Origin of the sequence: Streptosporangium sp. NPDC023825 (assembly GCF_040639575.1) — a bacterium.
Classification (GTDB): Bacteria; Actinomycetota; Actinomycetes; order Streptosporangiales; family Streptosporangiaceae; genus Streptosporangium.
Window position 1 is genome coordinate 114560 of sequence record NZ_JBFAAE010000015.1, and the last position, 50406, is coordinate 164965.

Annotated in this window: 49 protein-coding genes and 1 pseudogene; 5 read left to right on the forward strand and 45 right to left on the reverse strand. The window is 68.6% G+C overall.

Annotation, left to right across the window (positions count from 1 at the left end):
* The first annotated feature begins 131 nt into the window (after window positions 1-131).
* Entirely contained in the window at window positions 132-386 is a 255-nt protein-coding gene (locus tag AB0G15_RS16305; protein ID WP_362839921.1) for a hypothetical protein, read from the forward strand.
* Window positions 386-508: a hypothetical protein gene (locus AB0G15_RS16310; protein ID WP_362839923.1), complete on the forward strand. Its 123-nt coding sequence runs from the start codon at window positions 386-388 to the stop codon at window positions 506-508. The genes AB0G15_RS16305 and AB0G15_RS16310 overlap by 1 nt, the downstream gene beginning before the upstream one ends.
* A 41-nt stretch (window positions 509-549) precedes the next feature.
* On the opposite strand, the gene AB0G15_RS16315 is transcribed toward AB0G15_RS16310, so the two are convergent.
* The 5 genes from AB0G15_RS16315 to rplM form a co-directional block, all read right to left on the reverse strand.
* Window positions 550-1263: a hypothetical protein gene (locus AB0G15_RS16315; protein ID WP_362839926.1), complete on the reverse strand. Its 714-nt coding sequence runs from the start codon at window positions 1261-1263 to the stop codon at window positions 550-552.
* Window positions 1264-1337: 74 nt separating this feature from the next.
* Window positions 1338-13058: a putative Ig domain-containing protein gene (locus tag AB0G15_RS16320; protein ID WP_362839928.1), complete on the reverse strand. Its 11721-nt coding sequence runs from the start codon at window positions 13056-13058 to the stop codon at window positions 1338-1340.
* A gap of 409 nt (window positions 13059-13467) precedes the next feature.
* Complete coding sequence (gene glmM / locus AB0G15_RS16325) at window positions 13468-14823, reverse strand: phosphoglucosamine mutase (RefSeq protein WP_362839931.1); 1356 nt, start codon at window positions 14821-14823, stop codon at window positions 13468-13470.
* A 3-nt stretch (window positions 14824-14826) separates the two neighbouring features.
* Window positions 14827-15348 carry a 30S ribosomal protein S9 gene (gene rpsI / locus AB0G15_RS16330; protein ID WP_362839934.1) on the reverse strand — a complete coding sequence of 174 codons (522 nt, stop codon included), beginning with the start codon at window positions 15346-15348 and terminating at the stop codon, window positions 14827-14829.
* Between the two features lie 69 nt (window positions 15349-15417).
* The gene (gene rplM / locus AB0G15_RS16335) at window positions 15418-15861 is read right to left on the reverse strand and encodes a 50S ribosomal protein L13 (RefSeq protein ID WP_344746717.1); all 444 of its coding nucleotides are present in this window, start codon (window positions 15859-15861) and stop codon (window positions 15418-15420) included.
* A gap of 522 nt (window positions 15862-16383) precedes the next feature.
* Between rplM and AB0G15_RS16340 the strand changes: the two genes are divergently transcribed.
* The 3 genes from AB0G15_RS16340 (at window position 16384) to AB0G15_RS16350 (ending at window position 20862) form a co-directional block, all read left to right on the forward strand.
* On the forward strand, window positions 16384-17127 hold the full coding sequence (locus AB0G15_RS16340; protein WP_362839937.1) for a CAP domain-containing protein: 744 nt from the start codon (window positions 16384-16386) through the stop codon (window positions 17125-17127).
* A 35-nt stretch (window positions 17128-17162) separates the two neighbouring features.
* The gene (locus AB0G15_RS16345; protein ID WP_362839940.1) at window positions 17163-18101 is read left to right on the forward strand and encodes a hypothetical protein; all 939 of its coding nucleotides are present in this window, start codon (window positions 17163-17165) and stop codon (window positions 18099-18101) included.
* A 94-nt stretch (window positions 18102-18195) separates the two neighbouring features.
* Window positions 18196-20862 (forward strand): hypothetical protein, encoded by a 2667-nt coding sequence (locus AB0G15_RS16350; protein ID WP_362839943.1) that lies wholly within the window; start codon window positions 18196-18198, stop codon window positions 20860-20862.
* Here the strand turns inward: AB0G15_RS16350 and truA are convergent.
* The 40 genes and pseudogenes from truA to AB0G15_RS16550 all read right to left on the reverse strand — a co-directional run.
* The gene (gene truA / locus AB0G15_RS16355; RefSeq protein WP_362839946.1) at window positions 20852-21739 is read right to left on the reverse strand and encodes a tRNA pseudouridine(38-40) synthase TruA; all 888 of its coding nucleotides are present in this window, start codon (window positions 21737-21739) and stop codon (window positions 20852-20854) included. The two genes, AB0G15_RS16350 and truA, sit on opposite strands and share 11 nt — an antisense overlap.
* A gap of 163 nt (window positions 21740-21902) precedes the next feature.
* A complete protein-coding gene (gene rplQ / locus AB0G15_RS16360) occupies window positions 21903-22463 on the reverse strand; it encodes a 50S ribosomal protein L17 (RefSeq protein ID WP_362839949.1) in 561 nt (186 codons plus the stop codon).
* A 177-nt stretch (window positions 22464-22640) separates the two neighbouring features.
* Window positions 22641-23657 carry a DNA-directed RNA polymerase subunit alpha gene (locus AB0G15_RS16365; protein WP_089210160.1) on the reverse strand — a complete coding sequence of 339 codons (1017 nt, stop codon included), beginning with the start codon at window positions 23655-23657 and terminating at the stop codon, window positions 22641-22643.
* Window positions 23658-23757: 100 nt separating this feature from the next.
* Complete coding sequence (gene rpsD / locus AB0G15_RS16370) at window positions 23758-24384, reverse strand: 30S ribosomal protein S4 (RefSeq protein ID WP_030912875.1); 627 nt, start codon at window positions 24382-24384, stop codon at window positions 23758-23760.
* Window positions 24385-24404: 20 nt separating this feature from the next.
* Window positions 24405-24809, reverse strand: a complete 405-nt coding sequence (gene rpsK / locus AB0G15_RS16375; protein ID WP_012887860.1) for a 30S ribosomal protein S11 — start codon at window positions 24807-24809, stop codon at window positions 24405-24407.
* A 45-nt stretch (window positions 24810-24854) separates the two neighbouring features.
* Complete coding sequence (gene rpsM, locus AB0G15_RS16380; protein WP_362678418.1) at window positions 24855-25235, reverse strand: 30S ribosomal protein S13; 381 nt, start codon at window positions 25233-25235, stop codon at window positions 24855-24857.
* 210 nt (window positions 25236-25445) lie between these two features.
* The gene (gene rpmJ, locus AB0G15_RS16385; RefSeq protein WP_003956441.1) at window positions 25446-25559 is read right to left on the reverse strand and encodes a 50S ribosomal protein L36; all 114 of its coding nucleotides are present in this window, start codon (window positions 25557-25559) and stop codon (window positions 25446-25448) included.
* 25 nt (window positions 25560-25584) lie between these two features.
* Window positions 25585-25806 (reverse strand): translation initiation factor IF-1, encoded by a 222-nt coding sequence (gene infA, locus AB0G15_RS16390; RefSeq protein ID WP_012887858.1) that lies wholly within the window; start codon window positions 25804-25806, stop codon window positions 25585-25587.
* 820 nt (window positions 25807-26626) lie between these two features.
* On the reverse strand, window positions 26627-27109 hold the full coding sequence (locus AB0G15_RS16395) for a hypothetical protein (RefSeq protein ID WP_362678416.1): 483 nt from the start codon (window positions 27107-27109) through the stop codon (window positions 26627-26629).
* 111 nt (window positions 27110-27220) lie between these two features.
* On the reverse strand, window positions 27221-27670 hold the full coding sequence (locus tag AB0G15_RS16400; RefSeq protein ID WP_362839952.1) for a DUF1707 domain-containing protein: 450 nt from the start codon (window positions 27668-27670) through the stop codon (window positions 27221-27223).
* 32 nt (window positions 27671-27702) lie between these two features.
* Window positions 27703-28521, reverse strand: coding sequence for a type I methionyl aminopeptidase (map, locus tag AB0G15_RS16405; RefSeq protein ID WP_362839955.1), 819 nt, complete (start codon window positions 28519-28521; stop codon window positions 27703-27705).
* A gap of 123 nt (window positions 28522-28644) precedes the next feature.
* Window positions 28645-29295 (reverse strand): adenylate kinase, encoded by a 651-nt coding sequence (locus tag AB0G15_RS16410; RefSeq protein ID WP_362678410.1) that lies wholly within the window; start codon window positions 29293-29295, stop codon window positions 28645-28647.
* Complete coding sequence (gene secY, locus AB0G15_RS16415; RefSeq protein WP_362839957.1) at window positions 29295-30614, reverse strand: preprotein translocase subunit SecY; 1320 nt, start codon at window positions 30612-30614, stop codon at window positions 29295-29297. Before secY ends, AB0G15_RS16410 begins: the two co-directional genes overlap by 1 nt.
* Before the next feature lie 179 nt (window positions 30615-30793).
* On the reverse strand, window positions 30794-31249 hold the full coding sequence (gene rplO, locus AB0G15_RS16420) for a 50S ribosomal protein L15 (protein WP_362839960.1): 456 nt from the start codon (window positions 31247-31249) through the stop codon (window positions 30794-30796).
* A 2-nt stretch (window positions 31250-31251) separates the two neighbouring features.
* Entirely contained in the window at window positions 31252-31434 is a 183-nt protein-coding gene (gene rpmD, locus AB0G15_RS16425; protein WP_012887849.1) for a 50S ribosomal protein L30, read from the reverse strand.
* Between the two features lie 3 nt (window positions 31435-31437).
* Window positions 31438-32070, reverse strand: a complete 633-nt coding sequence (gene rpsE / locus AB0G15_RS16430) for a 30S ribosomal protein S5 (RefSeq protein WP_329089955.1) — start codon at window positions 32068-32070, stop codon at window positions 31438-31440.
* 73 nt (window positions 32071-32143) lie between these two features.
* Window positions 32144-32527, reverse strand: a complete 384-nt coding sequence (gene rplR / locus AB0G15_RS16435; RefSeq protein ID WP_344913778.1) for a 50S ribosomal protein L18 — start codon at window positions 32525-32527, stop codon at window positions 32144-32146.
* Between the two features lie 2 nt (window positions 32528-32529).
* Window positions 32530-33072 (reverse strand): 50S ribosomal protein L6, encoded by a 543-nt coding sequence (gene rplF / locus AB0G15_RS16440; protein WP_344746701.1) that lies wholly within the window; start codon window positions 33070-33072, stop codon window positions 32530-32532.
* 18 nt (window positions 33073-33090) lie between these two features.
* Window positions 33091-33489 carry a 30S ribosomal protein S8 gene (gene rpsH / locus AB0G15_RS16445; RefSeq protein WP_329089949.1) on the reverse strand — a complete coding sequence of 133 codons (399 nt, stop codon included), beginning with the start codon at window positions 33487-33489 and terminating at the stop codon, window positions 33091-33093.
* A 146-nt stretch (window positions 33490-33635) separates the two neighbouring features.
* Window positions 33636-33821 carry a type Z 30S ribosomal protein S14 gene (locus AB0G15_RS16450; protein WP_012887844.1) on the reverse strand — a complete coding sequence of 62 codons (186 nt, stop codon included), beginning with the start codon at window positions 33819-33821 and terminating at the stop codon, window positions 33636-33638.
* A 2-nt stretch (window positions 33822-33823) separates the two neighbouring features.
* Window positions 33824-34402: a 50S ribosomal protein L5 gene (gene rplE / locus AB0G15_RS16455; protein WP_362839963.1), complete on the reverse strand. Its 579-nt coding sequence runs from the start codon at window positions 34400-34402 to the stop codon at window positions 33824-33826.
* The gene (rplX, locus tag AB0G15_RS16460; protein ID WP_362839965.1) at window positions 34402-34722 is read right to left on the reverse strand and encodes a 50S ribosomal protein L24; all 321 of its coding nucleotides are present in this window, start codon (window positions 34720-34722) and stop codon (window positions 34402-34404) included. The genes rplE and rplX overlap by 1 nt, the downstream gene beginning before the upstream one ends.
* A complete protein-coding gene (rplN, locus tag AB0G15_RS16465; protein ID WP_012887841.1) occupies window positions 34722-35090 on the reverse strand; it encodes a 50S ribosomal protein L14 in 369 nt (122 codons plus the stop codon). Before rplN ends, rplX begins: the two co-directional genes overlap by 1 nt.
* 181 nt (window positions 35091-35271) lie before the next feature.
* Window positions 35272-35553, reverse strand: coding sequence for a 30S ribosomal protein S17 (gene rpsQ, locus AB0G15_RS16470; RefSeq protein ID WP_326635528.1), 282 nt, complete (start codon window positions 35551-35553; stop codon window positions 35272-35274).
* Window positions 35546-35782, reverse strand: a complete 237-nt coding sequence (gene rpmC, locus AB0G15_RS16475; RefSeq protein ID WP_030912909.1) for a 50S ribosomal protein L29 — start codon at window positions 35780-35782, stop codon at window positions 35546-35548. The genes rpsQ and rpmC overlap by 8 nt, the downstream gene beginning before the upstream one ends.
* Complete coding sequence (rplP, locus tag AB0G15_RS16480) at window positions 35782-36201, reverse strand: 50S ribosomal protein L16 (protein ID WP_030912912.1); 420 nt, start codon at window positions 36199-36201, stop codon at window positions 35782-35784. The genes rpmC and rplP overlap by 1 nt, the downstream gene beginning before the upstream one ends.
* A gap of 2 nt (window positions 36202-36203) precedes the next feature.
* Entirely contained in the window at window positions 36204-37073 is an 870-nt protein-coding gene (gene rpsC, locus AB0G15_RS16485) for a 30S ribosomal protein S3 (protein ID WP_344746699.1), read from the reverse strand.
* A complete protein-coding gene (gene rplV / locus AB0G15_RS16490) occupies window positions 37073-37426 on the reverse strand; it encodes a 50S ribosomal protein L22 (RefSeq protein WP_030912916.1) in 354 nt (117 codons plus the stop codon). The genes rpsC and rplV overlap by 1 nt, the downstream gene beginning before the upstream one ends.
* Before the next feature lie 76 nt (window positions 37427-37502).
* Window positions 37503-37781 carry a 30S ribosomal protein S19 gene (gene rpsS / locus AB0G15_RS16495; protein ID WP_012887835.1) on the reverse strand — a complete coding sequence of 93 codons (279 nt, stop codon included), beginning with the start codon at window positions 37779-37781 and terminating at the stop codon, window positions 37503-37505.
* A gap of 11 nt (window positions 37782-37792) precedes the next feature.
* Complete coding sequence (gene rplB / locus AB0G15_RS16500; RefSeq protein ID WP_329089941.1) at window positions 37793-38629, reverse strand: 50S ribosomal protein L2; 837 nt, start codon at window positions 38627-38629, stop codon at window positions 37793-37795.
* A gap of 91 nt (window positions 38630-38720) precedes the next feature.
* The gene (gene rplW / locus AB0G15_RS16505) at window positions 38721-39023 is read right to left on the reverse strand and encodes a 50S ribosomal protein L23 (protein ID WP_030912923.1); all 303 of its coding nucleotides are present in this window, start codon (window positions 39021-39023) and stop codon (window positions 38721-38723) included.
* A complete protein-coding gene (gene rplD / locus AB0G15_RS16510) occupies window positions 39023-39670 on the reverse strand; it encodes a 50S ribosomal protein L4 (protein ID WP_344746698.1) in 648 nt (215 codons plus the stop codon). Before rplD ends, rplW begins: the two co-directional genes overlap by 1 nt.
* A complete protein-coding gene (gene rplC / locus AB0G15_RS16515) occupies window positions 39667-40320 on the reverse strand; it encodes a 50S ribosomal protein L3 (protein WP_329089937.1) in 654 nt (217 codons plus the stop codon). The genes rplD and rplC overlap by 4 nt, the downstream gene beginning before the upstream one ends.
* A 14-nt stretch (window positions 40321-40334) precedes the next feature.
* Window positions 40335-40643 carry a 30S ribosomal protein S10 gene (gene rpsJ / locus AB0G15_RS16520; RefSeq protein WP_030912931.1) on the reverse strand — a complete coding sequence of 103 codons (309 nt, stop codon included), beginning with the start codon at window positions 40641-40643 and terminating at the stop codon, window positions 40335-40337.
* Between the two features lie 334 nt (window positions 40644-40977).
* Window positions 40978-42171 carry an elongation factor Tu gene (gene tuf / locus AB0G15_RS16525; RefSeq protein ID WP_362839969.1) on the reverse strand — a complete coding sequence of 398 codons (1194 nt, stop codon included), beginning with the start codon at window positions 42169-42171 and terminating at the stop codon, window positions 40978-40980.
* A gap of 229 nt (window positions 42172-42400) precedes the next feature.
* Window positions 42401-44500: an elongation factor G gene (fusA, locus tag AB0G15_RS16530; protein WP_362839971.1), complete on the reverse strand. Its 2100-nt coding sequence runs from the start codon at window positions 44498-44500 to the stop codon at window positions 42401-42403.
* A gap of 36 nt (window positions 44501-44536) precedes the next feature.
* On the reverse strand, window positions 44537-45007 hold the full coding sequence (gene rpsG, locus AB0G15_RS16535) for a 30S ribosomal protein S7 (RefSeq protein WP_012887827.1): 471 nt from the start codon (window positions 45005-45007) through the stop codon (window positions 44537-44539).
* A 2-nt stretch (window positions 45008-45009) separates the two neighbouring features.
* Window positions 45010-45381, reverse strand: coding sequence for a 30S ribosomal protein S12 (gene rpsL / locus AB0G15_RS16540; protein ID WP_012887826.1), 372 nt, complete (start codon window positions 45379-45381; stop codon window positions 45010-45012).
* 746 nt (window positions 45382-46127) lie between these two features.
* Window positions 46128-50015 (reverse strand): DNA-directed RNA polymerase subunit beta', encoded by a 3888-nt coding sequence (locus tag AB0G15_RS16545; protein WP_362839975.1) that lies wholly within the window; start codon window positions 50013-50015, stop codon window positions 46128-46130.
* A gap of 27 nt (window positions 50016-50042) precedes the next feature.
* Window positions 50043-50406, reverse strand: a pseudogene (locus tag AB0G15_RS16550) (DNA-directed RNA polymerase subunit beta); the annotation flags it as partial.

Here is a 50406-nt window from a genome sequence, read left to right on the forward strand (position 1 = left end):
CGACCCGGTCGCAGCCCGCGCGCCCCTTTTCGTTCCTCCCGGCTCCTGACCAGCCAGCTCGCTCTCCGGCTGGAGGGCAGGAACGGAAGGGAGCGCGCCGTCATCACGGCGGCCGACAGGACCGGGAAGATGTGCTGCGGTCACTGCGTGACGAGAAACGATCATTTGATCTCATCCTGCCCGTCACCGCGGTGATCGAGACCGGCAACCACATCGCCCAGCTCTCGGACGGCCGGCTCCGCAGGCAACCCGCCGACAAGCTGTCCGATCTCCTCGGACTCGTCATCACCGGGCAGGCGCCCTGGGTGCTGCACACCGTCGAATGGGCGAGGGCTTCCTGCGGTCACTCCTGTCGGGAACGGGAACGCCGTTCTCCGACCACGTGATGGCCAAGCTGGGTCTGGGCGACCTTTGCGTCCTGACCGAACGGGAGCTCTACCGCGCGAGGGTCGTCAATGTGGACGTCGGTATCTGGACCCTGGACGCGCAGCTTCGGTCACACTCCTGAGCAACGGGGTACGGGGCCCGTACCCCGTTGCTCAGGAGTCGTCACGAGGGCGGCTGCCGCAGGTGGCGGCCGCGCCTGGAACGGCGGACGAGCAGCAGCCCGGCCAGCGCCAGGACCAGCAGACCGGCACCCGCGCCCAGGCCCACGTACCCCAGGCGGCTCGACACGGGGTGGGCCCTCGCGTGCGCGGCCTCGGCCGCCGCCGCGCCGGCCGGCAACTGGTCGGAGTGGGTGGCGCAGACGATCGGCCTGTCGCTCCCCTCGGTGTTCGCGCAGGCGATGCTGGCCAGGCGCAGCAGGTCCTCCGGGGTGGCCCCCACCTCCGCGACGGTGTGGAAGGTGGCGTCCTTGCCGGGCGGCACGTCGGTGCTCCAGCGGACCTGCCCCTTCGAGGCCGAGCCCCCGCCGTCCGCCGAGACGAACCTGAGGCCGGTCGGCAGGGTCTGGGTGAGTTCGAGGTCGCGCACGCGGGTCGCCCCGGTGTTGCGCACGGTGACGGCGTAGGTGAGCCGGTCTCCCTCCTCGGCGGCGGTCCGGCCGTTGTCGATGCTGATGCTCAGGCTCGGGACGCCCCCGGTCACCGCCTTACCCGCCCTGCCCCCGGCGCCCTTGGCGTTCCCGGGGTCCTCAGGGTGCGGTTCGAGGGCGGCCACCGCCGATGACGGTGTGGCGAGGGCGACGACCAGGGCCACGCCGAGCCCGCAGCGGACCGCGGCGCGCAGCGTACCGGTGGAAGGACGGATCATCGATGTCATGGCTTTCTCCTTCACGTTGCTCGCGTACGGGATGAGTGGTGTGCGATGGGACGTCCCCCGGGAACGGCGTGGCGTCATTTGGCCGTCGCGACATAGGTGAGCGTCCCCGAATAGGTGCCGACCTGGACGAAGGGGATGTAAGCCTCGAAGTCGGTGCCGATGGCGTCTCCGCTGGGGGCGGACGGGACCGGCTGGTCGTGGACGAGCACCGGGACGGTGGTCGAGAGCGGCTGGAAGGCCGACGTGCCGGTCTCGCGCACGCGCAGGTTCCCGATCGGGATGGTGGAGTCGTTGCCGGGCTGGTCGGAGGTGAGCTCGGGGGATGCCGCCCGCACGGTGACGGTGTAGCCGTCGAAGCTGTTCGTGATGACCGTCATGGTCACGAGCTGGTTGCCGCGGACCGTCGAGTCCGGTTTGCCGGTCAGGGTGAAGGCACTGGTCAGGTCGATGAGGGTGATGCTGGTGGGGGTCACGGCGGTCTGGACGGAACAACCGGGGTCGGTGCCGCCGGCGGGGCAGGTACTGCCGGCGGTCGCCGAGGTGACCTGGTTGTCGAGGATCGCGTCGCCGGTGCCCTCCTGGGTGACGAGCACGCTGAAGGTGACGACCGCGCTCGCCGCCACCGGCAGCGCCCCGGTCCAGCCGAGGACGCCGTCGGCGTAGGTGACGGCGCCGACGCTGGCCGTCGCGTCGTTGCCGTAGACGGCGTCGTCGAGCACCCCGGCCAGCGCGTCGGTGAACGCGGCCTCGGCGTACGGGGACTCCCCGGTGTTCGTGGCCGTGATCGTGTACCGGACCGTGGCGCCTCCCACCACGGCACCGCTGTTGTCCGCGGTCTTGGTGATGGTGAGGCCGGGAGTCAGGACGGTGACGGTCGTGGTGCAGCGGGGGTCGTCTCCCCCCTCGGGACAGGTCGCCCCGGCCGTGACGGAGCTGACGGTGCTGGTCATGGTCTTGTCGCCCGGCGGAGGGTAGAGGGTGGTGACCGAGTAGGTGATCGTCGCGGTGTCCCCGATGGGCAGGGCGCCTCCCCAGCTGAGGACGCCGGCGGCATAGGTGACGGTGCCGACGCTGGCGGCCGCGTCGCCCGCGTAGACGGCGTCGTCGAGCACCCCGGTCAGCGGCTCGGTGAACGCGGCGCCGAGATAGTCGGTCTCGCCGGTGTTGACCAGGGTCACCGTGTACTGGACGGCCTCTCCGGCGACGACGGTGGCGGTGTCGGCGGTCTGCGTGATCGTGAGCTGCGGTATCAGGACGCGTACGAACGTCGCGCACGCCGGGTCGGTACCACCCACCGGGCAGGTGCTGCCCGGTGCGGTGGAGGACACGCTGCTGGTCAGCGCCTTGTCGCCGGGGTCGGGGTCCTTCACCGTGACGGAGTAGGTGATCGTGGTGCTCGCGCCGATCGCGAGGGACCCGACCCAGGTCAGTTTCGGCGCGGTGTAGTCGAAGACGCCGGTGGAGGCGCTCGCGTCGTTGTTGTAGATCGTGTCGGGGAACAGGCCGTCCAGCGCGGCGACGACCGAGGCGCCGGCGTAGTCCGTCTGCCCGGTGTTGGTGAGCGTGATCGTGTAGCCGATCGTGCCGCCGGGGGTCGTGGTCGCGGTGTCGGCGGTCATCGCGATGCTCAGCGCGGGGATCAGGACGGTGACGGTCGCGCTGCAGGCCGGGTCCGTGCCGCCTGCCGGGCAGGTGCTGCCGGGCACGGACGAGGAGATGACGCTGGTCATGCTCGTGTCACCGGTGTTGGGGTCGGCGGCCCTCACCGTGTAGGTGACGGTCGAGGTCGCCCCGACCGCCAGGTCACCGGTCCAGGTCAGTGTGGTTCCGGCGAGGCCGAGCGCGCCGGTGGTGGCGGTCGCGTCGTCGTTGTAGGTGGCGGCGTCCAGCACCTCGGCCAGAGAGTTCACGACGCTCGCGCCGGAGTACGGGGTCTGGCCGGTGTTGGCGATCGTGATCGTGAACCGGGTGACGCCGCCCGGGGTCGTGGTCGCCCGGTCGGCGACGATGGAGGTGGTCAGCCCGGGGATGAGAACGGTCACCGTCGAGGTGCAGGCCGGGGCGCTGCCACCCACCGGGCAGGTGCTGCCAGGCGCGGACGAGGCGGTGGTGTTGGCGAGCACCCGGTCGCCGGCGTCCGGGTTGTTGACGGTGACCGAGTAGCCGATGGTCACCGCCGCCCCGATCGCCAGGTCGCCGGTCCAGGTCAGGGTCTGCCCGGCGAGGCCGACCGTGCCGGTCGTGGCGGTCGCGTCGCCGTTGTAGGCGGCGTCGTCCAGCACCGCCGCCAGCGGGTCGGTGACGGTCACGCCGGTGTAGGCCGTCTGCCCGCTGTTGGTGGCGGTGATCGTGTAGCCGACCGTGCCACCGGGGGTCGTGGTCACCGCGTTGGCCGTCTTGACGATGGTCAGCGCCGGGACGAGCACGGTGACGAGCGTCGTGCACGCCGGGACGGTTCCGGCAGACGGGCAGGTGCTGCCCGGCGTGTCGGAGGAGACCCGGTTGTTGATCAGCTTGTCGCCGGGATCGGGGTTCAGCACGGTGACCGAGTAGGTGATCGTCGAGGTCGCGCCGATCGCGAGGTCGCCGGTCCAGACCAGGTTGGAGCCGGTGAGGGTGACGGTGCCGCTCGTGGCGCTCGCGTCGCCGTTGTAGGTGGCGTCCGTGAGCACCTCCGCGAGGCTGTCGGTGGCCGTCGCCCCCGTGTACGGGGTCTGCCCGGTGTTGGCGACCGTGATCGTGTAGGTGATCGTCCCACCGGGCGTGATCGTCGTCCGGTCAGCGCTCTTGGAGACGTTCAGGGCTGGGATCAGCACGGTCACCGTCGAGGTGCAGGCCGGGTCGGTGCCGCCGACGGGGCAGTTGGTACCCGGTGTGGACGAGGTGGCGAGGGAGGTCATGACCTTGTCCCCCGGGTCCGGGTTCAGCACGGTCATCGAGAAGGTGGCGGTCGCGGTGGCGCCGACCGCGAGCGGGAGCGTCCACTTCACCGCGCGGTTCTGCGGGACGAGGACGAAGCTGCCCGCCGTGACCGTCCCGTCACCGTTGTAGACCGCGTCGTCCACGGCTCCGATGAGCAGTCCGTCCACGACGAGGTCGGTGTAGGGCGTCTGCCCGGTGTTCGTGGCCGTGACCGTGTAGCTCACCACCTGGTTCGGGACGGCCGTGGTGACGTTCGCCACGTTCGTGATCGTGACCCTGGAGATCGGGACGTCGCTGAGGCAGTGGGGGTCGGTGCCGCCGGCCGGGCAGGTGCTGCCGGAGGTGGCGGAGGTGACGGCGTTGACCAGCCGCTCGTCGCCGGTGCCCGGGTCGTCGACCGTGACGCTGTAGGTGACCGTGGCCGCCTGGCCGGGGTTGAGAGCTCCGGTCCAGGTCAGGTTGGGGCTGGTGAAGGTGACGCTACCCGTCGTGGCGCTCGCGTTCCCGTTGTAGGCGGCGTCGTCCAGCACCCCGGCCAGCGCGTCGGTGAACGTCGCCGCGGCGAAGGGCACCTGCCCGGTGTTGGTGGCGGTGATCGTGTAGGTGACCGTCGCCCCGGGGACGGCCGACGTGGCGCCGGGCGTCTTCACGAGCGTCAGGATCGGGGTGAGGACGAGGACGCTCACCCCGCACGCCGTGCTCGTGCTGGAGGGCGGGCAGGTGCTGCCCGCCTCGCTGGACGCGACCTGGTTGACCAGGAGCTTGTCACCCGTGGCGGGATTGGTGGTGGTGACCGAGTAGGTGACGGTCGCGGTCGCCCCGACCGCCAGGTCCCCGGTCCAGGTCAGCGTGGTCCCGGCGAGGCCGACCACGCCGGAGGTGGCCGCCGCGTCACCGTTGTAGGTCGCCTTGTCCAGCACGCTCGCCAGCGCGTCGGTGACGACGGCACCGGTGTACACGCTGTCCCCGGTGTTGGCGATCGTGATCGTGTAGGCCACGGAGCCGCCCGGGACCACCGCGCTCCGGTCGGCGACCTTGGTGATCGTCAGCCCCGGGGTCAGCACGGTGACCGTGTTGGTGCAGCCGGGCTCGGTCACCGCGGGGCAGCTGCTGCCCTGCACCGTGGAGAGCGTGGTGAGAGTGATCACCTTGTCCCCCAGGTCGGGGTTGTTCACCGTGAGGCTGCCGGTCAGCGTGACGCTGCCGCCCACGGGGACGTCCCCGGTCCAGGTGAGCCCCACCACTCCCCCCAGGCTCAGCGTCAGCGTCCCGGAGGTGGCGGTCTGGTCGCCGTTGGCGACGGCGTCGTCGGCGCCTTCGATCCCCCGGAACAGGACGCCGATTCCGAAGTAGGGCGTCTGCCCGGTGTTGGTGATCACCGTGGTGTAGTGGATCACATCGCCCGGCAGGTAGGCCGGCTTGTCGGACGAGGTCACGATGGCCAGGCTCGCCACGGTCACCGTCTCCACGCAACGGGGGTCGGTGCTTCCCACCTCGCAGTTCTCGCCCACCGAGTCCGAGACCAGGGTGTTGGTGAGGATCCCGTCGCCCGAGGCCGGCGTGTTCACCGTCACCGAGTAGGTGACCGTGGTCGACCCCTCGGCCGGAACGGTCCCGGTCCAGGTCAGGTCGGGTGCGTCGTAGGTGACGTCACCGGTCCCGGCCACGGCGTCGTTGTTGTAGGTCGCGTCGTCCAGCACCCCGGCCAGCGAGTCGGTGAACGTCGCGTCGACGTAGGGCGTCAGCCCGCTGTTGCTGATCGTGACGGTGTAGGTGACCGTCTCGCCCTGCGCGGCCGAGGGGGTGCTCGCGGCCTTGTCGAACGTCAGCGTGGTGGCGCCGGTGATCGGGACGCTGTCGACGCAGCGCAGGTCGGTCCCGCCGGCCGGGCAGTTGTTGCCCGGGGTGGCGGAGGTGACGGCGTTCACCACGTTCAGGTCGCCGGTCGCCGGGTTGTCGACGGTGGCCGTGTAGGAGACGGTCGCGCTCGCACCGGGCGCGAGATTTCCCGTCCAGATCAGGTCGGACCCGGTGAGGCCGACCGTTCCGCTCGTGGCGGTGGCGTCCGCGTTGTAGGCGGCGTCGTCCAGCACCCCGGCCAGCGCGTCGGTGAACGTCGCCCCCGTGTAGGGGAGCGGCCCGGTGTTGGTGGCGACGATCGTGTAGGTGATCGTTGTTCCCGGCACCGCCGTCGTGGGATTCGAGGTCTTGGTGATCCTCAGCGTGGGGACGAGCACGGCCACGGTGCTGGTGCACCGGGTGTCGCCGCTCGCCGGTGTGCAGTTGACGCCGGTGGTGGGCGAGGAGATCGTGTTGATCATCGCCTTGTCCCCGGGGTCGGGGTTGCGCACGGTGACCGTGTAGGCGATGGTCGCGCTCGCCCCGACCGCGAGGTTCCCGGTCCAGGCCAGCGTGGATCCGGCATAGCTCACCGTGCCGGTCGTGGTGGTGGCGTCCGCGTTGTAGACGGCGTCGTCCAGCACCCCGGCCAGCGGGTCGGTGAACGTCGCGCCGGTGTAGGGCGCCTGCCCCGAGTTGACGACGGTGATCGTGTAGCCGACGGTGCCTCCCTGGACGGTGACGGCCGTGTTGGCGGTCTTGGTGATCGTCAGGCCGGGGACGAGCACGTTGAGCGTGGCGGTGCAGAGGGGGTCCGAGCCGCCGGACGGGCAGTTGTTGCCCGGGGCGGCGGAGACGAGGGTGCCGGTGACGATCCGATCGCCGGTGGGCGGGTTCTTGAGCGTGAGGGTTCCGGTGACGGTGACGACTCCCCCGACGGGGATGTTCCCGGTCCAGGTGAGGCTCGTGGCGTTGAGCACGAGCGTGCCCGAGCTCGCGGTCTGGTCCCCGTTGGGGATGGCGTCGTCGATGGTGTCGGCGGTGGGGACGGAGACGGAGATCCCCGTGTAGGGAACCTGTCCCGTGTTGGTGAACGTGGCGTTGAGAGTGATCGTCGAGCCGGGGGTCGCCCCGGTCTGGGTGTAGCTCTGCTCCAGCAGGAGACGCGCCACCGCCACCTGGACGGTGCAGCGCGGGTCGGCGCCCCCCGCCGGGCAGTTGTTCCCCGTGGTGGACGAGACGGCGGTGCTGGAGAGCAGGGCGTCCCCGGTGTCAAGGGTGTCGACCGTGACGGAGTAGGTGATCGTGGCGCTCGCGCCGACCGCCAGGTCGCCGGTCCAGGTCAGGTCGGCCCCGGTGAGGCCGACCGTTCCGCTCGTGGCGGTGGCGTCCCCGTTGTAGGCCGCGTCGTCCAGTACCCCGGCCAGCAGGTTGGTGACGGCGGCGCCGGCGTACGGCGTCTGCCCGGAGTTGGTGACGGTCACCGTGTAGTTGACGGTGGCCCCGGGCGCCGTCGTGGCGGTGTTCGCGCTCGCGGCGATGGTCAGCTCCGGCACCAGGACGGCCACCGTCGAGACGCACGCCGGGTTGGTGCCGCCCGCCGGGCAGGTGCTGCCCGGCGCGGACGACACCGCGACGTTGCGCATCACCTTGTCGCCGAGGTAGGGGTCGTTCACGGTGACCGAGTAGGTGATCGTGGCGGTCGCGCCGACCGCCAGGTTCCCGGTCCAGGTCAGGTCGGACCCGGCATAGGCGACCGCACCGGCCGTGGCGGTCGCGTCTCCGTTGTAGGCGGCGTCGTTGAGCACCTGGGCCAGCTGGTTGACGACCTGGGCCCCGGTGTAGGCGGTCTGCCCGGTGTTGGCGACCGTCGTCGTGTAGGTGACCGTGGCACCGGGGACGGTCGTCTGGGTGTCGGCGGTGTTCGTGATCGTCAGCTCCGGGACCAGGACGGTGACCACGCTGAAGCAGCCGGGCGCCGTCGCGCCGGCGGCCGGGCAGGTGCTGCCCGGCGCGGCGGACGTGAAGGAGCTCCCCAGGACCTTGTCGCCGGTGTCGGGGTTGTTCACGGTCACCGAGCCCGTGATGGTGACCGTCGCGCCGATCGCGATGTCCCCGGTCCACAGGAGCGAACCGTCCGGGGTCACGTCGATGCTGCCCGAGCTCGTCACGATGTCACCGTTGTAGGTCGCGTCGTCGAACACGTCCGTGACGGTGAACGTGGCGCTGATGCCCACGTAGGGGGTCTGCCCGGTGTTGACCATCGTGAGCGTGTACGGCACGACGCCGCCCGGGACCGTGGTGCTCGACGGGGTCGTGACGGTCATCGTCAGCTGCGGGACGAGGACCGTCACGCTGCTGGAGCACCGGGCGTCGCCGCCGCCCGACGGGCAGTTGCTGCCGACGGTGGCCGAGGTGAGGGCGTTGGTCAGCGTCTTGTTCCCGGTGTCGGGGTTGATGACGGTGACCGAGTAGGTGATCGTGGCGCTCGCGCCGACGGCCAGATCGCCGGTCCAGGTCAGCGTGGAGCCCGCGAAGCCGACCGAGCCGCTGGTCGCGGCGGCGTTCGCGTTGTAGGTCGCGTCGTCCAGCACCCCGGCCAGGGCGTCGGCGAACGTCGCGCCGGTGTACGGCGTCTGTCCCGAGTTGGTGACCGCGACCGTGTAGTTCACGACCGAGCCGGGGGTCGTGGTCAGCGTGTCGGCCGTCTTGACGATCGTCAGACCGGGGACCAGGACCGTGACGACGCTGAAGCACCCGGGGCCCTGGTTGCCCGCCGGGCAGTTGCTGCCGGGCGCGGTGGAGATCACGGAGGTTGTCAGAACTTTGTTGCCGGTGTCGGGATCCTTCACGGTGACCGAACCTGTGACGGTGACGGTCGCGCCGATGGCCAGGTCACCGGTCCAGGTGAAGGTGCCGTTCAGGTTGTTGACGACGGTGCCCGACGTCGAGGCGAAGTCTCCGTTGCCCGTCGCGTCGTCCAGCACACCCACCATGGAGACGGTGAAACTCGTCCCGACGTACGGGGTCTGCCCGGTGTTGGAGGCCGTCAACGTGTAGTTCACGACCGAGCCGGGGGTGGCGTTGGCCACGTCCGTGCTGGTGCTGATCGTCAGTCCCGGAACCAGGACCGTGACGGTGGCGACGCACTGCGGGCCGGGGTTTCCCGGCGGGCAGGTGCTGCCGGGAGTGGCCGAGGAGACCGTGTTGGAGACGATCCTGTTGCCGGTGTCGGGGTTGCGCACCGTGGCCGTGTAGGTGATGCTCGCGCTCGCGCCGGGCGCGAGGTTGCCGGTCCAGGTCAGGTTGGGGGCGGTGTACGACAGGTTGCCGGTCGTCGCGACGGCGTCGGCGTTGTAGACGGCGTCGTCGAGCAGTCCGGCCAGCGCGTCGGTGAACGTCGCGCCGGTGTACGGGGTCTGGCCGTTGTTCGTCACCGTGACCGTGTATCCGATGGTCCCTCCGGGGGTCGCCGTCGAGACGTTGGCGACCTTGACGATGGACAGCCCGGACACGGTCACGGTGGCCGAGCAGCGGGTGTCGGCGCCGCCGGCCGGGCAGGTGCTGCCGACCGTCGACGAGGTCACCGCGTTGGCCAGCACCTTGTTGCCGGTGTCGGGGTTGTTCACCGTGACCGAGTAGGTGATGGTCACGGTGGCTCCGGCCGCCACGTTGCCGGTCCAGGTCAGGGTCTGGCCCGCCAGGGACACCGAGCCGCCGCTCGCGGTCGCGTCGCCGTTGTAGGTCGCGTCGTCGAGGACGCCCGCCAGCGGGTCGTCCAGCGTCGCGCCGGTGAAGGCGGCGGTACCGGTGTTGTTCACGGTGATCGTGTAGTTGACCGTGCCGCCCGGGACCGCCGAGGAGACATTGGCCGTCTTGACCATGACCAGGGCCCCGGCCGCGATCACCAGCGTCGCGGATCGGGTGTCCGCGAGGCCGTTCGCGTCGACCACCCGGAAGGTGACCGTGAAGTTGCCCGTCGTGGTCGGGGTGCCCGACAAGACGCCGGTCGAGGCGTTCAGGGTCAGGCCCGGCGGCAGGCTGCCCGCGCTGACCGACCACGTGTAGGGCGCGACCCCGCCGCTGACGGTCAGCGGGACGCTGTAGGCGACCCCGACCTGTCCGGGCGGCGGCGCGGCGAACGTGAACGTCGGCAGCGCCGCGATCGTCACGCTCACCGTCCTGGTGTCGCTCTGGCCGAAGGCGTCGACCACCCTGACGGAGAAGGAGAAGACGCCTCCCAGCGTCGGGGTGCCCGACAGCACGCCGGTGGAGGTGTTCAGCGTCAGACCGGGGGGCAGGCTGCCCGCCGTGATCGACCACACGTACGGCGCGGTGCCTCCGGTGACGGTCAGCGGGATGCTGTAGGGGATGCTCACCTCGCCGTTGGGCGGCGCGGGGAACGTCAGCACCGGCGGCGGCGCGATGACCAGGGTGACCGCCCGGGTGGTGCTCACGTTGCTCGCGTCCGTCACCATCGCGGTGAAGGAATAGGTGCCACCCAGCGTCGGGGTGCCCGACAGCACGCCGGTCGAGGCGTTCAGGGTCAGACCCGGCGGCAGGCTGCCCGCGCTGACCGACCACGTGTAGGGCGTCGTACCGCCGGTGACCGTCAGCGGGACGCTGTAGGCGACGTTCACCTCACCGGCCGGCGGCGGCGCGAAGGTGAAGGCGGGCGAGGCGTTGGGGACGACGGCGGCGGAGGGCAGGGACGCCGGGCCCGGGCCCGCCGCGTTCACGGCGGTGACGGTGAACGTGTACGAGGTTCCCGGTGTCAGGCCGGTGACGGTACGGGTGGTCGCGGTGCCGGCGAACGTCTGGGTGGGCTGCGCGACGCCGCCGATGTAGGGCGTGACGACGTAGCTCGTGATGGTGCTGCCGTTGGCCGCCGGCGCGGTCCAGGTGAGGTTCGCCGAGGAGGTGCCCGCGGTGGCCGCGGTGATGGTGGGCCGGCCGGGGACGTCGTAGGGGACGACCGCGTTGGAGGCGGGGCTGGCCGGGCCGGTGCCGACCGCGTTCACCGCGGTGACGGTGAAGGTGTAGGTCGCGCCGGCGGTCAGCCCGGTCAGCGTCCTGCTGGTGGCCGAGGCGTCGAAGGACACCGGGGTCTGGACCACGCCGTTGCGGATCGGGGTCACGATGTAGCCGGTGATGGCGCTGCCGTTGGCCGCCGGCGCCGTCCAGTTCACCGTCGCGCTGGTCGTCCCGGCCACCGCGGTGGGCGCGGCGGGCGCCGCGGGGGAGGAGATGTAGGTGTAGGCGGCCTGCGCGTCCAGCCCCTGGGTGACGACGTTGACGTTCACCGCGCCGGCCGTGGTCCTGGCGGGCATGGAGGGGATGGTCAGGGTGCCGTCGCCGTTGTTGACGAAGCAGCCGGTGGTGACCCCCGAGGGGCACGGCAGCAGGACGACCGGGGTGCCCGCCTGTTGCTGGGCGGTGGTGCCGATCTCGATGGCGGTGGCGTTGGAGATGTTCGTACCGCTCACGGTCACCGTGTTACCGCCGGAGATCGTGCCCGAGTTCGAGCTCAGGGTTATGCCGCCGGGCGTCGCCGGCAGCGTGCCGACGGTCGTCGTCGCCAGATAGGCCGGATTGGCGTCGCTGGACGACGCGGTGACCACGGTCCCGCTCTGGATCTGCGCCGGCGTGACGCCGGTCCCTGTGACGATGCCCACCACGGTGAGCGGCGGTAACGTCGTCCCGTCTGCGAACGGGGTGGCGAAGTTCGTGCAGGTTATGGAGCGCGACGACGGCGCCGAGCAGACCCACCCGGTGCCGTACGCCCCCACGGGGACCGTCCCGGCGGGCAGGGTCTGGGTGATCGTGATCGGCGTGGTCTCGTCGAGACCCGCCGCGACACCCGCGACGACGCTGTAGGTCACGGGGTCGCCCGGCTGCAGCGTCGCGGCGTTGTAACTGGTCTGGGCGACGGTCAGCTCGGGAACCGCGCTGATCGTGGCGACCCTGGCGTTGTCGACCTCGTGGAAGTCGGTGATGCCTCCGGTGGAGGCCACCCAGCCGAACGCCAGCTGCCGGGGGATCCCGGCCGAGGTCAGCCAGCTCGCCGGGAACAGGCTCGTGGAGACCGCGGGGAGGGTGCCGGTCAACGTCCTGGACGTACCGTTCACCAGGGTGGTTATCACTCGGTAGCTGTTGGCCGGGATGGCCATGCCTGCGGCGGTGGTGAGAACCGTGTTCGTGGGGTTGATACCGACCTGGACCGGGACGGGCGTGCGGGCGGTCGATCTCAGCCCGAGAACGGGGGCGCTCGTCGAGGTGGCCGTGCTGTTGATCGCGCAGTATCCGACGGTGCCGTTGCCCGGTCCCCGGATGACGACCTGGCCGGGCACCCGGACGCTGCCCGTCCCGATGTAGGCCGGGTTCGTGCAGCCACTTCCCTGGTAGGCGCTGTTGCTGAAGTTCCCGTACACGTCGAAGCCGATGCCGAGATAGCCGTACGCCAGGCCGGGGAGGGAGGAGAACGAGGTGTAGCCGAGCGCACCGCCCGACTGGCCGATGTTGGCCGGAGGCGCGGACGTGGCGGGGTTCACCGCGGCCAGGACGAAGGTCATCCCGTCGGCTGCCGTCCCGCCGTACTGGTAGGTGTTGAACGTCACGTCCAGCCCCTGCGAGGTCGGCACGCTGACGGCCCCGAGGAGCCCGCCGACCTTGGTGGTGGCCGCGTCCGTCAGGCGCAGCTTGCCCGAGCCCTGTTGGTCCCGGTTGTTGTCACAGGTGTGCAGGGCGCCAGTGCTGTTGTTGCCGGAGGCGGTCAGGCACGCCATGTTCGTGCCGCCGCTCGGCAGCGCGGGCAGCACCACGGCGCCGAGCCCGTTGGGCGTGTTGTTGTGGAAGGGCTGGTCGAACACGATCGTGCCGGCCGCCGACGCGGCCATGGGAGCCGGCGCGTTCAGCGCGCCGGCGGCCGCGCTCAGGACGAGCAGCTGGGCGAGTGCCCGCCTGTACCTCGGCGAGCCTCCGATCAGGTTCGTGAACCGGCCGGGCGCCCCTGCCGGGCGTGGCACGTCACTCATCACGGCCGCCGGACGCACGCGGGCCGGTCGTCCCCGTCTGATCGGGGATGCCGCCGAGAACAGCGGGAAGCGAAAGCACGGCGCGGCACCCCTTCGTTCGATCACGATGTCGGCGGCCTCGCGCCGCGTGGGCATCGTGACGACCGGAGCGACCGGACGGCCGCCGGGGCTTGTCGCCATTCGGCACGATGAGCGGTTTCCTGGAGGGAACCCCTCCTCAACCACTAAAAGTGTCTGATCAACGACTCAGAGTGTCAATCAATGCGAAGTGCGGCGTGGCGCGGGACAATCAGGGGCACAACGGATCACGAGAACGAGGCGCGTCGAGCGCGGCGGAACGGGTGCTACGCGGGTCGCGCACATGACAAAGCACGGCCCGCACCGAAAGTGCGGGCCGTGCTTCGATCGTTCAGACGCAGGCCGTACGGACGACGTCGGCCAGCCGGCCGGCCAGCTGCTCGGCCTGTTCCGCCGAGGCGGCCTCGACCATGACGCGGATCATCGGCTCGGTGCCGCTGGGCCGGATCAGCACGCGCCCGGTCTCTCCCAGCTCCGACTCCGCGGCGCTGACCGCGGCGGCCAGCTCCGGAGCCGAGGCCTTGGACCGGTCGACGTCCTTCACGTTGACCAGGACCTGCGGCAGGCGGGTCATCACCGAGGCCAGCTCGGCCAGCGACTTCTTCTCCCGCGCCACGACCGCCAGCAGGTGCAGCGAGGTCAGCAGGCCGTCCCCGGTGGTGGCGTGGTCGAGCATCAGGACATGGCCGGACTGCTCGCCGCCGAGGTTGTAACCGCCGGCCCTCATGGCCTCCAGGACGTAGCGGTCGCCCACGGCGGTCTCGACGACGTCGACACCAGCGTTCTTGAGCGCGATCTTGAAGCCCAGGTTGGACATGACCGTGGCCACCACGGTGTCGCCGGCCAGCGTTCCCTCGGCGCGCATGGCCATGGCCAGCACCGCCATGATCTGGTCACCGTCGACGATCTCACCGGTGTGCGAGACGGCCAGGCAACGGTCCGCGTCGCCGTCGTAGGCGATGCCCACGTCCGCGTTGCGGGAGACCACGATCTGCTGGAGCTTGTCCAGGTGGGTGGAGCCGACCCCCGCGTTGATGTTGAGACCGTCGGGGCGCGCCCCGATCGTCTCCACGGTGGCTCCGGCCCGCAGCAACGCCTCGGGAGCCACCATGTGGGCGGCACCGTGGGCGCAGTCGAGGACCACGTTCAGGCCGTCGAGACGGCCGTTCACGGTGGACAGCACGTGGGACACGTAGCGGTCGGCCTCACCGTACGCCTCGCGTACGCGGCCGACCGAGGCACCGACAGGACGCTCCCACTTCTCGCCGAGCCGCTGCTCGATCTCGTTCTCCACCGCGTCGGGCAGCTTGTAGCCGCCTCGGGTGAGGAACTTGATCCCGTTGTCGGGGGCGGGATTGTGGGAGGCGGAGATCATCACGCCCATGTCGGCTCTGAGAGCCGTCGTCAGGTAAGCGACCGCCGGGGTGGGCAGCACGCCGAGCCGGAGAACGTCCACACCAGACGACGCGAGGCCGGCGACCACCGCGGCCTCCAGGAATTCTCCTGAAGCCCGAGGGTCCCGGCCCACGACGGCGACGGGACGGCCCCGCCGCCCGACGCTGGTACTGAACGCCCCGGCATCGCCGAGGACATGAGCCGCGGCCACGGACAGGTCCATGGCGAGCTCGGCCGTGAGGTCGCGTCCGGCGACCCCACGTACCCCGTCGGTGCCGAAAAGGCGCCCCAACGCTTAACGCTTGCTGTACTGCGGAGCCTTGCGGGCCTTCTTGAGGCCGTACTTCTTGCGCTCGGTGGCGCGGGCGTCACGGGTCAGGAAGCCGGCCTTCTTCAGCGGCGGGCGGTTGACCTCGACGTCCAGCGCGGTCAGCGCGCGGGAGAGACCCATGCGCAGGGCACCGGCCTGGCCGGTCACGCCGCCGCCGTTGATGCGGGCGATGACGTCGAACTGCTCCTCGGCACCGAGCACCACGAAGGGCTCGTTGACGATCTGCTGGTGGACCTTGTTCGGGAAGTAGTTCTCAAGCGTACGACCGTTGATCGTCCACTTGCCGGTGCCCGGCACGATGCGGACGCGGGCGACGGACTCCTTGCGGCGGCCCGTGCCGTACGAGTTGCCGGTGGTGATGGGCTTGCGGACGGCGACGTCGCCGCTGGCGGTGGACTCGGAGGTGTACTCGGAGGGGAACTCCTCCGCGGAGTACGCTTCCTGCTCGGCCTCGACGGGCGTCTCGACACCGGTGGACTCAGCCACGGTTCTCCTCTAACTTTCCTACTCGGCGTCGGCCATCGGCCAACGCTGCTGGCGACAAGCAGCTATTGACTACTGGGCGATCTGGGTGAGCTCGAAAGACACCGGCTGCTGCGCCTGGTGCGGGTGCTCGGAACCGGCGTAGACCTTGAGCTTCTTGATCATCTTCCGGCCGAGGGCGTTCTTGGGCAGCATGCCCTTCACGGCCTTCTCGACGGCGCGGTCGGGACGCTTGTCCATGAGCTCGCCGTAGGTCATGGAGCGCAGACCGCCCGGGTAGCCCGAGTGGCGGTAGGCCTTCTTCTGCTCAAGCTTGTTACCGGTCAGCGCGACCTTGTCGGCGTTGATGACGATGACGAAGTCACCGGTGTCGACGTGGTTGGCGAAGGTCGGCTTGTGCTTACCGCGAAGCAGGATCGCGACGTGGCTGGCCAGCCGGCCAAGCACGATGTCGGTGGCGTCGATGATGTGCCACTGACGCTCGACTTCGGCAGGCTTGGGTGTGTACGTGCGCACGGTCGTATGCCTTCTTTGGTCGCGTCTTCGGCGCTGTCGGAGAGGACAGCAACATGGTCGGTAGGTGCGGGCACACGACAGCCCGGACCTTCCGTCTCCAGGAAAAGAGGAGATGACGCCGGACGCGCCGCGTATCGGTCTGCAAGAGGAGACCAATTCGCACACAACGAACTAGCAGGATACCGGCACGGGAGAGTGCTTGCAAAATGACATGACTCTCCGCCGGTACCCCCTGCAGTCTACCCGCCCGGGGGCGGTGCCCGGGAACCGCCACGCGGGACGACGGGATCCGGCGGCCGCGCAAGACGCCGTCACCAGGGCGGGAACCCGGCGGCGCGGCCTCTCCCCGCATCTCCGGGCAAGGACACCGGCATCTCCGGGAAAGGGCGCCCACATCTCCGGCAAAGGGCCGCCGGACGGTGATCTCGGGACCGCCGCTCCGGAACCTTCACGGAACGGTTCCAATATGTTCTCAGCATTCCCTTCTTCCTCACCGCAAACATCCCTATCTTTGATAGCGGTATGTGGCAGCTTCCTCACCCCGGGCATACCCAGCGAGCGCGCCTGCGTCGCATGGGGGTGTTCGCGTGCCTGCTGGCGGTTCTGCTGGTCGGCTTCATCATCGGCCGGGGCAGCCGCGACGGGAACGTCGCGGACCAGATCTACCTCAACGACACCGGTCCGACGAGGCCCGCGCCCAGCGGCGCCCTGGCCGGACAGGTCGAGCGCGCCCCGCTCGCCCGGGTCGCCCGCGCCTCCGCCGCCCCCCAGGACCGGCGCCCGCGCCCCACCCCGAGCGCCGACGCGCCGACCGGCGGCTCCGGGAAGGACGGCCCCTCCCGCTACCTGCTCAACGGCGACGGCGGCGACGGCGCCCCCTCCGTCCTCGGCGCGATGGAGCGCGAGGTCGTCCGGCTCGTCAACGTCGAGCGCAGGCGGGCCGGGTGCGCGCCACTCAGGATCGACAGGCGGCTGACCGCCTCGGCCAGGAAGCACTCGGCCGGAATGGCGGCCGCGGGAAGCCTCTCCCACAACTCCGCCGACGGCACGTCCCCCTGGGAGCGGATGGAGGCCACCGGCTACCGCGACGGCGGCGCGGAGAACATCGGGCGCGGCTACACCTCTCCCGACGAGGCGGTGCGCAGCTGGATGGGCACCAGCGGCCACCGGCGCAACATCCTCAACTGCGAGCTCACGGCCACCGGAGTCGGGGCCGTCCAGGGTCCCGACGGGCCCTGGTGGACCCAGGACTTCGGATACTCCTGAGCCGACCGGCTCCGATACCGGGCTACGCTCGGCGCATGGGTTTTCCCGTGGAGCCGCCGCGCCGCCAGCCTTACAACCGGCCTGACGCGTCGCCGCCCGCACAGGGCCAGCACTGGTTCGACGCCTCGCAGAACAACCGCGCCGCCGAACCCCCCCAGCAGGCCTCCCGGCCCACCGGGCCGCGGGAACGCCCCACGGAACCGTCCGGGGAACGGCCCCGCCGGGAGATGTGGAGCCCGTACGACGAGGGTCCCCGCTCACGCCGCCCGATCTTCATCGCGGCCGGGGCGTTCGCCGCGCTGGTCGCCGCGGGCGTCGGCCTGGCCGTGCTGGCCAACTCCGACCCCGACCCGGTGCCCGGCGCGACGAGCCCCACCGCCGAGGCCCCCCTCATACCGCCCGCCGACACCGCGGAGGGCAAGTTCGGCTTCGCCACCTCCCGCGCCGGCGACCCGCACCTTCTGACCCTGAACGAGGTGTTCAAGCGCAAGAAGGTGAAGATCGGCGGGCAGACCTACCTGATGACCACGCGCAGGACCGACAAGAAGTGCGACAAGGCGGTGGTCGGGGAGAAGCTCCAGAAGGCCCTCACCGCGGCCAAGTGCAACCAGCTTCTGCGGGCCAGCTTCCGCGACGCCTCAGGGAAGATCATCGGCACCGTGGGAGTCGCCAACCTCAAGACGTCGGCGGGGGCGTCCAAGGTCGTCTCGGTCGGCTCGGGCAAGGAGCGGGAGGAATACCTCAAACCGCTGCCAGGTAAGGATAAGGTCACCAAACTTCTCGGCACCGGTGAGGCGTTCGTGGGCGAGTGGCGCCACGGGCACTACGCGGTGATGGTCTGGTTCCAGTACAAGGACGGCCACCTGCCGAAGAAGACCGAGGTCAAGAAGCTGAACCAGGCGGCCTTCGGCGCGGCGGACGCGACCGTCACCCCCGCCCTGGAGGCGCGATCACTGACCGGAAAACGCCCTTGACCATGGGGTCATACCGGCGTTTTGCGGCATGAATCCGGCAGACGATACGGCCATACCCGCATGACGATCTCCGGCTGTCGCTAGGCTGCGTCGTATGCGTGGCCAGGAATCCGGGTCCGAGCACCAACGTGAAGCCGAGGGTTCGGCAGCACCGGCGACGCCGCCGCCGAGTTTCGGCCAGCCCTCGCCCCACGTGCTGCGGACCGATCTCACAGGTGACGAGCAGCCCCACAGCCCTTCGGCATGGCCGGAGGTGACCCCCGGGGCGGCTCAGCCATGGACGGTCCCCGGCGACGGGGCCCCCTACGACTGGTACGCCCAGCCGGAGGCCGACCCGCCCGCCCCCTGGCCCGGCCCCTCGCACGCCGCGCCACAGCCGGAGCCGCTCCCTTCTCCGGAACCCTCCGGCCCCCCGCGGCCCGGGTCCTCCCCCGAGTCCTCCGATCCCGCCGGGCCCGGGTTCCCGCCCGGCCCCTCGGGGAGCGCTCGGCCGGGTCTCCCCTCCGAGCTCTCAGCTCGGCCAGACCTTCCCTCCGAGATCTCAGGTCCCCGGCCCGGGTTCCCGCCCGCTCCCTCGGGCCCCACCTGGTCGGAGTTCTCCCGGCCCGATCCGGCCTCGCCGGCCCCTCCGGCGTGGATCAACTCCCCCACGCCCCCGGAGCCCTCCCCTCCCGCCTGGCCGGCCCCGCCCGCCCAGGGCGACCCCTCGGGCCCGTCCTGGCCCGGCGCCCCGGCCCCGGACGCGACCTCCCCCGCCTGGCCGCCCCCGCTCCAGGACGAGGCCACCTCACCCGCCTGGCCCTCTCCCGCCGACCGGCCGTCCGTGCCCTGGCCCGGCACCCCCGGCTCCGCCGACGCCTCGGGTCCGTCCTCCGGCGCCCCGGCCCCGGACGCGACCTCCCCCGCCTGGCCGGCCTCACCGGCCCAGGGCGACCCCTCGGGCCCGTCCTGGCCCGGCACCCCCGCCCCGGACGCGACCTCCCCGGCCTGGCCGCCCCCGCTCCGGGACGAGTCCTCACCCGCCTGGCCGACGGAACCGGCCGCCCCTTCGCGGCCCGGCGGGGTCGGCGAGGGCGGGCACCACGAGCACGGGGGTTCCGCGCCGCGGAGCGACCAGCCGCTGTCCACCGCGCCCATCGTGCCGGGCGCACCGCCCTGGCAGCCGCCGCCCGCCTTCACGGCCGCGGCCGCGGGCATGCAGGTCTGGCCCTCGTCCGGGCAGGAGGCCCCCTGGCCCGCCGCGACCGGCGAGCCGGTGTGGACCGACCCCGAGGAGAGCGCCGCCCGCCCGGGAGAGCCCGGCGACGTCGCCGTGTGGCCGCCGGACGCCGCCCCCCATCGGGAGCCGGGTGAGAGCGGCGACACCACGGTCGACGTCCGCGCCACCGGGCCCGCCGCGCCGGGGCACCCCGAGCGGGGGGACCTTCTGGAGGACGGCCCCGGCCTCGCACCCCGGCAGGACCCGCCCGCCCCGCAGGTCCCCTCTCAGCAGACTCCCTCGATCCCGCAGGGCTCCCCTCAGCAGACTCCCGCGATCCCGCAGGGCTCCCCTCAGCAGACTTCCGCGCCCTCACCGGCCGGCCCGCCGGACGAGGCCCCTCCCGTCCTTTCCGGTCCCGCTCCGGCGGTTGTGCCCCCTACGTCCCCCACGTCCGCGCCCGTGGCGCAGCCCGTCACCCAGTCCGCCACACGGCCGGGACCGGACCCGGCCTCGCCGTTGCCCGCGCCTCCCCTCGACCAGGCCGCCCGCGACCGGACACCGTCCCAGGCCGCCGATTTCCGCCCGGAGGCGGCGCAGCCCTTCCCCTCCTCGGAGCAGCTCTTCCCCTCCTCGGACCAGGCGACCCCGCCGGGCGGCATCCCCGTCGTCACCGGCGTCGCCCCGCCGTTCCCGGTCCTCCCGTCCCCGCCGGCGACCTCCGCGCCGGCGGGCGAGCCGACGGCGGTCCTCGGGACCGGCCCGGCGACGACGCGCGGGGCGTTCACCCCGCTCTCGGCGTTCACCCCCGAGCCCCCGCCCCCTCCCCCCGCGCCGGCCCGCAGCAGGGCGAGCACGACGCTGATCGCGGCCGTGGTCGCGGTCGTGGTGGTCGGCATCGGCACCGGCGCCTTCTTCGCCTACCAGTCGTTCAGCGCCAAGCAGTCGGCGAACGCGACGGACCCGATTCCCAGCTCCGGAACCCTCGACCCCACCGACGACCTGGACATCACCGGCGAGCCGGAGCCGATCAACACCACGATGCTCAACTCCGAGAAGACCGACCCGGGCACGATGACCGTGGCCGCCGCCTTCGGCAAGAAGGTGTCCGTGGCCGGGACGACGTTCACCAGGGTCAAGACCGACGTCACCGAGCAGTGCCACAAGGCCGCGTCCGGCAAGTTCGCCGGCACCCTGCGCACCCAGGAGTGCCGCCGGGTGCTGCGGGCGACGTACGTGGACAGCAAGCGGCGGTACGCCGTGACCACGGGGATCGCCGTGCTGCCCACCCGCGAGTCCGCGGTCGCGGCCGACAAGGCCAAGAACCTCGGCAGCAACCTCTGGTTCCGCGGCCTGCCCTCGGCCGCCGGCACGGGCGGCGAGCGGGTGCACATCGCGGGCGGCTACGCGGCCGGGATGGTGTGGGGCCGCTACATCGTGTTCAGCTACGCCACCTTCAGCGACGGGCACACCCCGACCGCCAAGGAGAAGGGCCTGGGCAAGGTCAGCGGCGCCTTCCGCGACCAGACCGCGAAGGTCGTGGAGCGCCGCGTCACGAGCTGAGCGTCCGCACCCGGCGGGTCTCCGCGGCCCGCCGGGCGAGCTCCTCGGCGCCGGGATAGCGCACCTCCTCCAGGCAGAGCCCGTGCGCGGGCGCGACGTGCACCCCCGAGTCCCGTACGGCCCTCGCCAGCACCCCGCCCGGCCAGTCGACCGGGAGCCGCCCCTCGCCGACGGGCAGCAGCGATCCGACCAGCGCCCGGACCATGGAGTGGCAGAACGCGTCGGCCGTCACCGTCGCGACGACGAGCCCGTCCTCGCGGACCCAGTCGAGCCGCTGGAGCTCGCGGATCGTGGTCGCGCCCTCGCGTTTCTTGCAGAACGCGGCGAAGTCGTGCTCGCCGAGGAGCGCGGCGGCGGCCGCGTTCAGCCTGTCCACGTCGAGGGGCCTGTTGTACCAGACGACCTCGCGGCGCCGGAGCGGGTCGACCCCGCCCGGGGCGTCGGAGATCCGGTAGGCGTACCGCCTCGACAGCGCCGAGAACCGCGCGTCGAAGCCCTCAGGAGCCACCGTGACGAGACGCACACGCACATCGGGCGGCAGGACCCCGGCGAGCCTCCTGCGCATGGCAGAGAGCCTCTCGGCGAGCTCCGCCGCGGATCCCGGCTCCGGGCCCTCGCCCGCGGCCGCCCCCCGGCGGCCGCGGCCGTCCAGCGCGCCGAGCGCGCCGGGGTCCAGGTCGACGTGGGCCACCTGACCGCGGGCGTGCACGCCCGCGTCGGTCCGCCCGGCCACGGTCAGCGCCGGGGGCTCGGCGAGCCGCAGGATCCTGCCGAGCGCCTCCTCGATCTCCCCCTGGACCGTACGCCGCCCGGGCTGCTTGGCCCAGCCGGAGAAGTCGGTGCCGTCATAGGCGAGATCCAGCCTCAGCCGTACCACGATGGTTCCTTTCTGGAACTCTCACGGGCTCACGTCGCCCCCGGGCCTCCCTGGCATTCCCGGGAGGGCGTCCGGAGACCTTCCGGGAGACCGCCTGGAGAACGGAAAGGGCCCGGCGCCCCCCGCTGAGGAGGTGCCGGGCCCGTTCACGGGGCCTGAGAGATCAGGCGTTGTCCTTCTTGGCCTCGGTCTCCTCGGCGGGAGCCTCGGTCGTCTCCTCGGAGGCCTTCGTCTCCTCGGTGGTCTCGGCCTTGGCCTCGCCGGCGTCGGCCTTGGTCTCCTCGACCTCGGCCTCCTTGGTCTCCTCCGCCTTGGGCGCGGTGGCCTGGGCGGCGGCCGGGGTCCGGCCGACCTTGACCGTGTTCAGCGGCTCGGACACCAGCTCGATCACGGCCATGGGGGCGGCGTCGCCCTTGCGGAGGCCGATCTTGGTGATCCGGGTGTAGCCGCCGGGACGCTCGGCGAAGGTCGGGGCGATCTCGGTGAAGAGGTGGTGGACGACGCTCTTGTCCCTGACGATCGTCAGCACCTGGCGACGGTTGTGCATGTCGCCCTTCTTCGCCTTGGTGATCAGCTTCTCCGCCACCGGACGCAGACGCTTCGCCTTGGCCTCGGTGGTCTTGATCCGGCCGTGCTGGAACAGCTGGGTGGCGAGGTTCGCCAGGATCAGCCGCTCGTGGGCCGGGCTGCCGCCGAGACGGGCACCCTTGGTGGGCCTAGGCATAACGTTCTCCTTGGGAGTAAACCCGCCCCGGCCGTACGAGGTACCGGGGTCGGGCCGGGGGCCGGAGGGCCCCCGTCATCGTGAAACTCGGTGACACCGGAGGTGACGAGGGTCACCCGGTGTCGCGGGACGCCCGCGAGACGCCGTGAGGCGTGACGCCGTGGGACGTCCCGGAACTCAGTACTGCTCGGTCTCGACGTAGGCGCTGTCGTCGTCGTCGTAGCCGCCGCCGGCCACCGCGCTCGGGTCGAACCCGGGCGGGGAGTCCTTGAGCGCGAGCGTCATCTCGTGCAGCTTCTGCTTGACCTCTTCGATGGACTTGGCACCGAAGTTCCTTATGTCGAGGAGGTCCTGCTCGCTGCGGGCCACGAGCTCACCCACGGTGTGGATGCCCTCGCGCTTGAGGCAGTTGTAGGAGCGGACCGTGAGGTTCAGCTCCTCGATCGGCAGCGCCAGGTCGGCGGCGAGGGCCGCGTCCGTCGGCGACGGGCCGATGTCGATGCCCTCGGCCTCGACGTTCAGCTCGCGGGCGAGGCCGAACAGCTCGACGAGGGTCTTACCGGCGGAGGCCACCGCGTCGCGGGGCTTCATGCACGGCTTGGTCTCGACGTCCAGGATCAGACGGTCGAAGTCGGTGCGCTGCTCGACTCGGGTCGCCTCGACCTTGTAGGTGACCTTGAGCACCGGGGAGTAGATGGAGTCGATCGGGATGCGGCCGATCTCCTGGCCCGGCTGCTTGTTCTGCGCGGCGGAGACGTAGCCGCGACCGCGCTCGACGGTCAGCTCCATCTCCAGCTTCGCCTTGCCGTTCAGGGTGGCGATGCGCAGCTCGGGGTTGTGCACCTCGACACCGGCCGGGGGCGCGATGTCGGCGGCGGTGACGTCACCGGGGCCCTGCTTGCGCAGGTACATCACCACGGGCTCGTCGTGCTCGGAGGAGACGACCAGGTCCTTGAGGTTCAGGATGATGTCGGTGACATCCTCCTTGACGCCCGGCACGGTGGTGAACTCGTGCAGCACACCCTCGATGCGGATGCTGGTCACGGCCGCGCCCGGGATGGACGACAGCAGCGTGCGGCGCAGCGAGTTGCCGATGGTGTAGCCGAAACCCGGCTCCAGCGGCTCGATGATGAACTTGGACCGGGTCTCCTCGAGGGACTCCTCAAGGAGGGAGGGACGCTGAGCGATCAGCATGGTGAGATCTCCCTTGCATGGCGGCGCCCGCTATTTGACGCCGCTCGAACAACAGCATAGGTGCCGTACGGCGAATCGCCGCACGGCACCTGAAGAGCCGCTACTTGGAGTAGAGCTCGACGATCAGCTGCTCCTGGACCTGGGTGTCAATCTGCTGACGGACCGGGAGCTGGTGGACCAGGACGCGCAGCGCGTCCGGGACGACGCCCAGCCACGCCGGGTACGTCTTGTCACCGGCGGTGGCGCGGGCCACCTCGTAGGGCAGGAGGTTGCGCGACTTCTCGCGGACCTCGACGATGTCGTGCTCGCGCACGCGGTACGACGGGATGTCGACCTTCTTGCCGTTCACCAGGATGTGGCCGTGACGGACCTGCTGGCGGGCGGCGTCGCGCGACTCCGCGAAACCGGCGCGGTAGACCACGTTGTCGAGACGGCTCTCCAGGATCTGGAGGAGGTTCTCGCCGGTCTTGCCGGTCTTGCGGTTGGCTTCCTCGTAGTAGTTGTGGAACTGCTTCTCGAGGACGCCGTAGATGCGGCGGGTCTTCTGCTTCTCACGAAGCTGGAGCTGGTACTCAGACTCCTTGGGACGGCCGCGGCCGTGCTCACCCGGCGGGTAAGGACGGATCTCGATGGGGCACTTCGCGGACTCGCACTTCTTGCCCTTGAGGAAGAGCTTGGTCTTCTCCCTGCGGCAGAGCTTGCAGTCCGCACCCGTGTAACGAGCCATTTTCTATCTTCTCCTGGGCGTCAGACGCGACGGCGCTTGGGCGGACGGCAGCCGTTGTGCGGCACGGGGGTGACGTCCTGGATGGACCCGACCTCGAGGCCGGTCGCCTGCAGCGACCGGATCGCGGTCTCACGGCCGGAGCCGGGGCCCTTGACGAAGACATCGACCTTGCGCATGCCGTGCTCCATGGCGCGGCGGGCGGCGTTCTCCGCGGCCATCTGCGCCGCGAACGGGGTGGACTTACGGGAGCCCTTGAACCCGACGTGGCCGGCGCTGGCCCAGGAGATCACGTTCCCACTCGGGTCGGTGATCGAGACGATCGTGTTGTTGAACGTGCTCTTGATGTGGGCGTGCCCGTGAGCGACGTTCTTCTTTTCCTTGCGGCGCACCTTCTTGGGTGCACCCTGGCGGCTCTTAGGAGGCATTCTTTGCCTTCACTCCTGAGGTCTTCGGTCCTGCGGCTACGCGGACTACTTCTTACCGGGCTTCTTCTTGCCGGCCACGGTCTTCTTCTTGCCCTTACGGGTGCGTGCGTTGGTCTGCGTGCGCTGACCGTGCACGGGAAGGCCACGGCGGTGCCGAATGCCCTGGTAGCACTGAATCTCGATCTTGCGACGGATGTCGGCCTGAACTTCGCGACGGAGGTCACCCTCGATCTTGTAGTTCGCCTCGATGTAGTCGCGCAGCGGCACCAGCTCTTCGTCGGTCAGCTGGTGAACCCGCAGGTCGCCGTTGACGCCGGTGGCCTGAAGGGTTTCGAGCGCACGAGTGCGGCCGATTCCGAAAATGTAGGTGAGAGCGATCTCCAGCCGCTTGTCGCGGGGGAGGTCTACACCAACCAGGCGAGCCATGGTCGGGCATTCTCCTTCGTTATGGCGGAGGTCCTGCGCCTCACTTCCCCTCCCCATGCCCGGGGTGAGGGCCCCGGCCTCCGACCGGGGGTCTCCTGCGGGGTACGGCGCGAGCCGCCGGCGCAGGTGTGAGACACGATTACGTGAAAGCCCCACATGGATCGAGTCCGCCTCTTAGGAGCGGACTCTCACGGGGCCTTGTTGGAGCGACTAGCCCTGACGCTGCTTGTGGCGCAGGTTGTCGCAGATCACCATGACGCGACCGTGCCGGCGAATCACCTTGCACTTGTCACAGATCTTCTTGACGCTCGGCTTGACCTTCATAGTCCTATTCGTCCCTCAGACGCGCTTACTTGTATCGGTAGACGATCCGCCCACGACTGAGGTCGTAGGGGCTCAGTTCGACGACAACCCTGTCGTCAGGAAGGATCCGGATGTAGTGCATCCGCATCCGCCCGCTGATGTGGGCCAGGACCTTATGGCCGTTGTCGAGTTGCACCCGGAACATCGCGTTCGGGAGCGACTCAACCACAGTGCCCTCGATCTCGATGGCGCCGTCTTTCTTGGCCATGTCCCTCGCGTTTCACTGATCGGTCGTCTGAGGCTTCGGAACACTAAGCAGCCGCGACCCAGCGCTTCGATGAGAGCGGCGGTTGCGAAACCGCCGATGCGCAATGGTCATAGTGAACCGAAGAAGGAGTGTACGGCACCGGGCGAGGAAATGCGAAACACACGGCCGGTACCTTGACACAACCGCTACAAAGGATACCGCAGATCCCGAGCGGGACGGACGGCACGGCTCGACGCGCGAATACTCGTTTGCCCATTGTGGCATGTCCGGCCAGGTCAGGCCAGCATCCCGGCTCCCACTCCCCTCCCCCGACGCGCCGCCGATCCGCTTCCGGCCCACTCCCGGCGCGCCTCCGATCCGCCCCGATCCGTTCCCGGCTCGCCCCCGGCGCGCCGCCCATCCGTTCCCGGCCCGCCTCCGATCCGCCCCCGGCCCACCCCCGACGCGCCGCCCATCCGCCCCGGTCCGCCGCCGATCCGCTCGGCGGGGTGCCATCCGGGTGCCGGGTGATCGCCTCCGTCAGGACCGCCCGGCGAGACCCCCGGGACCGGGAGCCCGCGTGAGCGTCCCCGTCGTCCCGTCGCCCCCTCGGCACCGGAAAACCCCCTGGCACCGGAAAACCCCCCGGCGACCCGGCGCCGGGGGGCTTGCTCGACCAACCTTATCGATCAACGTTTCCCGATCGACTTCTCTCGGCCGACGCTTCTCGACCAACACCCCCTTGATCAACACCTCTCGGCCAACGTCCCGCCGAAGGGCCCCCGCCCCCGCCGGATGACCCTGACCACTCGGACCGTCCCCCGGAAGGCGTGGGGAGAGATCAGAAGGCGTCACCCCAGCGGCCGCAGTCGTCGAACTTGTTGCCGCCCTCGCAGACCCGGATCTTGAAGTCGTCGAAGCCGTTGCTCTTCTTGAACCCGCCGAACTTGTTGAAGCCGGAGTTGCCGAAGGTGCTGAACACCTTGCTGTGCGAGCCGAACTTGTCGTGCCACTTGAACCACACGTAGCTGCGCTGGCGGTCACGGTCGCGGTCGAACAGGTTGCCGTAGAACCAGTAGCGGCCGCCGCTGCTGGTCCAGTAGCCCTTGAAGTAGGAGCGCTTGCCGAAGCTCTCGCCACCGCCGAAGCCCGAGTAGTAGGGGCCGAAGAAGTGCTTGCTCGACGTCTGCGCCTCCTGGACCGCGACGGCGGACCCGGCCGGTGCCTGCGAGGCCGAGGCCATCGCCGACGGGGCGGCGAGGACACCCGCGGCCAGCGAACCTGCCAGCGCCGCTCCGACCAGGGCTGTACGGATCTTGCTCATCGAATCTTCCTCCTGTGAACCGAGGTCCGGCTGTCCGGACACCGCTCACGTTAGGAAGATTCAATCCCTCCTTCTGCGGAGGAATGCACACTCAACGCCCAGCGTGCACTATTACGGGTTCCGGCCTCGCCCCAGGACCGTGGCGACCGTCGTCACCAGCAACACCACGCCCCACGGGCCCATGACCCACAGGGGCCACGGGTACGGGAAGTCGTCGCCGGTCGCCCCGACGATGAGCCAGATCATCCAGTTGATGCCGCTGGCCATCGCCCAGACGGACCAGGCGGCCGCCAGACCCTTGTCCTGCGCACCCTTCACGCTGCTCGCCTTGACGCGCTCAGGGGCCCGGGAAGGGGCCTCGGGGAGCCGGCGCAGGTCGACGTCGGGAAGGTCGGAGGTGAGGACGGCGAGCTCGCCGTACGTCTTGCTGGTGTAGAGCTGTTCGAGGCGCTCGTCGAACTCCTCCGTGGTCAGGCGGCCCTGGGCGTAGTGCTCCCTCAGGACCGAGGCGACCTTGTCGCGATCTCCGTCGGAGGCTCGCATCTCCGGACCAGCCGCCATGTCAACCACATCCGCTCGCCGGCGGGCCCGAATCAGCCCGCGTCTCCCAACAGGTCGGCAAGCCGCTCTTTCCCCCCGTCAAGGGCGGTCAATACCCAAGGTCCATTATGTGTCACGGCGACGCTGTGTTCGAAGTGTGCGGAGACCTTTCCGTCGATCGTGACCACGGTCCAGTCGTCGGCCAGCACCTTGGTCCGGTCCGTCCCGAGGTTGACCATCGGCTCGACGGCGAAGCACATGCCCGGCTCGAACTTCGGGCCCCGGCCGGGCTTGCCGTGATTGGCCACCCACGGGTCCATGTGCATCTCGGTGCCGATGCCGTGGCCGCCGTACTCCTGCGGGATGCCGTAGCGCCCCTGGGAGCGGACGTACTTCTCCACCTCGTGCCCGATGTCGGACAGATGGCGGCCCACGGTGAGCGCGGCGATGCCCCGCCACATGGCCTCCTCCGTGACCCGCATCAGCTCGGTCAGCTTGGGATCCACCTCGCCGATCGGGACCGTGATGGCCGAGTCACCGTGCCAGCCGTCCAGGATGGCGCCGCAGTCGATCGAGATGATGTCGCCCTCCTTCAGCGGGCGGCGGTCACCCGGGATGCCGTGGACGACCTCGTGGTTGACCGAGGCGCAGATCGTCGCGGGGAAGCCCTGGTAGCCCTTGAAGGAGGGGATCGCCCCCTCGTCCCTGATGGCCTTCTCCGCGATCGCGTCCAGGTCCAGGGGCGTCATGCCCGGCTGGACGCTCTCCCGCAGGAGCTGCAGGGTACGGCCGACCACGAGGCCCGCCGCCCGCATCTTCTCCACCTGCTCGGGCGTCTTGATCTGGATTCCATGCCTGTTCTTCTTGAACACGTGCACACCCCCTGGGGTGGTTCAACGGGCGGTCCGGGAGCCCAATTCCCCCGATTCTGCCCTAAATGACAGCACGCCACCCATGAGAAACCCATGGGTGGCGTGCTCGGTGCTATCGCTTCGCTAGCCGATGAAGGGGTTCAGAGCCTCCATCGCGCGCTGGGTGACCTCTTCCACCGGACCGGTGGCGTCCACGCCGACCAGGATCCCCTCGTCGGCGTAGAAGGAGACCAGGGGAGCGGTCTGCTCCTGGTAGACCTCCAGGCGGTGCCTGACGGTCGCCTCCTTGTCGTCGTCCCGCTGGTACAGCCGGCCGTTGCAGGCGTCGCAGACGTCGTCCTTCTTGTCATCGAAGTCGACATGCCAGATGCGACCGCACTGGCTGCAGGTCCGGCGCCCCGCGAGCCTGCGGACGACCTCCTCGTCATCGACCACGAGCTCCAGGACGATGTCCAGACCGACCTCGAACTCGGCGAGGATCTTCTTCAGGATCTCGGCCTGGGGCACGTTCCTGGGGAAGCCGTCGAGCAGGAAACCGTCCTGCGCGTCCTTCTCGGCGAGGCGGTCGCGGACCATCGCGATGGTGACCTCGTCGGGCACGAGGTCGCCGCGGTCCATGTATTCCTTGGCAATCTTGCCGAGCTCCGTGCCGCCCGAGACGTTGGCGCGGAAGATGTCACCTGTCGAAATCTTCGGGATCGACAGGTTCGATGCGACGAACTGGGCCTGTGTCCCCTTACCCGCTCCGGGGGGCCCGACCAGGACGAGGCGCACTACTTCAGGAAGCCTTCATAGTTGCGCTGCTGCAGCTGGCTCTCGATCTGCTTCACGGTGTCGAGGCCGACACCAACCATGATCAGAATGCTCGTCCCTCCGAACGGGAAGTTCTGACTCGCGCCGACGAGCGCCAGCGCGACGATCGGCACCATGGAGATCAGGCCCAGATACAGCGCGCCGGGAGCGGTGAGTCGCGTGAGCACGTAGTTCAAGTACTCAGCCGTCGGGCGACCCGGGCGGATGCCCGGGATGAACCCACCGTACTTCTTCATGTTGTCGGCGACTTCAACGGGGTTGAAGGTAATCGACACGTAGAAGTACGTGAAGAAGACGATGAGCAGGAAGAAGGTGATCATGTACGTCGGGGTGGTCCCGCCGCCGCCGAACTCCTGCGAGATCCACTGGATGATCCAGTGCGGCTCCTCCTGGGTGTTCGAGAAGAGCGTCGTGATCAGCTGCGGAAGGTAGAGCAGCGAGGAGGCGAAGATGACCGGGATGATGCCGGCCTGGTTGACCTTCAGCGGGATGTAGGTCGACGTCCCGCCGTACATCCTGCGGCCGACCATGCGCTTGGCGTACTGCACCGGGATCCGGCGCTGCGCCTGCTCCACCATCACGACCAGGGCGATCATCGCGATACCGACGACGATGACCACGGCGAAGACGAAGCCGCCCTTCTGGCGGGCGATGTTCAGCAGCTCGGACGGGAAGACCGCGATGACCTGCGTGAAGATCAGGATGGACATGCCGTTGCCGATGCCGCGGTCGGTGACCAGCTCGCCCAGCCACATGACGACGGCGGTGCCGGCCGTCATGGTCAGCACCATCGTGACGATGGCGAAGACGTTGTCCTTGTCGAGGAGGATCTCCTCACGACACTGCGGGAACAGCTGGCCGCTGCGGGCCAGGGCCACGAAGGCGGTCGACTGCAGCACGGCCAGGCCGACCGTCAGGTAACGGGTGTACTGCGTGATCTTGGTCTGTCCGGCCTGCCCCTCCTTCTTGAGGGCTTCCAGGCGCGGGATGACCACGACGAGCAGCTGAAGAATGATGCTCGCGGTGATGTACGGCATGATGCCGAGGGCGAAAACTGAAAGTTTCAGAAGGGCGCCGCCGCTGAACAGCTGCACCATTCCGTAGATGTTGCCCGCGTCCCCCGCCTGCGCCTGGGTGAGACAACGGCTGATGTTCTCGGTATGCACACCCGGAGTCGGCAGGACCGACCCAAGTCGGAACAGCGCGATGATGCCCAAAGTGAAGAGCAACTTCTTACGCAGGTCCGGCGTACGGAACGCTCGGGTAAATGCGGTCAGCACGGTCCCTCCTGCGCGCCTGAAAGGCGAGGTCGGTCAGCGATGGTGCGGGGGTGTTCCATCTTTGCCATATCCAGTCAATGAGCCCAAGGAAATGAGTCGAGGCCCACTGTCCAGCGAACTCTAACGCACTACGGGCGCGGGAGCCCATTACGAGCCCCCGCGCCGCGTGATGATAACGCCTACAGCTCGGAGACGGAGCCCCCGGCAGCGGCGATCTTGTCCTTGGCCTTGGCCGAGAAGGCGTGCGCCTCCACGTTCAACGCCACGGAGATGTCACCGGTTCCCAGAACCTTGACGAGCTGGTTCTTGCGAACCGCGCCCTTGGCGACGAGCGCGTCGACGGTGACGTCGCCGCCGTCGGGGAACAGCTCGCCGAGCCGGTCAAGGTTGACGACCTGGTAGGTCGTCTTGAACAGGGCGTTGGAGAAGCCCTTGAACTTGGGCAGGCGCCGCTGCAGCGGAACCTGGCCACCCTCGAAGCCGAGCGGGACCTTGTTCCTGGCCCTCGTGCCCTTGGTACCACGACCCGCGGTCTTGCCCTTGGACGCCTCGCCGCGGCCCTTGCGGACCTTCGACTTGTTGGCGCCGGGGGCCGGACGCAGGTGGTGGATGCGGAGCGGAGTGTTCTCTGCCATGTCTAGTCGACCTCTTCCACGGTGACGAGGTGCGTCACCACGGTGACCATGCCGCGGATCTCCGGGCGGTCCTCCTTGACAACGACGTCGCCGATTCGCTTCAGACCGAGCGAGCGCAGCGAGTCACGCTGGTTCTGCTTGCCACCGATCTTGGAACGGACCTGGGTAATCTTCAGGCGTGCCATGGACTAGCTCACCGCCTTCGCGGCCGCGGCCTCCGCGAGACCCTCGGCGCGAGCCTTGAGCATCCGCTTGGGGGCGACGTCCTCGATCGGGAGACCACGGCGGGCCGCGATCTCCTCGGGGCGGCTGAGGCCCTTCAGGGCCGCCACCGTGGCGTGCACGATGTTGATCGGGTTGTCCGAGCCGAGCGACTTGGACAGCACGTCGTGGATACCGGCGCACTCCAGCACGGCGCGCACCGGGCCACCGGCGATGACGCCGGTACCGGGCGAGGCCGGACGCAGGAAGACGACGCCCGCGGCCTCTTCGCCCTGCACGATGTGCGGGATGGTGCCCTGGATGCGGGGCACCTTGAAGAAGTGCTTCTTGGCCTCTTCGACACCCTTGGCGATCGCCGCGGGCACTTCCTTGGCCTTGCCGTAGCCGACGCCGACCATGCCGTTGCCGTCACCGACGATGACGAGGGCGGTGAAGCTGAAGCGACGACCACCCTTCACGACCTTGGCCACTCGGTTGATCTTCACAACGCGCTCGATGTACGAGACGCCCTTGTCAGCGTTTCCACCGCGGCGATCGTCACGACGACCGTCACGCCGCTCGCCACCGGCGGCGCCACCGCGACGCGGAGCTCCAGCCATTAGTGGTTCCTCTTCTCATTCGTAAGACGGGCCATCGGGTGCGATCCTGGATTGCGATCCTGGGACGGAGTCATCAGAACTCCAGTCCGCCTTCGCGTGCGCTGTCTGCCAGCGCCGCGATGCGGCCCGCGTAGCGGTTGCCACCCCGGTCGAACACGACCGCGGTGATCCCGGCTGCCTTGGCCCGCTGAGCGAGAAGCTCGCCGACCTGCTTGGCCTTGTCGGTCTTGGCGCCCTCCGCCGAGCGCAGGGAGGCGTCCATGGTGGACGCGCTCACCAGCGTGTGACCCTGGGTGTCGTCGACGATCTGCACGAAGAGGTGCTTCGTGGAGCGGTTGACGACCAGGCGCGGACGCGTGGCCGTACCGGCCACCTTCTTGCGGACTCGGCCGTGGCGGCGGGCCCGCGAGACGGCGCGGGCGGCCGTGTGCTTGCCGAACGCAGTCTTGCCAGCCATGCCTACTTACCAGCCTTTCCGACCTTGCGGCGGATAACTTCACCCTGGTAGCGCACGCCCTTGCCCTTGTACGGGTCGGGCTTGCGCAGCTTGCGGATGTTCGCGGCGATCTCGCCGACCTTCTGCTTGTCGATGCCGTCCACGTGGAACAGCGTCGGCCTCTCGACGCGGAAGGTGACACCCTCGGGGGCGTCGACGATCACCGGGTGGCTGAAGCCGAGAGCGAACTCGAGCTGAGTCGGGCTCTTGGCCTGCACGCGGTAACCGACGCCCACGATCTCCAAGGTCTTCGAGTAACCCTGGGTGACACCGGTCACCATGTTGGCGACCAGGGTGCGGGACAGGCCGTGCAGCGCACGGACCTTGTTCTCGTCGTTGGGGCGGGTGACGTTCAGGTTGCCGTCGTCACCCTTGGCGATCGCGATGGGCTCCGCGACCGTGTGTGAAAGCGTGCCCTTGGGACCCTTGACCGTGACGTCCCGGCCGTCGATGGCGACGTCCACTCCGTTCGGTACGGGGATGGGCAGCCGTCCGATTCTTGACATGCTGTTCGTTCTCCCCTCTTACCAAACGAAGGCGAGGACTTCCCCGCCCACTCCACGCTTGCCGGCCTGCTTGTCCGTCATGAGACCGCCGGACGTCGAGATGATCGCGACGCCCAGTCCGCCCAGGACTCGGGGCAGGTTGTCCTTCTTTGCATAAACCCGCAGGCCGGGCTTGGAAACCCGGCGCAGGCCCGCGAGGGACCGCTCACGGGTCGGCCCGAACTTCAGCTCCACCACGAGGTTCTTTCCGACCTTGGCGTCTTCGACGCTCCAGGACTGGATGTAACCCTCCTGCTGGAGGATCTCGGCGATGTGCGCCTTGATCTTCGAGTACGGCATCGCCACGCTGTCGTGGTACGCCGAGTTCGCGTTTCGCAGACGCGTCAGCATGTCTGCGATCGGGTCCGTCATCGTCATGGCCGGTGGCCTTCCTCACCGCGGTTTCCACAAGGGACCTACGGTGCGGTCATGGGCGCCTGTAGGCGGCGCCCGGTGAATACGACTTCTATGTGCGGCCGGTGCCGCGCGCGGGCCCGTGATCGCTCACAGGGCCGCGCGAGGGGCTACCAGCTCGACTTGGTGATGCCGGGCAGCTCGCCCCGGTGCGCCATCTCGCGGAAGCAGATGCGGCACAGGCCGAACTTCCTGTAGACGGCGCGGGGACGACCACAGCGCGAGCACCGAGTGTACGCCCGGACCTCGAACTTGGCCTTACGAGCAGCCTTGACCTTGAGCGACGTCTTCGCCATGATCAGGCCTCCTTGAACGGGAATCCGAGCTGCTTCAGCAGCGCCCGGCCCTGGTCGTCGGTCTTAGCGGTGGTCACGACCGTGATGTCCATACCACGCTGGCGGTCGACCTTGTCCTGGTCGATCTCGTGGAACATGACCTGCTCGGTGAGACCGAAGGTGTAGTTCCCGTTGCCGTCGAACTGCTTGGGCGACAGACCGCGGAAGTCACGGATGCGGGGCAGCGCCAGCGAGAGCAGCCGGTCGAGGAACTCCCACATGCGGTCACCGCGAAGCGTGACGTGCGCGCCGATCGGCATGCCCTCGCGCAGCTTGAACTGGGCGATGGACTTGCGGGCGCGGACGACCGCCGGCTTCTGGCCGGTGATCACGGTGAGGTCGCGGACGGCGCCTTCGATGAGCTTCGAGTCACGCGCGGCCTCGCCGACGCCCATGTTCACCTTGATCTTGGTGATGGTGGGCACCAGCATGATGTTCTCGAACTCGAACTGCTCGTTCAGCTTCGCGACGATCTCTTCGCGGTAGCGCTGCTTGAGGCGCGGGAGGGCCCGCTGTCCGGTCTCGGTGGTGTTCGCGGTCATCAGTTGTCCTCACCCGTCTCCTCGGAAGCGGCCTTGGCCGACTCCTTCTTGGCGGGCTTGTCGTCCTTGGCAGGCTTCTCATCCTTGAGCTTCTTGACGTTGCTCACGTGGATGGGAGCCTCCATGGTCTGCACGCCACCGGTCTTGGCGCCGCGCGGACCCTGGTTGGTCTCCTTGGCGTGCTTCTTGACCATGTTGACGCCCTCGACCACCACGCGCTCGTCGCGCGGGTGGGCGGCGATCACACGACCCTTGGCACCCTTGTCCTTGCCGGCGATGACCAGGACGAGGTCACCCTTCTTCACATGAAGCTTCGGCATTACAACACCTCCGGCGCGAGCGAGATGATCCGCATGAACTTCTTGTCACGCAGCTCACGTCCGACGGGACCGAAGATGCGGGTGCCCCGGGGGTCGCCGCTGTCCTTGATGATGACGGCGGCGTTCTCGTCGAAGCGGATGTAGGAACCGTCGGGACGGCGGCGCTCCTTGACAGTACGGACGATGACGGCCTTGACCACATCGCCCTTCTTCACGGTGCCGCCGGGGATGGCGTCCTTGACCGTGGCGACGATGATGTCACCGATTCCCGCGTAGCGCCGGCCCGAGCCACCGAGCACACGGATGCAAAGGACTTCCTTCGCACCGGTGTTGTCGGCGACCTTGAGCCGCGACTCCTGCTGGATCACTTGAACTCCTGTTTGTCTCGCTGGTTCTCACCCGTGGGTGAGCCTTGCGGAACCTGATGGGTCTTTTTCCCCCGGCGACAGCCCTTCTCAGGGCCGCCACCGCAGGCGGGGCGAAGATCGCTTCGCCCCCTTGGACGCCGTCGTGGGGGGTGACGGTGTCACCCCCCACGAGGCGCGTTGCCTACTTGGCCTTCTCGAGGATCTCGATGACCCGCCAGCGCTTGCTGGCGGACAGCGGCCGGGTCTCCATCAGGAGGACACGGTCGCCGACACCGCAGGTGTTGGCCTCGTCGTGCGCCTTGTACTTGGTCGTCCTGCGGATGACCTTGCCGTACAGGGGGTGCTTGACGCGGTCCTCGACAGCGACCACGACAGTCTTGTCCATCTTGTCACTGACGACCAGACCCTCACGGGTCTTGCGGTAGTTCCGCGTCTCGGTCGTGGTTTCCGTGGCCTCAGCCATCGATCGACTCCTTCTCTACCGTGACGATTCCGAGCTCCCGCTCGCGCATCACGGTGTAGATACGGGCGATCTCGCGGCGGACGGCACGCAACCGCCCGTGGCTCTCCAACTGGCCGGTCGCTGCCTGGAAGCGGAGGTTGAACAGCTCCTCCTTGGCTTCCTTCAGCTTCGTGACCAGGGTGTCCTGGTCTTCCACCCGCAGCTCACCGGCGGTCAGGCCCTTAGCCATCACGCCTCACCCACTTCACGCTTGACGAACCGGCACTTCATCGGCAGCTTGTGCATCGCACGACGCAGGGCTTCGCGAGCCACCGGCTCGGCGACACCCGACAGCTCGAACATGATGCGGCCGGGCTTGACGTTGGCGATCCACCACTCCGGCGAACCCTTACCGGAACCCATGCGGGTCTCGGCGGGCTTCTTCGTGAGGGGGCGGTCCGGATAGATGTTGATCCAGACCTTTCCACCACGCTTGATGTGACGGGTCATCGCGATACGAGCCGACTCGATCTGGCGGTTGGTCACGTAGGAGTGCTCAATCGCCTGGATGCCGAACTCGCCGAACACGACCCTGGTGCCACCCTTGGCGGCTCCGTGACGGTCGGGCCGGTGCTGCTTGCGGTGCTTGACCCTGCGCGGGATCAGCATGGTCAGCTCCCTTCAGCACCCGGCTGCGCAGCCGGGCCGGTCTCGGGGGCAGCCTGCGAGGCCGCCTCGTTCCTGGGGGCGGAGGCGCGGTCGCCACGGCCGGCACCGGCGCCACGACGGGCGCCACCGGCGCCGCCGCCACGACGGGGACGGTCGCCGCCACCGGCACCGGGGCCACGACGGTCGTCGCGGTCACGACGCTGGCCGGCACGAGCACCGGCGGCGGCCGCCTCGCGCTCGGCGCGGCTGGTCGGAGCCTCACCCTTGTAGATCCACACCTTCACGCCGATACGGCCGAAGGTGGTGCGGGCCTCGTACAGGCCGTAGTCGATGTCCGCGCGGAGGGTGTGCAGGGGCACGCGGCCCTCGCGGTAGAACTCCGAACGGGACATCTCGGCGCCGCCGAGACGACCGGAGCACTGCACCCGGATGCCCTTGGCGCCGCTCTTCATCGCCGACTGCATCGCCTTGCGCATGGCACGGCGGAACGAGACACGGCTGGACAGCTGCTCGGCCACACCCTGGGCGACGAGCTGAGCGTCGATCTCAGGGTTCTTGACCTCGAGGATGTTCAGCTGGACCTGCTTCTTGGTCAGCTTCTCGAGGTCACCGCGGATCCGGTCCGCCTCGGCGCCGCGGCGGCCGATGACGATGCCCGGACGGGCGGTGTGAATGTCGACCTGTACCCGGTCGGTGGTCCGCTCGATCTCCACCTTGGAGATGCCGGCCCGCTCCATGCCCTTCTTGAGCATGCGGCGGATCGCCACATCCTCGGCAACGTACGACTTGTAGAGCTTGTCGGCATACCACCGGCTCTTGAAGTCGGTCGTGATGCCGAGGCGGAACCCGTGCGGGTTAACCTTCTGACCCACTAGCGGGTCCTCCCCTTCGGCTCGCGGGACTCCACGATCACGGTGATGTGGCTGGTCCGCTTGTTGATCCGATAGGCACGACCCTGAGCACGGGGACGAAACCGCTTCAGCGTCGGGCCCTCGTCGACCCAGGCACGGCTCACGAAGAGCGTGTCACGGTCGAGCTTGAAGTTGTGCTCCGCGTTGGCAATGGCGCTCGAGAGCACCTTGTACACGGTCTCGCTCGCCGACTGGGGAGCGAACTGCAGCACGGCCTGCGCCTCCGAAGCGGGCAGCCCGCGAATGAGGTCCACCACACGGCGGGCCTTCATGGGCGTGTGGCGCGCGAACCGCGCCTGAGCCCTGGCTTCCATCGCTTACTCCTCTTACCCTTCGTTTTGGTCGAGTCCGTTTCGCCTGGTGAGGCTCGACGTCCTCGTCCTGAGGCGCTTATCGCCGGCTGCGGCGGTCTTCCTTGACGTGGCTGCGGAAGGTTCGCGTGGGAGCGAACTCACCGAGCTTGTGGCCGATCATCGACTCGGTGACGAACACCGGGACGTGCTTACGGCCGTCGTGAACGGCGATCGTGTGACCAAGCATGTCGGGCACGATCATGGAGCGCCGCGACCACGTCTTGATGACGTTTTTGGTGCCCTTCTCGTTCTGGACATCCACCTTCTTCTGAAGGTGGTCGTCCACGAAGGGACCCTTCTTAAGGCTACGTGGCATTTTGGCTGCTCCTACCGCTTCTTCCGCTTGGTACGACGGCGGATGATCAGCCGGTCGCTGGCCTTGTTCGCCGCACGGGTACGTCCCTCGGGCTTGCCCTTGGGGTTGACGGGGTGACGACCGCCGGAGGTCTTACCCTCACCACCACCGTGCGGGTGGTCGACCGGGTTCATCGCGACACCGCGAACGGTGGGGCGCTTGCCCTTCCACCGCATACGGCCGGCCTTGCCCCAGTTGATGTTGGCCTGCTCGGCGTTGCCGACCTGGCCGATCGAGGCCCGGCAGCGGACGTCGACCTGGCGCATCTCGCCGGAGGGCATACGCAGCGTGGCGTACTGGCCCTCCTTGGCGAGGAGCTGGATCTGCGCGCCGGCGGACCGGCCCAGCTTGGCGCCACCGCCCGGACGGAGCTCCACCGCGTGGATGAAGGTACCGGTCGGGATGTTGCGCAGCGGGAGGCAGTTGCCCGGCTTGATGTCGGCCGTGGGGCCGTTCTCGATGTTGTCGCCCTGCTTGAGGCCGGTGGGGCAGAGGATGTAGCGCTTCTCCCCGTCGGCGTAGTGCAGCAGCGCGATGCGGGACGTGCGGTTCGGGTCGTACTCGATGTGAGCGACCTTGGCCGGGATCCCGTCCTTGTCGTGACGCCGGAAATCGATGATCCGGTAGGCGCGCTTGTGGCCACCACCCTGGTGACGGGTGGTGACTCGGCCGTGGACGTTACGGCCACCCTTGCTGTGCAGGGGTGCAAGCAGCGACTTCTCGGGCGTGCTGCGCGTGATCTCGGCAAAGTCCGAGACGCTGGCGCCGCGGCGACCCGGGGTCGTCGGCTTGAGTTTACGGATGCCCATCTTTTTCGTTCATCCTTCGTCGGTTAATCCGGTCGAATGCCCCTCACCAGGCGGCGAGGGGCTTTCTCCCTGTACTTACTGAGCGAGCGCGTCAGCCGATCTGGCCGAAGATGTCAATCCGGTCGCCCTCGACCAGGCTGACGATGGCTCGCTTGGTGGCCGGGCGCTGGCCGTAGCCGAACCTGGTCCGCTTCCGCTTGCCCTGGCGGTTGATGGTGTTGACGCTGGCGACCTTGACACCGAAGATCTTCTCAACGGCGATCTTGACCTGCGTCTTGTTGGCCGTCTTCCGCACCAGGAACGTGTACTTGTTGTGCTCGTCGATCAGGCCGTAGCTCTTCTCGGAGACAACCGGCTTGATGATGATGTCGCGCGGGTCGGCGATCTTCTCCATCAGGCGTCTTCCTTCCCGCTCTTGCTCAGACGCGCCACGATCTGGTCGTACGCGTCCTGAGTGAAGACGACGTCGTCGTAGCAGAGCACGTCATAGGTGTTGAGCTGCCCGGCGTCCAGAAGGTGGACCTCGGGAGCGTTGCGCAGGCTCAGCCAGCTGAGCTCGTCACCCTCGTCGACGACGACCAGGACGCTGCGGGCCTTGGTGAGCCTGCGAAGCGACTCGAGAGCCGCCTTGGTCTTCGGGGTCTCCCCCTCGACCAGACCGCTGACCACGTGAACGCGGCCGCCGGTCGCCCGGTCGGACAGGGCCCCGCGCAGGGCGGCGGCCTTCATCTTCTTGGGAGTCTTCTGGGAGTAGTCCCGCGGAACCGGGCCGTGGACGGTGCCACCGCCGGTGAACTGCGGGGCGCGGGTCGAACCCTGGCGGGCGCGGCCGGTGCCCTTCTGGCGGTACGGCTTCTTGCCGCCGCCTCGGACCTCACCGCGGGTCTTCGCCTTGTGGGTGCCCTGCCGGCGAGCGGCGAGCTGGGCCACGACGACCTGGTGGATCAGCGGGATGTTGACCTTCGTACCGAAGATGTCCTCCGGCAGGTCGACGGTGCCGGCCTTCTCACCGCGTACGTCGAGGACGTCAATGGTGCTCACTTGGCAGCCCCCTTCTTGGCGGCGGTGCGGACCAGGACCAGGCTGCCGTTGGCGCCGGGGATCGCACCCTTGATCAGGATGAGGCCCTTCTCGGCGTCCACGGCGTGAACCTTGAGGCTCTGGACGGTCGTGCGGACGTTGCCCATCCGGCCCGCCATGCGCACGCCCTTGAAGACGCGGCCGGGGGTGGCGCAGCCACCGATGGAACCGGGCGAGCGGTGCTTGCGCTGCGTACCGTGCGAGGCGCCGAGACCCTTGAAGCCGTGGCGCTTCATGACACCCGCGAAACCCTTGCCCTTGCTCTTGCCCGTCACGTCGACGAACTGGCCGGCCTCGAAGGTGTCGGCGAGGAGCTCCTGGCCCAGGGTGTAGTCGCTCGCGTCGTCGGTGCGGATCTCCGCGAAGTAACGGCGCGGGGTGATGTCGTGCTTGCGCAGGTAGTCGCCGAGCGGCTTGTTGACCTTCCGCGGGTCGACCTGGCCGAAGCCCAGCTGGACGGCGGTGTAGCCGTCCTTCTCGGCGGTGCGGACGCGGGTCACGACGCACGGGCCAGCCTCGACGACGGTCACCGGGACCATCCGGTTGTCCGCGTCGAAGACCTGGGTCATGCCGAGCTTCTTGCCCAGGACGCCCTTGATCTTGTTAGCCATGTCAGTGCGTTCCCTCAGAGCTTGATCGAGATGTCAACGCCGGCGGGAAGGTCGAGTCGCATGAGCGAGTCGACCGTCTTCGGCGTCGGGTCGATGATGTCAATCAGCCGCTTGTGCGTGCGCATCTCAAAGTGCTCGCGGCTGTCCTTGTACTTGTGCGGCGAGCGGATGACGCAGTACACGTTCTTCTCGGTCGGCAGCGGCACCGGGCCCGCGACCTTGGCGCCAGTCCTTGTCACCGTCTCGACGATCTTCTTGGCCGAGACGTCGATGACCTCGTGGTCATAGGCCTTGAGCCGAATGCGGATCTTCTGTCCCGCCATAATGGCCTCGGTGTCCTTCACTGTCGTCTGAAAAAGTTACGTGCGGCCTGTTGCCGCTGTGTCATGGCCGGGTCCGTCCGGGACGGTCCCGCCACGTCGTGCCGGAGCACGTCTCGCCCTGGGGCGGCGTTCTCCGCACATGCCCCACGTAGCAGACGCTGTGAGTCCGCGCTTTCTTCCGTGATCTGGCAATTAGTTCGGTCATCCTTCGGCCGAACCAACTGCGAGATCACGGTTCGTGGGGTCCTGCCGGGGTCCGCGCCCTGCGGCGCAGTCCCCTCGTGGGGAGGCGGCCGGCCCTGCTTCGAGGGCCGACCGCCACTCCGCGATCGTACTACTTGATGATCTTCGTCACTCGACCCGCACCGACGGTGCGGCCACCCTCACGGATGGCGAACTTGAGACCGTCCTCCATCGCGATGGGCTGGATCAGCGCGACGTTCATCTCCGTGTTGTCGCCGGGCATGACCATCTCGGTGCCCTCGGGGAGGTTCACCACGCCGGTCACGTCGGTCGTACGGAAGTAGAACTGCGGGCGGTAGTTGTTGAAGAACGGGGTGTGGCGGCCGCCCTCGTCCTTGCTCAGGATGTAGACCTGGGCCTCGAACTCGGTGTGCGGGGTGGTCGTGCCCGGCTTGATGATGCACTGGCCGCGCTCGACGTCCTCGCGCTTGATGCCACGGAGGAGCAGACCGACGTTGTCGCCCGCCTGGCCCTCGTCGAGCAGCTTGCGGAACATCTCGACACCGGTGACCGTGGTGGTGGTCTTGGTCTCCTTGATGCCGATGATGTCGACAGTCTCGTTGACCTTGACGATGCCACGCTCGATACGGCCGGTGACGACCGTGCCACGACCGGTGATCGAGAAGACGTCCTCGATCGGCATGAGGAAGGGCTTGTCGGTCTCACGGGTCGGCTCGGGGACGTTCTCGTCCACGGCGGTCATGAGCTCGATGATCGAGTCGCCCCACTTGGCGTCGCCCTCGAGCGCCTTCAGCGCCGAGACGCGGACGACCGGCAGGTCGTCGCCGGGGAACTCCTGGGCCGAGAGAAGCTCACGGACCTCGAGCTCGACGAGCTCCAGGATCTCCTCGTCGTCCACCATGTCGGACTTGTTGAGGGCCACGACGATGTAGGGGACGCCGACCTGGCGGGCCAGGAGGACGTGCTCCTTCGTCTGCGGCATCGGACCGTCGGTGGCGGCGACCACGAGGATCGCACCGTCCATCTGAGCCGCACCGGTGATCATGTTCTTCACGTAGTCGGCGTGACCGGGGCAGTCCACGTGGGCGTAGTGGCGCTTCTCGGTCTGGTACTCGACGTGCGCGATGGAGATCGTGATACCACGAGCCTTCTCCTCGGGCGCCTTGTCGATCTTGTCGAACGGGGTCGCCTCGTTGAGGTTCGGGAAACGCTCGTGGAGCACCTTGGTGATCGCCGCGGTCAGAGTGGTCTTGCCGTGGTCGATGTGCCCAATGGTGCCGATGTTTACGTGCGGCTTGGTCCGCTCGAACTTGGCCTTGGCCACTGCTCTCTCCTTAGAGATTCTGACGTGACTTGCGTCTTCATATTCGGGCTTGGGGAGGCCGGCTCCTCTCGGAACCGGCCGGCGAGAGGTACCTCGCCCCGCACCCCTCCGGTGGCGGGGCGACGATCTCTCGCCTCCCGCACTCGGAACGGTGCTGGACTACTCGCCCCGCACCCCTCCGGTAGCGGGGCGACGATCTCTCGCCTCCCGCACTCGGAACGGTGCTGGACTACTCGCCCCGCACCTTCGCGACGATCTCCTTGGCGATGTGCGCAGGCACTTCCGCGTAGGAGTCGAACTGCATGCTGTAGCTCGCGCGTCCCTGCGTCTTGCTACGGAGGTCTCCCACGTAGCCGAACATCTCAGAGAGCGGCACGAGCGCCTTGACGATACGGGCGCCGGAGCGCTCGTCCATCGCCTGGATCTGCCCGCGGCGGCCGTTGAGGTCACCGATGACGTCACCCATGTAGTCCTCGGGCGTGGTGACCTCGACGGCCATCATCGGCTCCAGGATTACGGCGTCCGCCTTGCGCGCGGCCTCCTTGAAGGCCATCGAGCCAGCGATCTTGAAGGCCATTTCGGACGAGTCCACCTCGTGGTAGGCACCGTCCTGCAGGGTGACCTTGACCCCGACCATGGGGTATCCGGCGAGAACACCGAACTCGGCCGCCTCCTGGGCGCCCGCGTCGACCGAGGGGATGTACTCCCTCGGGATGCGGCCACCGGAGACCTTGTTCGCGAACTCGTAACCGTCGTTGCCCTCGCCCAGCGGCTCAATGTCGATGATGACCTTGGCGAACTGGCCGGAACCACCGGTCTGCTTCTTGTGGACGTAGTCGACCTTCTCCACCTTGCGGCGGATGGTCTCCCGGTAGGCCACCTGAGGCCGGCCGATGTTGGCCTCGACCTTGAACTCGCGGCGCATCCGGTCGACGAGGATCTCCAGGTGGAGCTCGCCCATACCCCAGATGACCGTCTGCCCGGTCTCGTCGTCACGACGGACCTGGAAGGACGGGTCCTCCTCGGCCAGACGCTGGATCGCGGTGCCCAGCTTCTCCTGGTCACCCTTGGTCTTGGGCTCGATGGCGACGCTGATGACCGGCGCCGGGAAGTTCATCGACTCCAGGACCACGGGGTGAGCCGGGTCCGACAGGGTGTCACCGGTGGTGGTGTCCTTCAGGCCCATGACGGCGACGATCTGACCGGCCACGGCCGACGCGCGCTCTTCGCGCTTGTTGGCGTGCATCTGGTAGATCTTGCCGATCCGCTCCTTGCGGCCCTTCACCGAGTTGACCACGGCGGTGCCGGTCTCGAGCGTGCCCGAGTAGATGCGGATGTAGGTGAGACGGCCCAGGTGCTGGTCGCTCATGATCTTGAAGGCGAGCGCGGAGAAGGGCTCGTTGACGTCGGCGTGACGCTCGATGACCTCCTCCTCCTTGCCGACCGCGTGGCCCTTGAAGGCCGGGATGTCGATCGGGGCGGGGAGGTAGGCGACGATCGCGTCGAGCAGGGGCTGGACGCCCTTGTTCTTGAACGCGGTGCCGGTCAGGACCGGGTTGATGGCGCTGGCCAGCGTGGCGCGGCGGATGGCCGCGACCAGCTGCTCCTCGGTGGGCTCGACGCCCTCCAGGAAGAGCTCCATCAGCTCGTCGTCGTTCTCGGAGACCGTCTCGACGAGCTTGTCACGCCACTCGCGAGCGATCTCGGCGTGCTCGGCCGGGATGTCGACGGTCTCGTACATCTCGCCCTTGGCCGCCTCGGCGCTCCAGAGCAGGCCCTTCATCTTGACCAGGTCGATGACGCCCTTGAAGTCGGCCTCGACGCCCCAGGGAAGCTGGATGACGGCGGGGGTCGCGTTCAGGCGGCTGATCATCATGTCGACGCAGCGGTGGAACTCCGCGCCGACCCGGTCCATCTTGTTGACGAAGCAGATCCTGGGCACTTCGTAACGGTCGGCCTGACGCCACACCGTCTCGGACTGCGGCTCGACACCGGCGACGCCGTCGAACACGGCGACGGCACCGTCGAGGACGCGGAGCGAACGCTCCACCTCGATCGTGAAGTCCACGTGGCCCGGCGTGTCGATGATGTTGATCGTGTGGCCGAGCCATTCGCAGGTCGTGGCAGCGGAGGTGATGGTGATACCACGCTCCTGCTCCTGCTCCATCCAGTCCATCGTGGCTGCGCCCTCGTGGACCTCACCGATCTTGTAGTTGATACCGGTGTAGAACAGGATGCGCTCGGTCGTCGTGGTCTTGCCCGCGTCGATGTGGGCCATGATCCCGATGTTACGGACCTTGGCCAGGTCAAGAGCGGTCGTGGTGGCCACTTCTCTCGCGTCCTCGTCGTCTCGTCGAACCCGCTGTTACCAGCGGTAGTGGGCGAAGGCCTTGTTGGACTCGGCCATCTTGTGGGTGTCCTCGCGCTTCTTGACGCTTGCGCCGAGGCCGTTGCTGGCGTCGAGCAGTTCGTTCATGAGGCGCTCGGTCATGGTCTTCTCGCGGCGGGCGCGGGAGTACTGCACCAGCCAGCGCAGGGCCAGGGTGGTGCTGCGCGCCGCGCGCACCTCGACCGGGACCTGGTAGGTCGCGCCACCGACACGGCGGCTGCGGACCTCAAGGGTGGGCTTGACGTTGTCCAGCGCGCGCTTCAGGGTGACGACCGGGTCGTTGCCGGTCTTCTCCTTGGCGCCTTCGAGGGCGCCGTACACGATGGACTGGGCGATGGATCGCTTGCCGTCCAGGAGCACCTTGTTGATGAGCGCGGTGACCAGGGGCGAGTTGTGAACCGGGTCAGCCATGAGCTGACGACGGCCAGGAGAACCCTTGCGAGGCATTCCTACTTCTCCTTCTTCGCGCCGTAACGGCTACGGGCCTGCTTGCGGTTACGGACACCCTGGGTGTCGAGCGAGCCGCGGATGATCTTGTAGCGAACACCCGGCAGGTCCTTCACACGACCACCACGGACGAGCACGATGGAGTGCTCCTGGAGGTTGTGGCCGACACCGGGGATGTAGGCCGTGACCTCGATACCGTTGGTGAGCCGGACACGCGCGACCTTGCGGAGGGCGGAGTTCGGCTTCTTCGGGGTCGTGGTGTAAACGCGCATGCAGGTGCCGCGTCGCTGAGGGCTGGCCTTGAGCGCCGGGGTCTTGGTCTTGGTGACCTTGTCCTGGCGGCCCTTGCGGACCAGCTGCTGAATCGTGGGCACCGCGTCTCCGTTCGTGCTAGCCGGTAATTCGAATGTGATGCATTTTGCAGGTACTGCCGGTGTCATGACCTGCGGTTCTTTCATCCCCTCCGACCCACGCGGTCGGGCGTGTCGCGTAGGTTCCGCGCCACATCCCGGTTAAGGCCGGTCCGGTGGAGGAGGCCACGCGGCGCCTCTGCCGACTCCCCAGTGGGAAACCTGTCGACGCGCACGCATGAAGGCCCATGAAGACATGGGCACGAAGGAAAAGACTACCCAGCCCAACGCAACACGTCAAAACGGTTGCACCTGCCAGGCGCCGGCGTTCGTGTCATGACTCCCGCGATCGGTTTCCGACCGACCGCTTCTGGGTCCGTGTCGAGTTTACCCGCCGCGGAGCACTTCTCCGGCCGTTCTCCGCATTAACGTACGGCTTTCGCCGCAACATTCCGGTCAAGAAAGGTCCACATCCCCAGCTACCGGACCCGCGGTAGGGAAAAAGCGCTGGCGCCGGAGAAAGCCTGGTGGTGGGGGGGGGACGGAACGGCGACGGGGAAGACCAGAGGCGGGGCGGAACGACGGCAAGACCAGGGGCGGCGGAACGACGGCAAGACCAGGGGCGGCGGAACGACGGCAGGCAAGACCAGAGGCGGGGCGGAACGACGGCAGGCAAGACGGGGGAACGACGGCGGGAAAACGCGACGGCGCCCGGCCCCCTTCCGGGGACCGGGCGCCGTTCGTGATCACTCTCGGCCGGCTGCGACCGCTTAGCGGTTGTACTGCCCGAAGTCGTACTCCTCCAGCGGCACGGCCTCACCGGAGCCCGAGCCGAAGGTGTAGTCGGCCGCGGAGCCGTCGTAACCGCCGACGGTGTACATGGCGGCCTTGGCCTCCTCGGTGGGCTCGACCCGGATGTTGCGGTACTGGGGCATGCCCGTACCGGCCGGGATGAGCTTTCCGATGATGACGTTCTCCTTGAGGCCGAGCAGCGAGTCCGACTTGGCGTGGATCGCCGCGTCGGTGAGCACTCGGGTCGTCTCCTGGAAGGACGCCGCGGACAGCCAGGACTCGGTGGCGAGCGAGGCCTTGGTGATGCCCATCAGCACCGGGCGTCCGGAGGCCGGCGTGCCGCCCTCCGCCACGCACTCGCGGTTGATCCGCTCGAAGCGCGGCCGCTCGACGAGCTCACCGGGCAGCATGTCGGCGTCGCCGGACTCCAGCACGTTCACGCGCTTGAGCATCTGCCGCACGATGATCTCGATGTGCTTGTCGTGGATCGACACACCCTGCGAGCGGTAGACCTGCTGGACCTCCGCCACGAGGTGCAGCTGCACGGCCCGGGGGCCGAGGATGCGCAGCACCTCGTTGGGGTTGACCGCACCGGCGATCAGCTGCTGGCCGACCGTGACGCGCTGCCCGTCGGAGACCAGCATGCGCGACCGCATCGACACCGGGTACGCGACCTCCTCGGAACCGTCGTCCGGGACGATCACGATCTTCCGCGTCTTGTCGGTCTCGTCGATGCGGACCCGGCCCTCGGCCTCGCTGATCGGGGCGACGCCCTTGGGGACGCGCGCCTCGAAGAGCTCCTGCACACGGGGCAGACCGTGGGTGATGTCGGCGCCCGCCACACCACCGGTGTGGAAGGTCCGCATCGTCAGCTGGGTGCCGGGCTCGCCGATCGACTGGGCGGCGATGATGCCGACCGCCTCGCCGACGTCCACGAGCTTGCCGGTCGCGAGCGAGCGGCCGTAGCAGGTGGCGCAGACACCGATCTTGGCCTCGCAGACGAGCGCGCTGCGGGTCCTGACGGTCTCCACACCGGCCTCGACCAGCGCGGTGACGTGGATGTCGTTGATGTCGACGCCCACCGGCACGATGATCTTGCCGTCCACCTCCACGTCCTCGGCGAGGATGCGGCCGTGCACGTTGCTCTCGGCGTTCTCCGCCTTGACCAGGTTGCCCTGGGCGTCGCGTTCGCCGACGTGCAGCGGGACGCCGCGGTCGGTGCCGCAGTCGATCTCGCGGACGATGACGTCCTGCGCGACGTCCACCAGACGACGGGTCAGGTAGCCCGAGTCGGCGGTCCGCAGCGCGGTGTCCGCCAGACCCTTCCGCTGGCCGTGGGTGGAGATGAAGTACTCCAGCACCGACAGGCCCTCGCGGAACGAGGCCTTGATCGGACGCGGGATCGTCTCACCCTTGGTGTTGGACACCAGACCACGGATTCCGGAGATCTGCCGGACCTGCATCAGGTTTCCTCGGGCGCCCGACTGGACCATCATCCAGACCGGGTTGGTCTTCGGGAACGCCTTCTGCATGTCGTCGGTCACGTCACTGGTCGCGTGCGTCCAGATCTCGATGAGCTCCTGACGGCGCTCCTCGTCCGTGATCAGACCGCGCTCGTACTCACGCTGGACCTTGTCGGCCCTGCGCTCGTACGTCTCCATGATGTCGGCCTTGTTCGGCGGCGCGATGACATCCTCGATGGAGATCGTCACACCGGCCCTGGTCGCCCAGTAGAAACCGGCGTCCTTGAGGGCGTCGAGCGCCGCGGCGACCTCGACCTTGGGGTACTTCTCGGCGAGCTCGTTGACGATGACCGACAGCTGCTTCTTGCCGACCTGCGAGTTCACGTACGGGTAGTTCGCCGGCAGGGTCTGGTTGAACAGGCACCGGCCCAGGGTGGTCTCCAGGCGGTAGCTGTCACCTGCCTCCCAGCCCTCGGGAGCGGCCCAGCCGCGGGGCGGCGGGACGTCGCCCTTCATCCGGATCTGGATCAGCGACTGGATGTCCAGCTCGCGGCGGTCGAAGGCCATGAGCGCCTCCGACACCGAGCCGAAGACCCGGCCCCTGCCGACACCGTTCTCGTCCTCGTCCTTGAGCGTGGTCAGCGAGTAGAGGCCGATGATCATGTCCTGGGTGGGCATGGTCACGGGCTTGCCGTCGGCCGGCTTGAGGATGTTGTTCGTCGACAGCATCAGGATGCGGGCCTCGGCCTGCGCCTCGGCCGACAGCGGCAGGTGCACGGCCATCTGGTCACCGTCGAAGTCCGCGTTGAACGCGGTGCAGACGAGCGGGTGGATCTGGATGGCCTTGCCCTCGACCAGCTGCGGCTCGAAGGCCTGGATGCCCAGGCGGTGCAGGGTCGGCGCGCGGTTGAGCAGCACGGGGTGCTCGGTGATGACCTCTTCGAGGACGTCCCACACGACCGGCCGGGCACGCTCGACCATCCGCTTGGCCGACTTGATGTTCTGCGCGTGGTTCAGGTCGACCAGGCGCTTCATCACGAACGGCTTGAAGAGCTCCAGCGCCATCTGCTTGGGCAGACCGCACTGGTGCAGCTTCAGCTGCGGGCCGACGACGATGACCGAACGGCCGGAGTAGTCGACTCGCTTGCCCAGCAGGTTCTGGCGGAACCGGCCCTGCTTGCCCTTCAGCATGTCGCTGAGGGACTTCAGGGGACGGTTGCCGGGACCGGTGACCGGGCGGCCGCGGCGGCCGTTGTCGAACAGCGCGTCGACGGCCTCCTGGAGCATCCGCTTCTCGTTGTTCACGATGATCTCGGGGGCACCGAGGTCGAGAAGCCGCTTGAGGCGGTTGTTCCGGTTGATCACCCGGCGGTACAGGTCGTTCAGGTCCGAGGTCGCGAACCGGCCACCGTCGAGCTGCACCATCGGGCGCAGGTCCGGCGGGATGACCGGGATGCAGTCGAGGACCATCCCGTTGGGCGAGTTGCGGGTGTTCAGGAACGCCGACACGACCTTGAGACGCTTGAGCGCGCGGGCCTTCTTCTGGCCCTTGCCGCTGCGGATCGTCTCGCGCAGGTTCTCGGCCTCGAGAGCGAGGTCGAAGTTGGTCAGACGCTCCTGGATGGCCTGGGCGCCCATGCCACCGCGGAAGTAGCGGCCGAAACGGTCGCGCATCTCGCGGTAGAGCAGCTCGTCGCCCTCGAGGTCCTGGACCTTGAGGTTCTTGAAGCGGCTCCAGACCTCGTCCAGCCGGTCCAGCTCGCGCTGGGCCCGGTCGCGCAGCTGCCGCATCTCGCGCTCGGCGCCCTCGCGGACCTTGCGGCGCTGGTCGCCCTTGGCGCCCGCGGCCTCAAGCTCGGCCAGGTCGGTCTCCAGCTTGCGCTGGCGAGCCTCGATGTCGGCGTCACGGCGCTGCTCGATGTGCTGCCGCTCGACGGAGATCTTCGCCTCGAGCGACGGCAGGTCACGCTCGCGCATTTCCTTGTCGACGTGCGTGATCATGTAGGCCGCGAAGTAGATGACCTTCTCGAGGTCCTTCGGGGCCAGGTCGAGCAGGTATCCCAGGCGGGACGGGACACCCTTGAAGTACCAGATGTGCGTGACGGGCGCGGCCAGCTCGATGTGGCCCATCCGCTCACGACGCACCTTGGCGCGGGTCACCTCGACGCCACAGCGCTCACAGATGATGCCCTTGAAACGGACGCGCTTGTACTTACCGCAGTAGCACTCCCAGTCGCGGGTCGGACCGAAGATCTTCTCGCAGAAGAGTCCGTCCTTCTCGGGCTTGAGCGTCCGGTAGTTGATCGTTTCGGGCTTCTTCACCTCGCCGTGCGACCACTGGCGGATGTCGTCGGCGGTCGCGAGGCCGATCCGAAGCTCGTCGAAGAAGTTGACGTCGAGCACTATGTAATCCCCTCCTCAGCTTCTAGATCAGACCTCTTCGACGCTGCTCGGCTCACGCCGGGACAGGTCGATGCCGAGCTCTTCCGCGGCGCGGAAGACGTCCTCGTCGGTGTCGCGCATCTCGATGGACATGCCGTCGCTGGAGAGCACCTCGACGTTCAGGCACAGCGACTGCATTTCCTTGATGAGGACCTTGAACGACTCCGGGATGCCCGGCTCGGGAATGTTCTCGCCCTTGACGATCGCCTCGTAGACCTTCACCCGGCCCAGGACGTCGTCGGACTTGATGGTCAGCAGCTCCTGCAGGGCGTAGGCGGCGCCGTAGGCCTCCAGGGCCCAGACCTCCATCTCACCGAAGCGCTGGCCGCCGAACTGGGCCTTACCGCCGAGC

What these genes read in the sequence shown, in the direction of transcription:
- AB0G15_RS16310 (WP_362839923.1), top strand. Translation starts at nt 386, where the DNA reads ATGGCCAAGCTGGGTCTGGGCGACCTTTGCGTCCTGACCGAACGGGAG.
- AB0G15_RS16315 (WP_362839926.1), bottom strand. Translation starts at nt 1,263, where the DNA reads ATGACATCGATGATCCGTCCTTCCACCGGTACGCTGCGCGCCGCGGTC.
- AB0G15_RS16320 (WP_362839928.1), bottom strand. Translation starts at nt 13,058, where the DNA reads ATGAGTGACGTGCCACGCCCGGCAGGGGCGCCCGGCCGGTTCACGAAC.
- AB0G15_RS16340 (WP_362839937.1), top strand. Translation starts at nt 16,384, where the DNA reads ATGTGGCAGCTTCCTCACCCCGGGCATACCCAGCGAGCGCGCCTGCGT.
- AB0G15_RS16345 (WP_362839940.1), top strand. Translation starts at nt 17,163, where the DNA reads ATGGGTTTTCCCGTGGAGCCGCCGCGCCGCCAGCCTTACAACCGGCCT.
- AB0G15_RS16350 (WP_362839943.1), top strand. Translation starts at nt 18,196, where the DNA reads ATGCGTGGCCAGGAATCCGGGTCCGAGCACCAACGTGAAGCCGAGGGT.
- rplQ (WP_362839949.1), bottom strand. Translation starts at nt 22,463, where the DNA reads ATGCCTAGGCCCACCAAGGGTGCCCGTCTCGGCGGCAGCCCGGCCCAC.
- AB0G15_RS16365 (WP_089210160.1), bottom strand. Translation starts at nt 23,657, where the DNA reads ATGCTGATCGCTCAGCGTCCCTCCCTCCTTGAGGAGTCCCTCGAGGAG.
- rpsD (WP_030912875.1), bottom strand. Translation starts at nt 24,384, where the DNA reads ATGGCTCGTTACACGGGTGCGGACTGCAAGCTCTGCCGCAGGGAGAAG.
- rpsK (WP_012887860.1), bottom strand. Translation starts at nt 24,809, where the DNA reads ATGCCTCCTAAGAGCCGCCAGGGTGCACCCAAGAAGGTGCGCCGCAAG.
- rpsM (WP_362678418.1), bottom strand. Translation starts at nt 25,235, where the DNA reads ATGGCTCGCCTGGTTGGTGTAGACCTCCCCCGCGACAAGCGGCTGGAG.
- rpmJ (WP_003956441.1), bottom strand. Translation starts at nt 25,559, where the DNA reads ATGAAGGTCAAGCCGAGCGTCAAGAAGATCTGTGACAAGTGCAAGGTG.
- infA (WP_012887858.1), bottom strand. Translation starts at nt 25,806, where the DNA reads ATGGCCAAGAAAGACGGCGCCATCGAGATCGAGGGCACTGTGGTTGAG.
- AB0G15_RS16395 (WP_362678416.1), bottom strand. Translation starts at nt 27,109, where the DNA reads ATGAGCAAGATCCGTACAGCCCTGGTCGGAGCGGCGCTGGCAGGTTCG.
- AB0G15_RS16400 (WP_362839952.1), bottom strand. Translation starts at nt 27,670, where the DNA reads ATGGCGGCTGGTCCGGAGATGCGAGCCTCCGACGGAGATCGCGACAAG.
- rplO (WP_362839960.1), bottom strand. Translation starts at nt 31,249, where the DNA reads ATGGCAGAGAACACTCCGCTCCGCATCCACCACCTGCGTCCGGCCCCC.
- rpmD (WP_012887849.1), bottom strand. Translation starts at nt 31,434, where the DNA reads ATGGCACGCCTGAAGATTACCCAGGTCCGTTCCAAGATCGGTGGCAAG.
- rpsE (WP_329089955.1), bottom strand. Translation starts at nt 32,070, where the DNA reads ATGGCTGGAGCTCCGCGTCGCGGTGGCGCCGCCGGTGGCGAGCGGCGT.
- rplR (WP_344913778.1), bottom strand. Translation starts at nt 32,527, where the DNA reads ATGGCTGGCAAGACTGCGTTCGGCAAGCACACGGCCGCCCGCGCCGTC.
- rplF (WP_344746701.1), bottom strand. Translation starts at nt 33,072, where the DNA reads ATGTCAAGAATCGGACGGCTGCCCATCCCCGTACCGAACGGAGTGGAC.
- rpsH (WP_329089949.1), bottom strand. Translation starts at nt 33,489, where the DNA reads ATGACGATGACGGACCCGATCGCAGACATGCTGACGCGTCTGCGAAAC.
- AB0G15_RS16450 (WP_012887844.1), bottom strand. Translation starts at nt 33,821, where the DNA reads ATGGCGAAGACGTCGCTCAAGGTCAAGGCTGCTCGTAAGGCCAAGTTC.
- rplE (WP_362839963.1), bottom strand. Translation starts at nt 34,402, where the DNA reads ATGACCGCGAACACCACCGAGACCGGACAGCGGGCCCTCCCGCGCCTC.
- rplX (WP_362839965.1), bottom strand. Translation starts at nt 34,722, where the DNA reads ATGCCGAAGCTTCATGTGAAGAAGGGTGACCTCGTCCTGGTCATCGCC.
- rpsQ (WP_326635528.1), bottom strand. Translation starts at nt 35,553, where the DNA reads ATGGCTGAGGCCACGGAAACCACGACCGAGACGCGGAACTACCGCAAG.
- rpmC (WP_030912909.1), bottom strand. Translation starts at nt 35,782, where the DNA reads ATGGCTAAGGGCCTGACCGCCGGTGAGCTGCGGGTGGAAGACCAGGAC.
- rplP (WP_030912912.1), bottom strand. Translation starts at nt 36,201, where the DNA reads ATGCTGATCCCGCGCAGGGTCAAGCACCGCAAGCAGCACCGGCCCGAC.
- rplV (WP_030912916.1), bottom strand. Translation starts at nt 37,426, where the DNA reads ATGGAAGCCAGGGCTCAGGCGCGGTTCGCGCGCCACACGCCCATGAAG.
- rpsS (WP_012887835.1), bottom strand. Translation starts at nt 37,781, where the DNA reads ATGCCACGTAGCCTTAAGAAGGGTCCCTTCGTGGACGACCACCTTCAG.
- rplB (WP_329089941.1), bottom strand. Translation starts at nt 38,629, where the DNA reads ATGGGCATCCGTAAACTCAAGCCGACGACCCCGGGTCGCCGCGGCGCC.
- rplW (WP_030912923.1), bottom strand. Translation starts at nt 39,023, where the DNA reads ATGGAGAAGATCGCCGACCCGCGCGACATCATCATCAAGCCGGTTGTC.
- rplC (WP_329089937.1), bottom strand. Translation starts at nt 40,320, where the DNA reads ATGGCTAACAAGATCAAGGGCGTCCTGGGCAAGAAGCTCGGCATGACC.
- rpsJ (WP_030912931.1), bottom strand. Translation starts at nt 40,643, where the DNA reads ATGGCGGGACAGAAGATCCGCATTCGGCTCAAGGCCTATGACCACGAG.
- rpsG (WP_012887827.1), bottom strand. Translation starts at nt 45,007, where the DNA reads ATGCCTCGCAAGGGTTCTCCTGGCCGTCGTCAGCTCATGGCTGACCCG.